A 52,673-nucleotide genomic window follows, 5' to 3' on the forward strand; every position below is an offset into this window, starting at 1 on the left:
CCCAACGACCGGGTTTTAGGAGCCGGCCCCGTCCCCGGGCCGGCTCCACTGTTTTGGGAACCGCGTTAGTCCGGCAGGCCCGCCTTGCGGAGGCCCTCGATATATCTGCTGCGATCGTCCGGTCGATAAAACGGCGGCAGCACCTCGGCGAGATTCGAAAGCCGCAGCAACGGATCGAACGCGCAGATCCGGGCCACCATTTGCTGCGCTTCCGATAGGCGCCCGGCAAGGGCATGACCCGCCGCCATTACCCGCATCGCGCTCACGTAGTTCGGCTGGTGCCGCAGCGACTTTCCCGCCCAAGCGACAGCTTCATCGTAGTGGCGGGCACAAAAATAAGCGAGCCCGGTGTTGAACTGCCATGCGAACAGGCGTGGATCCAATGGGCTTAGGCGCATGGCAAGCGCGGCGTGCTCGACGGCCTTGCCTGGCTCGCCCAAGCACGCCCTCACCCAGCTGCTGACGCCCAAAGCAGCGGCCAAGTTCGGGTTGAGAGCGAGCGCGCGATCGATGCAAGCCGCACTGTCATCAAGGTCGCCGCCTACGTAGCCGAGGACGTATCCGCCGTAGGAAAGCGCAATCGCATCGTCCCTTCCGAGTTCGACCGCTCTCCTGGCCAGTCGAGTAGCCTCGGCAATCTCTTCCGCGCGGTCGACCATCCAGCCGTTGCTTTTTCGGGTAGCGTAGCACCGCGCCGCCCGCGCATGGGCTATCGCGAACTCCGGGTCACGGTCGATCGCCTTCATGAAGAGGCGCAAGGCATCGTCAGTGGCCGATCTACTAGTGATCGTTCGGTCAAAGGCCGCGAGCCCGCGGAGATAGTAGTCGTAGGCGTCGAGGCTTTCCGTCGGCTTGCGTTTGGCACGCTCGATCTCAGCTTCCTCCACCTTCGGCGTGATTGCGCCGACGATGCTCGATGCGATCTGGTCCTGCAGATCGAACATTTCGGCGAGCGTTCCGTCAAAACGATCGGCCCAGAGATAGGCTCCGGTCGAGGTGTCTATGAGCTGCCCGGCTATGCGCAGGCGGTCACCCGCTCGGCGCACGCTGCCCTCGACCACATAGCGCACGCCCAGCTCGCGCCCCACCTGCTTTATGTCTATGGACCGTCCCTTGTAGGTAAAACTCGAATTCCGTGCGACCACAAACAGGTGGCGGAAGTGGGCCAGAGCGGTGACAATGTCTTCCACCATACCGTCGGCAAAATATTCCTGTTCTATATCACCGCTTAAATTCTGAAACGGCAGCACCGCAATCGATGGCTGGTCGTCGTGCCTCATTGGGACTGCCAGCGCTGGCACCGCGACGCCAGAGCTTGGCTCCGGGCGCTGGTGTCCAGTTCGTTCGCGGGACCGCAGAGAAATCGCCAGTGAGCTTGTCTGCGCCTCCGGCTCCGCATCCAGCTGCTTTTTCAGAACATTCCGACAGAGCTCGAACTGGCGCAAGGCCACGTTTTCTTGACCTCGATGAGCATAGATCCGGATCAGCGCCCGATGGGCGGCCTCCGCGGCAGGATCTGAGGCGAGCAATCTCTCCGCGAGCCCTTCGCAGGCAACCTCTTCCGTTGAGCCGGGTGTAGGCAGCGCCAGGCTCAGCCGATCGACCAACTGCAGCGCCTTGCGCTGATACCTGTCCAGATAGGGTCCAAACCACTCATCCAGTTCCTCAGGAATGGTTTCCCCTGCAAGTACCCCACCGCGGTAGAGGTCCGCGGCGAAGGCGAGATCAGCCGCTCGGCCCTCCTCAAACTTCCGGTCGAAGATCGAAATATCGGTTTCATCCGGACCGGCAATCAGCGCGACTGCTTCCTGATTCCCATCGATGTAGAGGGTTGCATCCCTGCTGGTCGGGAACGAGCGCCGGATATCGACCAGGGCTTGCCGCAAGCTATTACGAGCCTGGCCATTGCTTCGTCCCGGCCAAAAGGCCTCGGAAAGTTGCTCGCGACGATGGCCGCGGCGACCCGCGAGGACCAGGGCGGCAAAAAGAAGCGAAGTCTTGCGCGTAGCGAAATGGACAGGCCTGCGCTCCGGGGAAGTAACCTCGAGGCCGCCCAGCAACCTGATGCGCACAGATCGTCTCCAGACTTTGATCGCCGCGGCAGAATAGCATTTCGACGGATGGATTTAACATCGATTTAACGCCAGCTCGTCGGGCGTTTCCATTTTTTTAACGCTCAGCCGAACAGCCCAAAAAAACCTGCGTGGCACCCTCCCGCTCGCAAATCTCGAAATGGGAGACCAAAATGGCTGACACGGAAACTCGCACCGGCCGCAACGTGTCGAAAAGACACTTGTTTGGATTTGGCAGGAAAAGCCTCGCAATATTGATCGCCACCTTCAGCGGATGGCGGCGAACCATCGCAAGACGCAGGGCGCTGACCGGTTTGACGCCCGACCAGTTGAAGGACATCGGTCATCCCGAGGCCCATCGACCCGTGCTCGACATCAAGGCAGGCCTGATCACGAACTTGATGTCGATGAGGTAGTTGCCGAACCACGCCCATCCGTTCATCTCGGCGGGCTCCCTACCGGCAGCCCGTTGGTGGATCGCCGCTACGCCTTCTTCAGTCCGGCCTTGAACCGCTTGCCGTTGGCGACATAGTGCGCGGCAGAGGCGTGCAGCCTGGCGATTGCGGCGTCGTCCAGCGTCCTGATCACTCGCGCGGGCGAGCCGACGATCAGTGAGTTGTCGGGAAATTCCTTGCCTTCGGTAACCAGCGCGCCGGCGCCGACCAGTGAGTTCTTGCCGATCCTGGCGCCGTTCAGCACGATGGCGCCCATACCGATCAGGCTGTTGTCGCCGATCGTGCAGCCATGCAGCAAAGCCCGGTGGCCGATGGTGCAGCCCTGCCCGGTCGTCAGCGGAAAGCCGGGGTCGGTGTGCATCACCGTGTGTTCCTGAACATTGCTGTCGGCGCCGATGACGATTGGCTCATTGTCACCACGGATAACCACGCCAAACCAGAAGCCGGCATTGCGGCCGACGTTGATGTCGCCGATCAACGTGGCGTCCGGCGCGATCCAGTTGCTGTCGGCATCCTCGAAACGGGGCGCCTTTCCGTCGATCGCATAGGTCGGCATTTTAGTCTCCGATTCGTCTCAGTCCGGGACGAACCCTAAAACAATCCTGGGAAAACCGCGTGGCGGTTTTTCCTAGGGAAAACCGCGTAACGGTTTTCAGCTCAAGACAAATACCGGGCCAGCGATTCCACCAAAAGCTGAGCCGCTCCGGGAGAGCCGACGCCCCAGGAGGCAATGGCGATCAGCACGATGCCCAGCGCCAGCGCCCAGGCCATCACGGTGCAGCCGCAGGACATCAGCATCAGCGTCGAAATGCGGCCTTCCCGCCGCGCATCCAGCGCATCGTTGGCGAGCATGAACGGCCCGGCGCAAGCGGTGGCGGCCAGCGAGCGCAGGATATGCGATGGCGACACGTAGGGGTCTGCAAACGCAAGCCGGCGGCCCGCCACGAGTTCCATCACGGACCCAGTGAGCCCGCAGGCGGTGAGCCCGACGGCAAAAGCGAAGAGAACGGGCATCAGCAGGCTCATCTTTACCTTCCGTTTACCATGAAATCGCACAGTCGCGTCCGACAGCCGCGCTGCAAGAGCCATGCCGCGGCATGTGTGCCGTCCAAGGACAGGAGCGGCCGTTGTGGGGATTGCGATGAAGCAGGCAGCCGTCGAAGAATTCAACGTCGTCGATTCCGTGCTGATGAAGCGGGTGTTTTATGCCTTTGCGGCGCTTGCGCTGCTGTCGCTGGCGATCAGCCTTGGCGGAAAATGGTTCGGCCGCTCGATCGCCATGGCCGGCTACACCGACGACACCACGATCCAACGGGTGGTGATCGGCAACAATGTCATTGCCGTGCCTGCCAACGCCATCCGCTTCCTGCAGGCGCGCCGCGACGGCATCGCTTCGCGCCTCGACCTCTATCTGCGCTATCCCCAGATGGAGGGTTACAGCGAAGCCGCCCGCGATGATTTCAACCACACGGGAACGGCCAAAAACATCATCTTCCTGTCGTTCGAGCCGCAGATGATGTCGCGCGACATGAGCGGCCGTTTCGCGCCGATCTACAGCGCGCTGATCAGCCAGCCCGGAACCCCCGGCCCGGGCGGCACGATGATTTACGGTTTCAACGAAAAATCGGGCTATCTCAACGAGGTGCTTGCGGTTGCCGGCCGCCCCGGCAAGGACCCGTTCGTCGCCCGCTGCCTGAGCGGACCGAGTGCCGAGGAATCGTTGGCGCCCTGCGAGCGTGACATCCAGGTCGGCGATAGCCTCAGCCTGACCTACCGCTTTCCCCGCGAATTTCTGGGCAATTGGCCGGCGCTCGACGCGGCAATCATCGCCGAGGCCACACGCGTCCTCAAGGCAGCGAGATAGCTGCCCGAATTCGTTGCATATTTTCTGAATGTGAAAGGCTGCCGGCCTGCACTATGGCAGGTCCGGTCAGCCGCAAAGCCCTGGCTCAGGCCAGATCGATGTCTAGGATCGCCATCGAGAAATTATAGTCGCCGTCGTCCTCGTCCTTGAAGACGATGCCGAGGAACTCGTCGCCGACATAGACCTCGGCCGAATCTTCCTTGCGCGGCCGCGCCTTCACTTCGAGTTTGGGATTCTGGAAGACGCGCTTGAAATAGGCGTCCAGCTTTCTGATTTCGTCCGGCTTCAAAAGTCTTCTCCGATCGTCGGGCTTGCTCGTTGGAACGCGCTTCTGGCACGTCGACAATGGCGATGTAAAGGCAAGCCGGCTGGATAGAACGAGAACTTAAGCGGCAACAGCGCCGGCAGCCGGACTTCAGCCCAGCACACCGGATCGTGCAGATCAGATGTCGAAGCTGACGACCTGGTCCATCGACTGCGACGGCAAAAGCTGGTCCATCTGGCGTGAAGGCTGGTCGCAGCCGGTCTCGCCGACGACGCGGGCCGGCACACCTGCAACCGTCTTGTTGTGGGGCACCGGCGACAGCACCACCGAGCCTGCCGCGATCTTCGAGCAATGGCCGACCTCGATATTGCCGAGGATCTTGGCGCCGGCGCCGATCAGCACGCCGTAGCGAATCTTCGGGTGACGGTCGCCGCCGGCCTTGCCGGTGCCGCCCAGCGTCACACCGTGCAGGATCGACACATCGTCCTCGATCACAGCCGTCTCGCCGACGACGAGGCCGGTGGCGTGGTCGATGAAGATGCCCTTGCCGATACGGGCGGCCGGGTTGATGTCGGTCTGGAACACGGAGGACGAGCGGCTCTGCAGATAGAGCGCGAAATCCTTGCGGCCCTGGTTCCACAGCCAATGCGCCAGCCTGTGCGTCTGGATGGCATGGAAACCCTTGAAATAGAGCACCGGCATGATGAAGCGGTCGCAGGCCGGATCGCGATCGTAATAGGCCTGGATGTCGACACGCACGGTGGACGACCATTCCTTGTCGTCGGCCAGCATCGACTTGAAGGTCTGGCGGATGAGATCGGAACCAATGTCCTGATGGGCGAGCCGCTCGGCGATCCGGTGGATGACCGCTTCTTCCAGGCTCTCCTGGTTGAGGATGGTCGAATAGAGGAACGCCGCCAGAAGCGGGTCGCGGTTGACCGCTTCCATCGCCTCGTCGCGGATCGAGCGCCAGATCGGATCGACCGGCTGCACCATTGTAGGGCGGGCAATCGTAATGCTGTTCATCGACGTCTCCGGCCTGCCGGCTGTTGTCCGGCCGCACATATAGGCCAGATCATAGCACGATTGAACTCAATTTTCCTTAGTGCTTCATCAAATGGATTTGGTTCACGCAGATTCAAGCCGCCATGGAAAACGAACCCTTGATCACCGCCCGCTAGAAAACGGGCCGGCAGACCCGCGCGACGCCGATGACGCCGCGCTGTGGGCGTTCAGGTCGGCAGCGGTTTTCCAGCCTGTTCCGCCACCATGTATTCGGCATACCAGTCGGGCCAGTTCACATCATGCTGTCCGCCGGTCCGCTTCTCGTGCTCGCCATGTGCCGCCGCCGCGCGCCGCAGCGCCGCGGCAAGTTCGCCAGACGAGGTGAATATCGTGTCGCCGGCATCCACGCGCCCCGGCAATCGCTGGGTGATCTCCTGCAGGATGAAGCTGTTGCCGTCCGGATCGCTGAACGTGACATAGGAGGAATAGCTGCGCCCATCCGGATGCCTGCAGCTGACCGGCGGCTGCCCAGGGCCTGTACGGTGGAACACCTCGCTCGCCTCGACGCCGCGCGCCACGAGTTCGGCATGCGCCGCCACGATATCGGATACGACGAGATAAAGCCCCTTGGCCGAGCCCGGCGCGGCTGTCGTCAGGCCCTTGCCGAAGTGGATCGAGCATGGCGAACCCGGCGGCGTGAACTGCACGACCCGAAACGCTTCACCGACAACGAAATCGGCGTCGAGCCGCCAACCGAGACCACCATAAAAACGCTTGGAGCGCTCGGCATCCGCAACCGCAATGATGACGGCCTCCAGCTTCATGTCGATCGTCCCCGGCGTGGTATTCGTCATGTCAGCCTCCTCAGTTGAATAGAGTGGCAACATTCCCCAGAGCCCCAGCCCGCGCAAGGTTTGAAATGATTGGTTTTGACTCCGAGGGGCTGGGGCCGGTTAAACTGGACGGATGACAAACTTGAAAGACCAGCCGTTGATCGACGGACCGCTGAAGCGGGAACTTTCGGCGCTCTATCGGGCCGAAGGCCGCCACTATCACAACCTCAGACATATCGAGGCCATGCTGGCGCTGGCCGACGACTATCGCGCGTCGCTGCATGATCCCGAAGCCGTCGAGGCCGCGATCTGGTTCCACGATGCCATCTATGACAGCAAGGCCAAGGATAATGAGCCGCAAAGTGCGGCCTTTGCCGAGAAAAACCTGGCTGGACGCACCGATGCGGAACGCTTGAGCCGTATCAGCGCGATGATCCTCGCCACATCAACGCACCAGCTGCCGTCGTTCGACGACGCGGCGGCAATACGCGACGCCAGCCTGTTCCTCGACATGGATCTGTCGATCCTGGGCGCCGCGCCGGCTACGTTCGATGCCTATGAGCGTGCGGTCCGGCTCGAATATGCCTGGGTCGAGGAGGCGATGTGGCGCGCCGGCCGCAGCGCTGTTCTGAAGACTTTCCTGGCCCGCGACCACATTTTCCACACGGACGAATTCCGGCGGCGGTTCGAACCGCAGGCCAGGCAGAACATTGCGCGCTCGATCGAGGCTCTTACGACCGAATGAACATCAGTACGTCCTAGTCGGGGAAGGTCTCCATGCGCTGGGCATACTGCCTGAAGCCTGCCCGCCTGTAGACCGATTGCGCCGACGGATGGTCATAAGTGTCGGTATGCAGCCAGACCCTTCGCGGCGCATGCGACCAGACGGCGCGAAGCGCCTGGTCGAGCAGGAACGGCCCGAGCCTGCGGCCCTGGAAAGCGGGAACCAACCCGAAATGAACCAGCTCGACGTCCGGATGGCCGACGCCGTTGAACTCGCACAGGCCGGCGGGCTCGCCCTCGACGCGCAGCACATAGATGTGTGTCGAGGGTAGCGCCAGCAGGCGCTCGAGCTCTTCAGTCGCCATGCGCAGCCGCTGGTCCCACTGCACCGGCTCGCCGACGGCGCGGTAGAGGCTGATGTAACCAACGCTGTCCAGCCTTTCCAGTGCCACCGTGACCGGCTCTGTCGGCACGAAAGCCCTACCTGACGGCAGGGCGGTCATCTCCATATAGGTGACGAGAAGCTCGACCATGGCGGTTCCGGTTTGAGGCAAGAGCGCCACCGATTCAGATCGCCGTCCGCCTCAGAGCGGATTTTCGGCATAAAACTCCAGCACGCGCTGCTTGAAGGTCTTGTCGCCGACGGCCAGCATATGATCGCGGCCCTCGATGTGAAATGCCCTGGCGTTGGGCATCAGCGCGGCAAGCTCGTCGGGCGAACCGCCGATATCGTCTGTCGTCCCCACCGCAATCAACGTCGGCTGGGCGATGCGCGTCATGTCATCTTCGCTCAGCAATTCACGCGACTTTGCGATGCAGGCCGCCAGCGCCCGGCGGTCGCTGCGCGTCTGATCGGCAAAGGCGCGGAACGAGCGGCCGCGCGGATGGCTGGTGGCGGCCGGATCGTCGGCCAGCAGCGCTTCGGCGATCGGGTCCCAATCGCCGACGCCATCGACCATGCCGATGCCGAGGCCGCCGAAGACCAGCGTCGCCACCTTGTCCGGATCGGACAGCGCCAGGAACGCTGAGATGCGCGCACCCATCGAATAGCCCATGACATGCGCACGGCCGATGCCGAGATGGTCGAGCAGCGCCGCCGCATCCGAAGCCATTTTGGCCGGCGTGTAATCGGCCTCGTCATAGCTCTTCGACGACGAGCCATGGCCGCGATTATCGAAGGCGATGGCGCGGTAGCCGGCGTCGTTCAGCGTCTTGAACCAGCCGGGCGATACCCAGTTGACATAATGGCTGGAGGCAAAGCCGTGGATCATCAGCACCGGATCGCCATTACCCGACGCCGGCTGGCGATCGAGGAAAGCGAGGTCGAACCCGTCATGCGAAAAGAACTGCATCGACGCCGCTCAGCCGGCGCCGGGCGTGGGCGAATCGCCCTTGTCCGCCGGCGGCATGCCTGGGCCGGAGACCGTACCGACGGCCGGATGGCGCAGCAGATCGCCATACTCGATGCCGTTTTTAGCGGCGGTGCCGGCCTTGAGCTCGAGCACGAAGCGCACCGGCACACCTGGCGAGATGACCGCGTCGGATAGCGGCTCGCCGTGTTTGACTGCCCGGATCTTGCCGTCCTGGCCGACAAAAATCAGGTCGAGAGGCATCGGCGTGTTGCGCATCCAGAAGCCGACCTGCTTCTGCATCTCGAACACGAACAGCATGCCATGATCGTCCGCCATGTCCTGGCGATACATCAGGCCGGCCTCGCGCTCTGCTTCGGTGTTGGCGATTTCGATGGTGAAGGATTTGTCTCCATCTTTCGTCGCCACGACCAGCGGCGTCGGATCGACCGGAAGGATCATCGCCTGGCTGTCGGCGGGAGCCTGCTGGGACGCGGTCGGCTGCCCCGAGTAGAAATATGCGCCGGCGGCCACGGCAACGATGACGCAGAGCGCGCCTGCTGTCAGCCAGTTCCTGTGCGCCATTTCAAAACCCTCGACCCGAAAACCATCATCCCGAAAGGGAACCCGGTTTTCGCTGGAGATCATGGTCAAACAAAGAAAGCGAGCCGTCCCGAATCCTTCGGGAGGGCTCGCGTCCTAATGCGCGACCGGCAAGGTGCCCATATCGGGGTGAATCTCGGCGGCCATAAGGCCTTTGTCACCGCGCCCGAAGCGCACCAGCACGACCTGTCCCGGCCTGAGCTCGGTGATGCCGTAGCGGCGCAGCGTCTCCATATGGACGAAGATATCCTCGGTGCCCTCGCCCCGCGTCAGGAAGCCGAAGCCCTTGGTGCGGTTGAACCACTTCACCAGCGCCCGTTCGAGCCCGCTTTCCGGCGTCACCGACACATGGGTGCGCTGTTCCTGCATCTCTGCCGGATGGATTGCCGTGGTGGTGTCCATGCACAGCACCCGGAACGCCTGCAAGCCGCGGTCGCCATGCTTGACGAGGCACACGACGCGCGCGCCCTCCAATGCAGTCTGGAAACCGTCCTTTCGAAGACAGGTCACATGGAGGAGGATGTCACCCGAAAAACCGTCATCGGGAAGTATGAAGCCGTAGCCCTTGGCCACGTCGAACCATTTGATGGCGCCGGCGATTTCGACCAGGTCGGCGGTGTCGCCGCCACTGTCGCGCTGCAGGGCGTCGTCAAGGTTCTCATCCCGCCTCGTGAAAGAGGCCCTATCCCCCATAAGAACGCCCCCTTTTTTTCAAGAAAACTGCAAGTGATTCTTGATATCAGATTAACACCGCCGCTTCCGGGGTGTGCAAGACCTGCCGTGCCTTTTTTCACGGTTGGATACAGGAATAGCTGATTTGTTGTTTGCCGGCGTTGCTGCCGGCCGCAATGACCATCTGTCCAGACCGTCAACCGGTCGGCAATTTGCCCAGGATTTTGCCGAAATCGGCAACCAGTTGCGTCCAACGCTTTTGTCAGAGCAATCTGACTTTTCCAAAACCGGCGACCACTTTTTCAATCCGATGCTCGTTGCCCTTCGGCGGGGTGGACCCTATGTTGCCTCGCAACCCAAACATCCCCGAGGAAATCCTATGCGCTACCTCCACACCATGGTCCGTGTCGCCGACGTCGATGTCTCGCTCGATTTCTATGTCAATAAGCTCGGCCTGAAGGAAGTGCGCCGCTACGAAAACGAGCAGGGCCGCTTCACGCTGATCTTCCTCGCCGCCTCCGAGGATGAAGAGAGCGGCATCGCCGACAAGGCGCCGCTGATCGAGCTGACCTACAATTGGGACCCTGAAGACTATAAGGGCGGCCGCAATTTCGGCCACCTCGCCTATGAGGTCGACGACATCTACGCCACTTGCCAGCATCTGATGGACAATGGCGTCATCATCAACCGGCCGCCGCGCGACGGCAACATGGCTTTCGTCAAGTCGCCGGACGGAATCTCCTTCGAGCTGCTGCAGAAGGGACCGGCCAAACCCAAGGCCGAGCCATGGGCTTCAATGCCGAACACCGGCACCTGGTAGCGATCACGCCATCTTGAGCAAGGCGGCCGCGCCGACATGCCGGCCGCCTTTGCCGTTTCGGGCTACCGCACCTATGTAATTGCCGACGCGCCAGCCAGGCACAGCCAGCGCCCCATCCAGGAGAATTCATTCATGCCGACCAGCCGTGTCGATGTCACCACCGCGTATGCCAGCCGCTATCTGCAGCAGTTGTGCAAGCACTGGGCACACAAATTTCCCGTCGAGTTCGATCCGAACCATGGCACCATCGATCTGTCGCTGGGCCGCACGGTCCTCGATGCCGATGCGGCAGCGCTGCATATCACGGTGTCGACAGATGAAGGCGGATCGCTGGAGCGCCTGGAAAGCGTCGTTGCCGATCACATCAAGCGCTTTGCCTTCCGCGAGGAGCTGATCTTCGACTGGAAGCAGGCTACTTAAGCGGGTCGGCGGCCGGGGAGCCGCGCTCAATCACCTGTGTCGAATACCCGATCTCCGCCCCGATGGCGTTCACTATTTCGCTGCCAATCCAGCTTGCCCAGTCCTGGGATCGCAAGATGGCAGCGGCGGTGTCAAATTCCGCTGTCGCCAACTTGCCTCTGCCCAGGTGAAAATGGGCCAATGCCCTGAACGCTGCATTCAGGCAGCGGTTGAAGTCCTCGGAGTGGTCGGCTTCGTCAAGGATAGCCAAAGCCTCCTCGTAGCGCCCCAATCTCGCAAGAGCTGCACCCCGGGTTCCCTTCAGCGTCGGGAGTTCGGGAAAAAGCGCGACGGCCCTTGCAGTCAGCCAATCGAGGTAAGCATCGTGACGCGGGGTTCTATGCGCCACAATATTGGTTGCAATGTTATCGATTATGAGAAGTTGCCCGCTTCGGGACGTCGTTAAAGCCAACTCATGCTCAAGCGCTGCAATTCTCTCGTCCGTCAGATGCGGAGATGACGCATCTCGTTCGAACAAATGGGCCGCGATTCGATCGGACCGACCTGACAGCTGAAAAGGCGGTTCCATGGGGTCGGCATATCGGCGCACCGCGTTGAGATAACTCTCGCGATATGCAGCATTTGGATCGCCCTTTGCGAAAGCTGTCTTCAACAATGCCAGCATATCGTTCGGCAAGCGCTCGCCGTAGAGTTTTGCATGGTGCGGCACAAGATTCCCGAAAAGCATCATACCCTGCACTATGATCGCAGGCGCCAGGATAGCGCCGCCCAGTTCTGAATCACGATAGTTGACCAGTGTCGTGATCAAAACGGCGAACCAGGTGAGGTCCATCGCCGGCCCTGCGGCGTAAAAAAGCAGCATCGCGGACTTCGAATACCGCAATGAAGGAAATGTCCTGACCCAACCACCCAGCGGGATGAGCCCAAGATAAAAGTCCGTCTCAAGCAGACGGGTGCGAAACACTGTTGGTCCTTTGCCAACGCGAACTTCTCTTATTTGCAAATTGGCCAAACGCGCGGCGGCGGCGTGGGAAGCCTCATGCAGCGCCACGCCTATCCAGGCGCTGATAAACAGGGAGGCAAGTGCGAGAAAGGGCAAAGGCAAATATCCCCCATCAGCAAGCTTTGCTGGATCGAACTCGGTCCATTCAAAGCACCACTGGTTTCGACCTAACCATCGCTGCCGGACTTGCCGGCCATCTCCAGCAGCGCCAGCACCGAGCGCCAGTTGCGCGCGGTGCCCGGTACTTTCAGTGTGCGCGGCAGAATGTTGGCGAACGCCGATTTACCGAGCCCGTCCGGCGCTTTGAGGTAGAGCACGTCGCCCTTGACCTCGAAGCTTTCGGGGCCGGTGCACTTTTCGGCAAGCCTGGAAATTTCCTCGGCTGTCGGCTGGCGCTCCAGCGTATAGGCGTGAAGCTTGGTCGGATCGCCGGCCACTTCCGGATAGGGATTTTCACTCACCAACCGCTCGAACCAGGCGAGATCGCGCACCATGATGCGCGAATGAAAGCCCCATTTTTTCTCGAAGGCGGTCTCGATCTGTTTCGTCAGCGCGGTTGCGTCGCCCTTCTTCGCCCGGAACACGACGTTGCCGCTTTGCACATAGCTGGCGACGTCGATGAAACCGAGCGCCTCGAAAAACGCCCGCAACTCCGCCATTTTGACGATGCGGTTGCCGCCGACATTGATGCCGGAAAACAGCGCAACAAAGACCCTACCGCTCATATGATGAAGCCCGCCAGGGTCTCGTTGTCGGTGATGTCCTGATAGTGCACGCCCTCGGCCTCGAAATTCGCCTTCAGCAGGTCGAAATTGCGCCGGTCCTTTGTTTCGATGCCGATCAGCACAGAACCGAAATTGCGCGCCGATTTTTTCAGATATTCGAAGCGGGCAATGTCGTCGTCGGGTCCCAGCATTTCGAGGAAGTCTCGCAGCGCGCCCGGCCGCTGCGGGAAACGGATGATGAAGTATTTCTTCAGTCCCTCGAAGCGCAGCGCCCGCTCCTTCACGTCGGGCAGCCGCTCGAAATCGAAATTGCCGCCCGACACCACCGCGACGATGGTCTTGCCGCGAATTTCCTTGCGCGAAAAATCCTTCAGCGCATCGATCGCCAGCGCGCCGGCCGGCTCCAGCACCACGCCTTCGATGTTGAGCATCTCGATCATGGTGGCGCAGAGCCGGTTCTCGGGGATCAGACGCACGGCGTCAGCTGCGAACTCCTTGAGGTGGCGCAACGGCTCGCGGCCGATCTCGGCGACCGCCGCGCCGTCGACGAAATTGTCGACATTGGCGAGCCTGATGCGCTTTCCGCTGGCCAGGCTCTCATGCAGGCTCGGCGCCCCGGCCGGCTCGCAGAAGACGTAGCGGGCTTCGCGTTGCTGGTCGGCGAAATAGTGCGTCACACCGGCGGCCAGGCCACCGCCGCCGACCGGCAGCATGATGATGTCGGGCATGCGCGCGCCGGGCATCTGGTCTGCAATCTCATAGGCGACCGTTGCCTGCCCCTCGATGATATCCTTGTGGTCGAAGGGCGGCACCATATGCGCGCCGGAACTTTCGGTGAATTCGAAGGCAGCGCGGTAGCAGTCGTCGAAGAAATCGCCGACCAGCCTGATCTCGACGAAGTCGCCACCGAACAGCCGCGTCTTGTCGATCTTCTGCTGCGGTGTCGTCACCGGCATGAAGACGACGCCCTTCTTGCCGAAATGGCGGCACACGAAGGCAAAGCCCTGCGCATGGTTGCCGGCCGAAGCACAGACGAACAGCTCGGCCTCATTGCCGGCAGCCAGCGCCTTGCGGAAGAAGTTGAAGGCGCCACGGATCTTGTAGGAGCGCACCGGCGAAAGATCCTCGCGCTTCAACAACACCCGCGCCCCGGTCTTCTTCGACAGATAGTCGTTTTCCTGCAGCGGCGTTTCGGGAAAGATTTCGCGGATCGCCGCAGCGGCGACACCAACTCGGGCAGAGAAACTGTTCATGAAATCATCCCCAGATCGCTTGGCGCAGCGCGCGCGGCGGCTTCGGCAAAACCCGCCAGGACGACAGTGGCCCGTGCCAGAACGGTTCGTAGTACACGCTGCCCTTGGACAGCAAGCCGGCGACATAACTCAGCGAGCTTTTCGCCATGATCAGGCAGTCGGCCGCGATCAATGCCGAGATCGTGGAAAACACATTCGAATTCAGCTCGAACGCACAGCTGTCGGCCAACGGTCCAAAGTCGGATTCGACGCCTTGCGAGAAGATGACGACACGGTGCCGCGGGTGGTCGCGCAGCACGTGGCTGATGTTTCGCAAGATGGTGGCGTTGTCGGTCAGGCGGGATGCGTGAGCCGCATTACCGGCGACATCGCCACGCCTGACGTGAACGGCGATGGTGGGTTTGTCAAAACTGCGCGGCGGCAAAGCGAGCCGGGCGCGAAATTCATCGGCCAGCTGGCTGTAAAGGTCGGGATTGCGCTCGGCAAAGCCATGGAAATGCCGCTGCGTGACAACGGCCGGCGCGCCGCGATAGCCCTGGCTGAACGTCTCGCCGGAAATGATCGGCACGCCATCGGGAACGCGGGGAGCACCTTGCCCGAGATTGAAGGCCGCTTCCCACCGTGCCGCAAAAACCTCCGGCTCCTCACCCTCACCCACCGATGTGAACGGCGAATGGAAATAGGCAATCCCGGCTGCCCGCGAAAACAGGATCGCCGACATCACGGCATGGACCTGAGCACCACCCCCGTCCAGCTTGCCGACACAGGTGATGCCGAGCAGCGAGCCCGCTCCGATCCTCGAATGGCCGAGAAAATCAGTCTTCACGAAGCGGCGGCGTTTGAACCTGAACATGGCCCACGCCTATTGCATAATTCGCCATTTGCAGCCACCGATGCGATCGCTCGATCCTTCATCGATGCGCCATCATAGTCACCGGAGCGCCTTTCCATGCCTGTTTCGGCTGTCGCCTTGAAGACCGTAGACCTTCCCGAATTCGGCGAGCCGACAGTGATGCCGCTGCTTCAGCGCCGGACCTACGAAGCGCGTATCGAGGCGCTGCTGGCCTGCGGCGCAAGCGCCGGGCTCGATGCCTTCGCCGTCTATGGCGATCGCGAGCATACGGCCAATGTCGCCTATCTCAGTGGCTATGATCCGCGTTTCGAGGAGACGCTGCTGGTCATCGTCCCTGGCCAAACACCAAAACTTCTCGTCGGCAATGAGGGCTGGGGCTATGCCGAGGTCTGCGATGGACCCTATGAGCGAGTCCTCTACCAGACCTTCTCGCTGCCGGCGCAGCCGCGCGACCGCTCCGCCTCGCTGTCCGACACGCTTGCCGCCAGCGGCCTGAAGACCGGCCAGAGGATCGGCGCCATCGGCTGGAAGCCGTTCGGCCCCGGCGATGGCGGGTTTGGCGAAGCAACACTCGACTTGCCGTCCTTCATCGCCGATACGCTGCGCGCACTGGCCGGCGACAAGGGCGCGGTGGTCAATGCCGCCAACCTTCTGATGAACCCCACGGACGGCCTGCGCGCCATCAACGAGGCCGATCAGCTGGCCTGTTTCGAATTCGCCGCGACCTTTTCCTCGCAAGGCCTGCGCAATGTGCTTCGGCGTATCGAGCCCGGCATGACCGAATTGCAGGCGGCGCGGCTGATGGGGATGAACGGCCTGCCTCTGTGCTGCCACCCGATGCTGTCCGCCGGCAAGCGTGCGTTCTACGGCCTGCCAAGCCCGCGCCTGGACATCATCAAGCGCGGCGATCCGATCACCATGGCGTATGGCATCCAGGGCTCGCTCAACGCCCGCGCCGGCTTCCTGGTCGAGAGTGCGGCGGAACTGCCGCGCGAGATAAACGACTACGTCGAGAAACTGGTCGCGCCCTATTTCGCCGCCGTCGTCGACTGGTACGAGACCATCGGCATTGGTGTCACCGGCGGCGCCTTGTGGAAAGCCGTGCACGACCGCATCGGTGATCCATTCTTCGGCGTTACACTCAATCCCGGCCATCTCGTCCATATCGACGAATGGATGCATTCGCCGGTGTATTCGGGCTCGGATATCAAGCTGCGGTCGGGCATGGCGCTGCAGGTCGACATCATTCCGGCGACCGGAACCGCCTATTTCGCCACCAACATCGAGGACGGCATCGCGCTCGCCGATGAGGCCTTGCGCGAGGAGATCGCGGTCCGCTATCCCGAGGCCTGGCGCCGCATCGAGGCGCGCCGCGCCTTCATGGTGGACGTGCTCGGCATCAGGCTGAAGCCCGAAGTACTGCCCTTCTCCAACATTCCGGCGTTCCTGCCGCCATTTTGGCTTTCGCGCAACAGTGCCATGGCCGTGACCCGGCGCTGAACGCATTTCGGCTGGACACGACTTACTTCTGCCGCACTCTCACTGTCCGGGAGGTGTCGCGGAGGGTAGACGGGTTGTTGGCCCCGATTGGAAATTTTGACGTGCGTTTGAAGACGATTTGCTTTTTTGCACTTGCCCTGTTGATCGCCGGCTGCGGCGGCCGCAAAACCGAGGAACTGCTCGGCAGCGCCGTCATGTCCACGCCGGTGACCGAAATCTCGGGCAATCACTCGATCTTCATCGCCACGACACGCAAGAAATCCGACGATCCCAACAAGGTTTTCGACGGCGAGCGCTCGGCGACGCTGAACTATGCCCGCGTCAACGTGACCGTTCCGGGCATCCACCAGACCGGCCAGATCGAGCGCCGCTCGCGCGGCAAGTCAAACGACCCGGCGAAATACTTCATGGCCTCCGAAGTCGTCGGCTACGATGCGCAGCCGAAATTCTCGAGCGCGCTGAACGCCGACATCGCCGCTCGCGGTGGCCGCGTCATGGTCTTCGTGCATGGCTACAACACCGGCTTCGACGACGCCGTCTACCGCCTGACCCAGATCGTCCACGATTCCGGCTACCCGGGCACTCCGGTGCTGTTTTCCTGGGCATCGGGCGCCAAGACCACCGACTACGTCTATGACAAGGAAAGTGCCAGCGCCGCCCGCGACCAGCTGGAAGTGACACTCAGAATGCTGCAGCAGTCCGGCGCGCGGCGCATCGACATCGTCGCCCATTCGCTGGGAACCTGGGTCACCATGGAAACGCTGCGCCAGATGGCCATCACCGGCGACCGCGATCTCGGTGGCAAGCTCGGCGACGTCGTGCTCGCCTCACCCGACATCGATGTCGACGTGTTCAAGAGCCAGATGCGCCGCTACGGCAAGCCCGACAAGCCGTTCATCCTGCTTTTGTCCGACGATGATCGCGCCCTGCGGCTCTCCGGCCTGATCGCAGGCTCACGGCCACGCGTCGGCGACTACAAGGACGCCGCCGACCTCGCCGCCTATGGCGTCACCGTGGTGGATCTCTCCAAGGTCAAGGGATCCGACAGCTTCAACCATACCAAATTCGCCGATAACCCCGAATTGGTGAAGATGATTGGCCAGCGGCTGCGCGAGGATGACGGCTTTGCCAGCGACCAATCAGTGACCGATCGCATCACCCAGCTCGGTCAATAAGGCTGTTGCCTTGCGGCGACTGTCGCGCCGAGAGTTCGCGAATGCGGGGCGCCCGGATCACTTTCAACTGGACCGGGCCGGTCTCTGCCTCTATCGACATTGAAATCGGCGCCATGCGCCAGCGGGAGCCCGCGTGAACGTGCGTTGGAAGACTGTCCTCGTCCTTGCGTTCGCGCTCGCTGTCGCCGGCTGCGCCGGCCAGAACACGCATGATCTCTTGAACAAGACGACGGTGTCGGTGCCTGCCTCCGACATTGCGGCCACCCACGAGATCTTCGTCGCCACCACCCGCCAGCCGGCGACCAAGGACCCGCGCCAGGTGTTCGACGGCGATCGCTCGCTGACCACCAACTACGCCCGCGTCGACGTCACCGTGCCGAAGGTTCACCAGGTCGGCGCCATAGAGCGCGCCAAGGGCTCGGCCAATTCCAACCCGGCCAAGCAATTCACCGCCACCGACGTCGTCCACTATGGCGACGCCTCGCAATTCGCCAAGGCTGTCGGCGCCAACATCGCCGTAAATGGCGACCGCGCACTGGTCTTCGTGCACGGCTTCAACAACGGTTTCGACGATGGCGTCTACCGGCTGACGCAGATCGCCCACGACACCAAATATCCGGGCACGCCGGTGCTGTTTTCCTGGGCATCGAGCGGCAAGACCACCGGCTACATCTATGACAAGGAAAGCGCCAACGCCGCGCGCGACGATTTCGAGGCGACGCTCAGGATGCTCGCCAAGACAAAGGTCAAGAGCATCGACATCATCGCGCATTCGATGGGAACCTGGGTGACGATGGAGGCGCTGCGCCAACTCGCCATCACCGGCGACCGCGATCTCGGCGGCAAGCTCGGCTATGTCGTCCTCGCTTCGCCGGACATCGATGTCGACGTCTTCAAGAAACAGATGATCCGCTACGGCAAACCCGACAAGCCGTTCGCCATCCTGCTTTCGGGAGACGACCGTGCGCTGAAGCTGTCGGCCCTGATCTCCGGCGACAAGCCGCGCGTCGGCGACTATGGCAATGCGGCCGACCTTGCCAGCTATGGCGTGGTCGTGGCGGATCTGACCAAAACCAAGGGCGGTGACCGTTTGAACCATGCCAAGTTCGCAGACAATCCGATCCTGGTGCAATTGCTCGGTGACCGACTGCGCACACCAGCCGCCCTGCGATCGAACGATCCGGGTGAGTTTGACGATATCGGCCAAGGGATCGGCAAGGCGGTCGGCTCGATGGCCGAAGTCGTCATCACCACGCCGTTCAAGGTGCTGACCATCGCCACTGGCGGATGACAGCCGGACCTCTCAGATAAAAAGATCGACCTTCTGGAACGTCGTCACGTCGATCAGCCCGACATCGGAAATCCTGAGCTCAGGAATGACCACCAGCGCCAAGAGCGAGTGCTGCATGTAGGCGTTGTTCAGGGAACAACCCATCTTGCGCATCGCCTCGGTCAGCTTCTCCGCCTTGGCCGCGACGATCTCGGCGCGCTCGTCCGACATCAGTCCGGCAATCGGCATTTCGACCAGCGCCAGTTCCTTGCCCTTTGAAAACAGCACCACGCCGCCGCCGACCTCACCCAGCCGGTTGACGGCCAGCGCCATGTCTTCCTTGTTGGTGCCGACACAGATGATGTGGTGGGCATCGTGCGCTACGCTCGACGCCATGGCGCAGTCGCCCATATAGCCGAAGCCGGAGACGAAGGCGTTGGTAACGCCGCCCGTCCCCCTATGGCGCTCGACCAGCGCGATCTGGCAGACGTCGTTGCGGCGGTCCATGGCGACCAGCCCGTCTTCGACCGGCAAATCGGCCTCCAACGCCCGCGTCGGCGCCTGGTTCTCGATGACGCCGATGACGCGCACCCGCACCTCATTGGCGCCCTTGGGCGCCGCGATGTCGAAATCGCCTGCCTTGAGCTTCTTGCCAAGTTTGACCGTGTTTTTCGCCGTCTTCGGATAGTCATAGGCTGGAATGTCGATTTCGAGCTTACCGCCCTTGGCCAGCCTCACGCCGCGGCCATAGACCTCGTCGATGGTCATGGCGGCCAGATCGGAGACGATCAGCAGGTCGGCCAGCCGTCCCGGCGCGATCGAGCCGATCTCGCGCTCCAGCTTGAAGTGCTGGGCGGTGTTGAGCGTCGCCATCTGGATCGCCGTCACCGGCTTCAGCCCCTGTTGGATGGCGTGGCGCACCACCCGGTCCATATGGCCTTCATGCACCAGCGTGCCGGAATGGCTGTCGTCGGTGCACAGGATGAAGTTGCGCGGATCAAGCCCGCTCTCGGTCACCGCCTTGATCTGCGAGGCGACATCGTACCAGGCCGAGCCCAGCCGCAGCATCGCCTTCATGCCCTGGCGCACACGGGCGATGGCGTCCTCGGCGCGCGTGCCTTCATGGTCATCCTCCGGTCCGCCGGCGACATAGCCGTGGAACGGCAGGCCGAGATCGCGCGAGGCATAGTGGCCGCCGACTGTCTTGCCGGCCTTCACCGTTGCGGCGATCTCGCCCGACATCACCGGGTCGTTGGCGACGACACCGGGGAAATTCATCACTTCGCCAAGCCCGATGATGTTTTCCCAGGTCATCGCTTCAGTGACATCGGCAACCGTCAGTTCGGCGCCGGCATGCTCCAGCCCGGGTGCGGACGGCACGCAGGACGGCATCTGCACATGCACATTGATCGGCATCGCGACGGCCTCGTCATGCATCAGCCGCACACCGAGTAGCCCCAGCACATTGGCGATCTCATGCGGGTCGATGAACATCGAAGTGGTGCCGTGCGGGATGACGGCGCGGCAGAACTCCGTCACCGTCACCATGCCGCTCTCGACATGCATATGCGCATCGCAAAGGCCGGGCACGAGATAGCGGCCGCCGGCATCGACCACCTTGGTGCCCTGGCCGATGGCGTGGCTGGCATTTGGCCCGCAATAGGCAAAGCGCCCGCCGACAATGGCAATGTCGGTGCCGGCGATGATCTCGCCCGAATGCACGTTCACCCAGCGCCCGTTGCGAATGACGAGATCGGCAGCTTTTCGTCCGGTCGCGACATCGACCAGATGCGTCGCCATCTCGATCCAGGGTTTGGGTTTCGTCGCCGATGGCTGCTTGGCCATGAAAGACTCCTGTTTGCCCGACTGTGCCAAGCCGGCAAGGTTTTGACCAGCGATTGCGGACGAAATCCGCTCGATGAGACGCATTGGCGAATGCGCCGCACCTGTGCTCACCCTGGCGATGGCAAGCGTCAACGGTGCGATCATTCAACGTGATTTGTGCCGGCAGTTATGCTACAGTGTTGGGCACGGTGCTGATTTGCGCCGACAACCCGCCGCGAGGCGGGTTTTTTGTTGCGATTGCCGTCACGGACGCGTTGCCGCAATGGCGGCATGAAATTTCAATTCATGTCACCAGGTCGAAACCCCGTTCGTTGACTCCGCGCTCGGGAAGACCGTTAAATCGACCCCCGAGACCGAAACGGCCCGAGGCCGAAACCTCCTGAGGTGAAGTCATGACCCGGATCCTGCAAGCACTCGCCCTCGTCACCCTGTTCCTGATCTCGGCCGGCTTTGCATCCGCCGAGGAGCGCTGGCTGACGCTACCCGAACCGGCGGCCATGCCCAAACCGGATCAGAGCGGCTATGCGCCGGTCAACGGCATCCAGATGTACTACGCCGTTTTCGGCGCTGGTGATCCGATCCTCTTGATCCATGGCGGCCTTGGCCACGCCGACATCTGGGCAAGCCAGGTGGCGACGATGTCCAAGACCCACAAGGTGATCGTCGCCGATAGCCGCGGCCATGGTCGCTCCACCCGCACCGAGCAACCCTACGGCTACGACCTCATGGCGTCGGACTATCTGGCACTTCTCGACTATCTCAAGATTGACAAGACCGCTCTTGTCGGCTGGAGCGACGGCGGCATTATCGGCATCGACATCGCGCTGCATCATCCGGAGCGGCTGACCAGGCTCTTTGCGCAAGCCGCCAATGTCACCACCGATGGCGTCGATCCCGGCGTGATGACCAACAAGACCTTTGCCGCCTACATCGACCGCTCGGGTCGCGACTACAAGAAGATGTCGAAGACGCCGGACCAGTACGATGCCTTCGTTTCGCAGATCAGCCACATGTGGGAATCGGAGCCGGCCTGGACCAAGGAACAGCTCGGCAAGATCACCACGCCGACGGCGATCGTCGCCGGCGATCATGATGAGGCTATCAAGCGCGAACACACCGAATACATGGCCTCCGTCATTCCGGGCGCGAAGCTCATCATCCTGCCCAATGCCAGTCATTTCGCCATGCTTCAGGCGCCGGATGAATATAGCCAGGCGGCGCTGGACTTCATCGACGCCAAATAGAGCATAGCGCGCAGCAACAGGCACATTTCGATTGCTGAACAATGGGTTTCGTTTTGCGGCGAATAGAGTTACCTTGCCGCAAGGAGTCTTCTGAACCGCCATTTCGGAGAGCTCGATGCGTCGTCTGACGCTCGCAAGTGCCGGATTTTTGACCGCTCTGGCCGCCCCGGCATTCGCCGCCGACCCGATGGCGGTACCGATGACCGAACCGGGCTTCGACTGGACCGGCTACTATGCCGGCCTGCAGGCCGGCTACGGCTGGGGCCAGTCTGACATCACGGGAACAGAAGGCGAGCCGTTTTCCACCTCGCCCGACCTCGATGGCGGTTTCGTCGGCGGCCACGTCGCCGGCCTGTGGCAGTTCGACCAGGCGGTGATCGGCGCCGAGGCCGAGCTCAACTATTCCCGTATCGACGGCACGACGGTACTAGGCCCCCCGGGAAACATTTTCGGCACTGACATCAAATGGTTCGGGTCGGTCAACGCCAAGGCTGGCTACGCCATGGACCGGCTGCTGGTCTATGGCATTGGCGGCGTCGCTTTCGCCGGCATCGAGACCTCGCAAGCCCCGGACTTCGCCAGCACACGCGCGCATGTCGGCTGGACGGTCGGCGCCGGCGTCGACTACGCGCTGACCGACAAGTTCGTTGTCGGCGCCCAATATCGCTACTACGATTTCGGCTCCGAACACCATGACGGGTCCGCCGAATTCGTCGCCCGCGATCAGGACGTGAAGCAGAACACGGTCGGCATCAACCTCAGCTACAAGTTCTGAGCGCTCAGTGCTCCAGCGCAACTGCAGACCGAACCAGACACGGCCAGCGACTACGTTGTGAGATTATGCCACCTGCGGTGCGACGTATCTGCCCTTGTCCTGAAATTGAACACGCAGGCTGACACTTAGGTGAAAGGCTTGTCCTTGTTCGCGAGCCAAAGATCGATCGATGTCAGCGTGGAAAGGATTGTCGACTCCATCTTTTTCAATCGTAAGTGGGGTCGGAAAGACTTTGACACCTTTGAGATCCTGAACCGCCATGGCAATCCACCCATGAAATTCCTTAGAGGCTCGGTAGGCCTCCTCACTAGCCAATGCGCTGAGCCGTCGCACCACCGTCTTCACCGGGTTCTGCAGCCCTAGCCGGTCCACAGACAAATCTTCGCCGAGTCGTGTATCCTGGAACGCTTCGGGTGAAAGTTTCAAATTCTCCCTTGTTGGGTTCTGACTAGGCCACCCTTTGTAGGTTTTGGCCAGCAGCCTTCTTCCTACAATTTCGGTCGGATCAATTGAAACAGGAGATGGACTCCATCCCACGGGATACTCCGTCAAGTAAAGTCAAGATCCCAATTCAAACAAAAACCGATACTCAAGTAACTCGGCGCTAGAATTCGCCTCAAAAATAATTGTACTTACTTCCATTTCAGAAGACGCGACCGACAAGAAGGCTTCCTGGTCGACTATCTTAACGCTCACAATCTTAGAAAGATCATTGTACTCAAGGATCAACGCCCCGTCCTCCATCAAGAAGATCTCTGGGGGATCTGACCGACATCTGGATGCCGCACGCAAGGCGGCCAATCCGAGCCTTTTGGCATTCGGTGTAATTTCGAGCGACGATAGCGAGGCTGCCGTATCGCTGAACCATTTTGCCTCAAGCATCCCACGAGGGAAGGCAACGATTCTAGCTGGCAAATGAGATTTCAACCTAGCTGCATAATAGATGGCAGGTATGGCGAGAGGGAAATCTAACAAAGTTATTTGGAGTTGGTTGTAAGACAAAGCTGTCAAGCTGTGGTCAAATGGGGACCCCATCATGTCCCAAGCATCTAGCGGTTGCTTCAGCTCGTCTGGCAAAATTGTATTTGCATGTGCGGAGCCACTGAGGACCGCGTTGTCCCGATAGCCGTATAGCCTAATTTGCGGAGTGGCAGCATTCATGCTTTCAATTCCTCGCCCAGGAGAGGTCGGATTTTTCTGGCTATTATTGCCTCAAACCATTTAGAAATGACTTGGTGAGCGGAATCAAACGTGTGTAACCATAGCTCCAAGTCAACGTTGGTCGCCAGGGGGGCGTTTACTGATAGGTTTAGAACGACAACTTTATCGCCATTAGGCTTTGCGCCCTCCTTCCAACTTAAGAGCCCAAACGCACCTGGCAAATGTGCGATCGGAACTCTCAGGTCTCCGGTCAGGGCGAAGTCGCTCGAACCGCCCGCGACATCGATTATACCTTCCGGCCAGCTCACTGTGAAACCAAGAACATCATTTATGAAATCGCTATGACTGGTAAGCCCATACTCAGGCCCGAAAGCATTCACATACCGAAGGATGATACGCTCCGCCCTTAAATGGGAAACGTCGGGATAGGAGGTAAGTAGATGATCTATTCCACTCCGAATGACCGGCTTAAATTTAGACCAACCTCCATAAGGAGGCACTACATTGGCGGTAAACACTCCAGGTCCTATTTGGTAAACTGGCCATTTTTGCGGGGAGGTGCGGAAGAGTCTGATGACGGTGTGCGGTAGCATCTCGCGCGGCACGTCATCCGGAACGCGCGTCTCGATGTGCGAAAAACCACTGTTTGCTAGTGCGGCGGTAAATCTGTCTTCCAGAGCGGGATAAAAGGGATCGATTGCCGTGCCCGGAACAATCTGTAGGGGCGTCAATGCCCAATGAAGCTCCGCAATAACTTCTGTAAGGGGGGCGCGCTCATATAGAAGCTCCCGCGTGGCTGTCATTGAGTCTGTTACCCTGACCGAGTCTTTCGCTAGGTAATAGACCGGCAAGGGAGTTGCAAAGCAATTTTCCCGACCAACTTTGGCAGTCACAGCAAATTGCAACTTGGTGCGGACGCCGGGAATCGAACCCGGATAGCCGTAGCTGAGGGATTTTAAGTCCCTTGCGTCTACCAATTCCGCCACGTCCGCGTCGCCGCCACTGGTAATAGAGCCACACAGGATTGCAAGTCCGCCGTGGCGGCAGCCGGTGTCGATCAGCCGACCAGACCGGGACTTAATTTCAAATGCTGGATCAATATGATCGTCTTGGCATCGATGATGCGGCCGCCAGCGAGCCCGAGACACGCGTTAAGGTCGTTCACCGCCTCCTTGCTGCACGGCGCCAGGTATGATCAGCGCCCCTTGATCGCGCTCCGAGTATCTGAAGCCAACAAAAAACAGGCCTATAATGAGCAGGCAAATCACCAGCACCGTGACGAGAGTTCCTCCTGAATATTTGGCCGCCGGTTTGTCTTCCATGGCAATTCGCCTCGATAGATAATCCGTCGAGTACGTCGGAGGTTCCAAGCGTCGCATCCGAAGGCGGCCGGATTCCTCGCGCTGACATCTCAGGCCCAGGGATTGTCGCTCAAATTTGTATCGAAGCGGCCGGAGCAAGGAGCGCAACCACAGCGCAATTTACGGCGCGCTGGCCAGAGCTTTACCAAGTCTTGCCCTGGCAAGAAAAAGGCCGCGCATCCAGACGAGCATGGCCAGCAAATAGCCGGCGCGTTGCATGAGGAGAGTGGAGCCCTGCATCGCGTCGGCCATGCGGCGAGTTCGGGAAGCCGCGTCGGCTAGCTAGGGCCGGTCAGTTTTCCGGCAATGGCTTGGTATGAATCCGTACCATCTTTTTTAATTGAAGGCGCGATTTCGGCGGCCATATAAATTCGGAATTGTCATCTACGGGCGAGGACAATTTTGCGATGGATATAATCCAGGAAAGCGATACCCGCCGGAAGGCGGTTGAAGTGGTCGAAGCCTGCGGCGAATGGTTTGTCCACGTGGTCGAGGGCGATCAGGCAACTAGCATCTCATTCGAGCTTGAAGCCTTCGCGCTTGTCTATGCGGAAGGCCAGCGGATGCGCCTGGGCCTGGACAAGGTCATGCGGCTCTAAAGCGTTTGCCCCCAAAACGGACCGCTATCCAACAGCCGAGCACATTTTGATCGGCGCAACGATATCAGCGTGGCCGAGACATTCAGGCCCTATGGCCAGAACGCGTCGGCGTGTAGGCATCGCGACCGGCGCCGGCGTCTGCCGGCGCTCCGCGAAACAAGCTTGGACCTGGGTGCCGCGGCTTCTTCAGGCAGTCTGCGAATGCTCGCCACCCGGCTTCGAGATGCCGCTCAAAGCCACAGCTGCTTCTGTCGCTTCGCCATTTGTCGCGAGGTCGCCAAGGGAGATGATGCCGACGAGCCTCTTGTCGCGGTTGAGAACGGGCAGCCGTCGAACCTGCAAGTCGCCCATGTTCTCCAAAACATTCTCGATTTCTTCATCGTCAAAGCAATATTTGACCTCCGCGCTCATGACGTCACGCACCTTGGCGTCAGGCCCTTTGCCCAACGCCACGCCGCGGATGGCGATATCGCGATCGGTGATCATACCGACCAACCGGTCGTTATCGCCTACGGGCATCACTCCAGCGTCTAGTTTGCCCATCATCTGCGCTACGTCGCGAATTGACTGCTCAGGATTGGCGACCTGAACATCCCTGGTCATGCAGTTACCCACTTTCATGGCAATCTCTCCGTCACTTGCGAGCCCGCCGCCATATCGGTGCAGACCGAGGGAACGAAATCCTGGGCGGTAACGTTCCATTCAATCCGGGATTGACTGCCCGGAAATTTTTCAGCCGCGTTGCAAGTGCCTGGAAAGCGCGATGGCAAGCGATCCTGAACGGAACGGCTCTCCAACTGAAAACATCGTGACGGTGTTCGGCGGAACAGGCTTCCTCGGACAACGAATCGTCAGCCGGCTACTGGACAAGAAGATGGGCGTTCGCGCGGTTTCACGCCATCCAGGCAGAGATCAGCCCCGCGCGTCGCCCCAACTGAAAAGGATTGAGGCAAACATCCTCGATCGACCCTCAATCGCCGCTGCCGTTTCGGGCTCTCGCGTGGTGGTGAACGCCGTCAGCCTCTATGTCGAGCGCGCGGGGCAGAGTTTCGAGCGCGTGCATGTGGAGGCCGCGGCGGACCTGGCTGCCGCTTCACGGGAGGCGGGTGTCGAGAAATTCATACAGATTTCTGGAATAGGGTCTGATGCCCGGTCCTCTTCCGCTTACATCAGAGCCCGGGGCCGCGGCGAGGAAGCCGTAAAGGTTGCCTTTCCGCAAGCGACTGTCGTTCGGCCGGCGGTCATGACCGGCCCCGACGATACGTTCCTCACGGCCATCATCCGGCTGTTGCGCCTCCTTCCGGTTTATCCGCTGTTCGGCAACGGCGACGTGCGGCTTCAACCCGTCTATGCCGGAGACGTCGCGGAAGCCGTCGCTCGGCTTGCTTCGGGCCAATCTGACACGGACGCCCATGTCTTCGAATTCGCGGGTCCGCATGTTTACGCCTACAAGGACCTGGTTCGGGAGATAGCGGGCCTTCTTCAAATACGGCCCACATTGATGCCAGTGCCCTATCCGATCTGGACGTTGCTCGCGACGGCTGCAGAGTGGCTTCCGGCCGCGCCGCTTACACGCAATCAGGTCGAGTTGATGCAGGATGACAACATCGCATCCGGCAATTTTCCGGGACTCAAGGACTTGAGCATCGAACCGCGCGAACTCGACGCAGTGGTTCGCATGATCGACGGAAGCCGATGAGGAGCCATTTCTGGCGGGGAACATATGTCTTCCTGAGGGGTTGGTCGAATTCGAAAGGAGAATCCAGCCATGGCCAAGTGTGATCAATGCGGCAACGACTACGACAAGTCCTTCCAAATCTATCTGGGGGAGCAGACTTACACCTTCGACAGTTTCGAATGTGCGATCCAGAAGCTCGCTCCGACCTGTCCGCACTGCAATGTCCGCGTCGTTGGCCATGGCTTCGAGCAGGACGACGTCATCTATTGCTGCGCCCATTGCGCCGTGCAAGAAGGCGCCGCCGCGCTCACCGACCGCGCGCCTTGAGACAATAGCACCGCCCGCCTTTCTATTGGCGACCGCTTCGGCACTCCGCCAGACGTCCTTTCTAGCTCGAATCGTCGTGGCGAGCACTCGAGCAAGCTAGGCGTGATGCGCCCGTGTCTTGGCGGCCTTCTCCGCCGCCTGCTTTCTTCCGCGAGCTCCTTTGGTCTGTGCGGCCTTGCGTGCAGCCGCGGAGCGGCCGGATGCGCCCTTCGTCTCGGCGGCCTTCTCCGCTGCGGCCGAGCGTTCCTCGGTTGTCCGGTGTGATGCCGCTGCCTTGGTCTGCCGTGAGAGTGCCTCATGCGATGCCGTATTTTTCGGTTCGCGCTTAAGGACCTCGGAAACCGCCCTCGATACCTTCGGGCGATGCTTGGGTGTGCGCTGGCCTTGGCCGACCTCGTAGGCATATTCGGCGCTCTTACGGGTGCTCTCCTTGACCTTTCCTTTCTTGGGGGGCGGCAGGTCGACCCCGGCCCGACGCGCCTCGGAAAGACCGATGGCGATCGCTTGCTTGGTCGAGCGTGCGCCGTGCTCGCCGCGTCGGACCTTGTCGATCTCCTCGTGTATGAACTCGCCGGCCTGCGTGCTCGGCGACTTGCCTTCGCGCTTGTCCCTTCGCGCCTTCTCAATGGTTTTTCTGTCCGGCATAGCGTTTCTCCATTCTAGGATATGTCAGCCATCTGGACGCGGATGCGCCCTTCGAGATTTCAACGCATCTGGGCCGCAATTGATCCTTGGACCTGCCTTCGGTTAGTCACCACATCGACTGCGAATTGCGCTCGCCGGATCCTGAGCGGAACGCTCCTTGGTGATCTAGTGATTACCCTCGAGACAGGGCTTCTGGGTAGCCGTAGGGCAGTGGGGTGCGGTTGGCAGGTCGGCTGTCAGGACTTTTTATCGCCGTTTGGATTTGGTGCCGGCGCCTCGCGCACATCTCGCGGTGGCGGGTCGATATGTTGAGGCTCTGGCGATGCGTCCTTGTCTGGATCGACAGGCGCCTTCCCAGGACTGGGTTTCGGCGGCGGAACTTTGATTTTGCCTCGCATGCTCAAAGAACCGATATCGCCACTCTCTTGTTCCCACACACGCTCTGATATTTTAGCAGTTGCGAAACAAAGGCGCCCATTCCCGCGTTGAGATTTCGTCCACTACGGGGAGAAACTCGCAAATGGATCCGGCAACCGCAGCAATGATGGTTCTGCTGTCGTGCAGCCCAGGCGAGGCTGTCTGCAAACCGCTCGATACGTCACCGGCCATGATCTTCGTATCCCTTGACGAATGCCAGGCTGCGTTGGCCAACAGGCTGGCTGGCGCCCCCAACGGGGAAATCCTGGGGCGATGCAGTTCTGTCGACCCATCCGCTACAGCGTCCCTTCCTGCCGGGTATAGGACGGTCGTCGTCACGCGGGGCATGGGGGCAAATGCGGTGAGCAGTCGCTACATCGTGCTGCACAAAGACTGAGCCCGCCACCGTGAGGCAGCCGGCACGGCCGCCCGAGCTACTCCAAAGGCGGCTCTTCGCTCGGTGGAGTCAAAACGGTAATATCCATTCTGGCGATTGTCGATGCGGCGCGCCCCTGTGCACCAGGATCTGTGTCGCCACTTTCTGCCACCATGGCCTTGGCGCGATGTCCTACGCTGTCTGCGCTTTTGCCTGGCGCAAATCCTTCGCCCGGTTCTGTCTTTGCGGGTTTCGGTTGAGTTTCCGTTGCCTGCCGATGTTGATTTCCAATCGCCGAGACCATTGATACCTCCGCTTGGTGAGGCCGTGACTGTACCTGTCAAGGCTGTAGCGAGCCTGACCATTCTAAACAGCCGCGACCGTGAGGCGGTGGGCTCACCTTCTCGATGCCGTGGCGCTCGCAGCCCAAACGCCGCCTGCGTTCGTCGCGCTCTTCTGGCGTGCTTTTAGGTCGGCGCCCACGACGTCGATCTTCGGATATCTCGTCGGGTGGGGAGTTCAACCTCAGCCCCCTTGATGCGGCACCGGTTTCGCCCGACAATAGGGAACGATTTCGCCCGCCATGTGTTAGGCACTCATGAATCCCTCGGACCCCGGACCCAGAATGGCAGCCGATCTTTTCACGATGCGACTCGCCGATGCTCAGCAGCGCATCAAACAGACCGAGCTAGCGCTTGTACTGAGCGAGAAAATGGTGGCTGAGAACCTCGCTTTATCCAGCAGGATACGATCTGCGAGGCGGCGTATCGTGAAGCCGAGAGGGCGTCTGGCGACAATCGACCCAACAACCCTGAAAGAGTTCGCACTCTGATCGCGCCCCACTCCCGATAGTGTGGGAGAGGTTGTTGATACCCTTAGCGGTGATCGGCCAATACGTCACAGGAACCAAAGCGTTCGGCAGGGGTTGGTGTTCCGAAGGGACCGCAACCCAAAGGAAGCGGAACGATGGACCTGAGGAACCTGGAACTGGCCAGAGCACGACAGCGCGTCGGCCGGGCAAAGTTGGATCTCGAACGCGCTGAAAACTTGCTCGATGAAGACTGCGGCGTCGCCATGAATCTTGCCTTGTGTTGCCGAATTCGGTCCGCGCAAAGGCGCGTGGTCGAGGCCAGGCTGCGCCTTACGAAGATCGATCCCGGCAGGACAAATTGACCCGACACCGGGCAGTGCATCAGTTTAGCGGAAAGCATTCGCAGGAGACGTAGGGTCATCAGTATGACTAGCAAGCCAGAATACGTCGCTACCGCTTTTACGAACGCTTGGAACCGGCATGATATGGATGAGTTCGCATCTCTGTTCGCTTCCGATGCCAACTTCGTCAACGTCGTAGGTGTTTGGTGGAAGAACCGATCCGAGATCGAAGCGGCGCACCGAGCTACCCATCAGACCATGTTTCGGGATAGCCGACTAGAAGGCGATGTCTCGTCGGTTGTGGAATTGGCTCCGGGGCTTGCTTCCGTTCACTACAGGTGGACCCTAACGGGAGCATCTGCTCCGGACGGGTCCCCGGCCGGAGTTAGGAATGGCATATTGCTTCTGATTGCCCAAGAAGGGCAATCGGGATGGCACATCAAGGTGGCTCAGAACACGGATATTGTTCCTGGCGCAATCGCACCAGCCGGCGCGAAAAGCTAACCATGCCCCACCGGACCTAAAGGCAAGAAACGCCCTGCCGACGTGATCGGCAATGCCGTCCGCGTCATGCGCATTGCGACGGGCGAGGAAGCCGACGAGGTGATTGACGATGGCAAAGACCCTGCCGCCAAGGCACTGTTGCGCCGAAGCCGGGCAAGCGCGGTCCCTACAAAAAAGTCGGCTGCCGAAATTTCAAACTGAGACACTACCCAACCCCGAGATCGCGAGACGTGGCCCCATCTATTGAACTGCCGAGCCACTATCTCTTTCTCGCCTGGAAAGAGACTTAAAATCCCTCGATCTCTGATCGTACGGGTTCGACGCCCGTCGTCCGCACCACCCTTCGCTCTTCGAGCTTAGGCGGCAGGCCGCCGGAGCAGACGTCTCAAATGTCGAGATAACCGGCGGCCACGAGCATTGCCTTGTATCGTCGGGCAAATCGGCTGGGCAAACGGCTGAGGTACCCCGAGGCGCCAATATCCCAATGCGCGCCCAGTTCGCCATCGAAGCTCGCCGGGTCGAACTGCAGCAGCCCGCTGCGCGGATATACCGTGAATTCTCCGAAGATCGGTTCTCCCTCCTCCTCGTAGAAATCGACACGCACCATGTCGAACTCGCTGCCAAGCGCCTCAGCTGCCTCGATCATCCGGGCGAGGCTCTTGGGAGGGGGAATTTCCAGGCTCGAGTCGATCGCACCCTGGACGATGTTGAGCGGACGCCAGTCGCGATCCAGGTGGCCCGTATTCTTGGCTGTGGAACGGAAAGCGACGACGACAATGTACTCGACGCGGCCGGCCAGCACACAGAGTTTGTAGTCGACCGGGTCATAATCCTGGTCCTTGCCGACCAGCGCTTCGACGAAAACCCGCCGCCTGATGTGCGCATAGCTGCGCTCAAGCTTGCGGGTGCCATAGGTCTGGGCAAGGTGTGCCGCCATCCCGGCAATGATAGCCTCCCGGTCGGCGCTTGCCGGATAGCGAACGATGACGTTCATGGCGCAACCGTGGTTGCATTTGACGGCGTAGGGAACGTTCAAGTCATCGAAGGGGATCTGGCTCGGATCGTCGCCCTGCCACAGCACCTTTGGGACGGCGAGCCAGGGAAGCCGTTTCCGGACGATTTCCTTGGACTCGATCTTGTCGAGAAGACCGGCGAAGCGAGGATCGTCATCGAAAATCTTGCGCCAATGGATCTTCTCCGTGAAGGTCACAGGGGCTGCGAAATTCGGCAAATGCCGCATCCGCTTAAGGAAACGCTGGGTCAACCGGCGGTAGCGGACAAGCAGCGCGGCGTTCAGCAACAGGAGCGATGCTCGCGCGCTGTTTCGCTTCAGCCATGCCTTTGCGCCAGGCGCCATTCCGGTGTCCTTACAACTTCCGGACGACTAGGCGACCAGGATTCTCGGGTCAAGTCCGCGATGACGCATCCTTCGAAAGAGCTGCAGGTGCCGGATCAGAATTTATTACCCACGACGTCGCTACAGTCGCATCAATCGCCGATTCCATCGCCATTATGCATCGCGGTTGTGCGGTACGGAGCCAAGAGCAAGGTCTCACCCAGCCTTTCGAGCGAGCCAACAGCGCTTGCGCATCCGCAGCGCTATTTTCGGAACGACCAATGACAATAACGATAGATGGCAACGCCAGCTGGCGCGACATCGCGCAAGTGAGCGAAGGCGAATCCCTGGCGCTCAGTCCGGCAGCGTGGGAGAGGATCGCCTTTGCGAACCAGATCGTAGCGGCCATCGTCGAAAAAGGCATCCGCGCCTATGGCGTAAATACCGGGGTCGGCGCATTGGCAAGCAAGGTGGTGGCGCCTGCGCTGCAAAAGAAATTGTCGCGCAACATCATTCGCAGTCACGCCTGCGGCGTCGGTGACCTTGTGCCGAGACGCGGCGTGCGCGCCATCATTGCCGCTCAAGTGGCAAATTTCGCGCATGGCCATTCCGGCGTAAGCCCTCAGATCGTCCGCAATCTGCTCACCTTCATCGAGCGCGACTGCGTTCCCGACGTGCCGTCCAGGGGATCGGCCGGGTATTTGACGCACAACGCGCATGTAGCACTGATCTTGATCGGTGAAGGCAGTGCAACCGTGGCAGGCCGCTCGATGAGCGGACTGGAAGCGCTTGCTGAAATGGGTCTGGAGCCACTGGAGCTTGGCGCGAAGGAAGGCCTGAGTCTCGTCAATGGCACGGCGTGCGCGACCGGCCTGACAAGCATCGCCGTGCAACGCGCGGAGCGCTTGTTGGGATGGGCTGACGCGGCGGCCGCTTTGACGCTGGAAGCCGCGGGCGCACAAATGCCGGCCTTCGGCGAACAAATCCTGGCGATGCGGCCCTCACCCGGCATTCAGGATGTGGGCAAAGCGCTGCGAGGCTGGCTTCACGGCAGCGAGCTTATCGCGCTTGCCCACGGCAGCCGCACGCAAGACGCACTCAGTCTTCGCGCCGTGCCGCATGTTCACGGCGCCGCTCGCGAGGTGTTGGACCGGTCGGCTGAGTTGGTCGACCGCGAACTGGCTGCCGTCACAGACAATCCCGCGGTATTCGGGTCGTTGAACGATCCCCAGGTTGTTTCAGAGGCGCATGCGGTGGCGCCGGCGCTCGGGCAGGCCGCCGACGGACTGACCATCGCTTTGGCGCAGGTGGCCGGAATGAGCGAGCGTCGGATCGACCGTCTCGTCAATCCTCTTGTCAACAATTTGCCGGCCTTCCTTGCCGATGAGGACGGCAGCAATTCCGGCTTCATGATTGCCCAATACACCGCCACGTCGCTCAGCAACGTCAATCGGCGCCTGGCCGCGCCGGCCGCGACCGACGGCGGCGTCACATCCGGCCTGCAAGAGGACTTTCTGGCTCATCCGACCGTCGCAGCCAACAAGCTGCTCGCGGTTATCGACAATGCCGAATACATTTTGGCAATCGAGCTCATGGCGGCCGCGCAGGCCCATGATTTTCTGGCAGAGCGCGGTGCACGTGCGCCTGGTACCGACACCATCTATCGCATGGTCCGGGAAAATATCGCGCACTATTCCGACGATCGGCCTCTGTCCGGGGACATGGAGGAACTGCGCAACTTCATCCGCGAAGTGGACGTGCCGCCCTGCCCGCAGCAGTGAAGCACGTGCTCGACGCTCTTCTTGAATTAGGCCTTCATCGGATACAGTTTCAAATGCTGGATCAGGATGATCGTCTTGGCGTCGATGATGCGGCCGTCAGCAATTCCGGCCAGCGCCTCATCGAGCGGCATTTCCAGAACTTCGATGTCCTCGCCCTCTTCCGGCGCGCCGCCTCCGGCCGAGATGCGGTCGGCGGGTGAGTAGCGCGCCACGAAGAACCACAGCCGTTCGGTCACGCTGCCCGGGCTCATATAGGGCGCAAACAGCCGCTCGATGTTCTCTAAGTGATAGCCGAGCTCTTCCTCGGCCTCCTTGCGGATGGCGGTTTCGGGATCGTTTTCGTCGAGCAGACCGGCGCAGGCCTCGATCAGCGGTTCGCGGTGGCCGGTGACATAGGCGGGATAGCGAAACTGCCGCACCAGAAGCACCGTCTGGCGCTCGGGATCGAAAGGCAGGATCACCGCACCGTCGCCGCGATCGTAGGTCTGCCGGATCTGCGTCTCCCACTGCCCGTCGCGCCGGCGATAGTCCAGCACGGTCTTCTTCAGGACCGCCCAGTCGTCGGAAAGGACTTCCTCCGAGCGGATGCGGATACGATCTTCCATGGTCAACTCCGTGCTGTCGGCGCCATGGCGTAGCCGCGAACCGGTGTCCGCGCAACCGAAACGATGATTGGTCCAGCACCGGCTTTCACCGCCTCGTGTCTGGTGCCGTCAGTTGCCGTCGCCTACATAACTGCAGCCCCTCCCGGAGTTTTTCGATGACCGCAGCGCTTTTCCAGCCGATCACCCTCGATGGCCTGACCTTCCCGAACCGCGTCGCGGTAGCACCCATGTGCCAGTATTCCGCCGACGACGGCTCGGCCACCGACTGGCATCTCTATCACTGGATGAACCTGGCAATGTCGGGCGCCGGCATGGTCACCGTCGAAATGACCGATGTCGAGCGGCGCGGCCGCATCACCCATGGTTGCCACGGCCTCTATTCCGACGACAACGAGGCCGCCGCCCGGCGCACGCTGGATGCCGCCAGGCGCGTCGCCGCCCCGGAGACGAAATTCGGCATCCAGCTTGCCCATGCCGGGCGCAAGGCGTCCAACAGAAAACCCTGGGAAGGCGGTGGTCCGCTGCAGCCGGGCGAGGATCCCTGGCAGACGGTCTCGGCCTCGGCCATCGCCTATGACAGCGGCTGGAACGTGCCGCATGCGCTGGAGGAGGATGAAATCCTGCAGTTGGTCGAGCGCTTCACTCAAGCCGCAAGGCGAGCCGAGCGCGCCGGTTTCGACTTCCTCGAACTGCACGCCGCCCATGGCTACCTGATCTTCCAATTCCTGTCGCCGCTCTCCAACCAGCGCACCGACCGCTGGGGCGGCTCGCTGGAAAACCGCATGCGTTTTCTGCTCGAAATCGCCAAATCGGTAAGGAAGGCGGTTCCAAACCTGATGCTTGGCACACGCCTGTCCGTAAAAGAATGGGTCGATGGCGGCTTCGAGGTCGAGGATGCGATCGAAGTGGCCAAGGCGCTGAAAGCGCTGGGCATTGCCTATCTCTGCTGCTCGAGCGGCGGCAATTCGCCGTTGCAAAAGCTGCCGATCGGCCCCGGCTACCAGGTGCATCTGGCGGAAGCGGTGCGCAAGGGCGCCGGCATCCCGACGCGGGCTGTCGGCCTGATCGACGATCCTGCCCAGGCCGAAGCGATCGTCGCCGACGGCCGCGCCGATATGGTGGCGCTGGCTCGCGCTTTCCTTGCCGACCCACGCTGGGGCTGGCGCGCCGCCGCCACCTTTGGCGAGAAAATCCATCCGGCACCGCAGCTTGCACGTTCGGTAACGACGATGCAGCACTGGATGAGGGGCTGAGCAGGCTGCACCGACGGCTGCGCAACGATTGCGGTTACTGAGACGCCAATGCATGTCGCCCAAAAGTGGAACCCGTTTTTGGGCTAACGGCATGCATCAGGCAAAGACCTAAAGGCGCGTCGCCAACGCGACGTGACGTTTGGGCGCAGGCTGACCGCCACTTTTGCAACCAAATTGGCTGCTTTGCGTTGCGGCCATCATGGATAACAAACCTTTTGAAACGCCCGTCGTGGTCGAACTCGGCCATGTCGGCAAATATCGCCAAATCCGCAGCACCCAGGAAGCGGCGGAGTGTCTGATGACGGTCTGGCCGCTCAATCGCGGCCCGCGCCACCGTGATGCTCTCGACACTTGCCTCAAAGTGCTGGAAGGTTATCGTTCGACGGCCGATGCGCGCCGGGCATTGATCGAAGCGGCCAAGGAATCGGAAGTGCTGGTTCCCGAAGACCGGCTGCCCGACGCCAAATTGCATTGAACGGGCTGCATTGAACGAACGGACGAACCGGAGGATTTCATGGCGAAGCTGACTTACAAGATCGTCGAGCATGACGGGGGCTGGGCCTACAAGGTCGGTTCGACATTCTCGGAGACATTCCCCACCCACCAGGACGCGCTGCGCGCCGCCGAGATCGCCTCGGCCGAGCAGCAGGTCGCCGGAACCACTGACGGCATCCAGTATGAGGATTCCGAAGGCAAGTGGCACGACGAACTGGCCGATGGCCGCGATCGGCCACAGACCGAAGTTTCCGACTAATCTTTTGCGTGAGTTGTCTCGCTGCCGGCCGTGGATGCCCTGTTTCAGGCATCCTGCCGGTCAGTCGAGTCTACGGCCTGATTACTTGCCGCAATAGTGATCGTTGACGTTCAGCCCGGCATTGGCGTCGGGTCCCGCCGTATTCGAAGCACAAGGCCCAACCGGGCCGGTATTGCTCAGGCTGTTCAGGCCTGAGGAATCGATGCTGCCGGTGGTGTTTGGATCGACGCTCATCGTCTGCTCGTTGGCAACAGGGCGATGGTGGGTGTGGGCGGTATAGGACGACTGCGCCATCGCCGAGGTGGCGACGCCAACCGTGAAGACCGAGACTGCGAGGATCTTGGTAAGCATAGAAAGCACTCCATTCCATTTTCTCGTCGCTTATCGTGCGACAGCGGAAGAATCCCTCCGCGGGCTCGAAGTTCCGACAAGAAAACGTGAAGCCGCGTGAGCTTCGACACCTTTATGTGACTGCTGCGTGAATTCGTGGTCAGCCGATTCGACCGATTCAGTCCGAGCTGATGTTCCGGCCTGCGAATGCCCGCTCGGCGATACGCTTGATGAAGGCGATGACGCGGTCCGGCTCGATGAATTGCGGCATATGGCCAAGGCCGTCGACGGCCTCGAAATCGACCCCTTCGATCCGGTCCTTCATCGGCTCTCCGTGGGTGCGCACGGCGATGACGCGGTCATCGGCTCCGAAGAAAATGCCGGCCGGCATCGTGATCCCACCATAACGCCACTCGATGCGGCCAAGATCCTCTTCGACCGCCATGAAATCGGTGGAGGTCGCATGGAAATGGGCTGGCCTCAGCCCGAGCCATCCGCCTCCGTGGATCATATAGTCGGCTGGAACAGGCTGCGGCGCGAAGATGAACTCCATTGTCGGCCGCGCATATCTGAGGCTTGTCGGTATGGCGACGGTATAGGCCATTACCCAACGCCACAGGCGCGAACGGATATAGAGCAGGCCCGCTTTCTCGCGCACGCCAACTTCCAGATGTGTCAGCGGCGCCAGCAAGGCGATGCCGGAAATCGCGTCGGGATGTTCCATGGCCAAGGTCAGCGCGACGGCGCCGCCCAATGAGTGCCCGACCACAAGCGGCCTTTCCAGTCCGAGCGTTTCGATGAAACGCCTGATGATCTCGGCCTGCTCAGGCAAGCGGCCGGTGGTGCCTTTCGCCCGCACCGAATAGCCCGATCCCGGCCGGTCGAGTGCAATCAGCCGGTAGCCCGGGCCGAAGCGTCCGAACAAAGTGTGCCTAAAATGATGGAGCTGGGCGCCAAGCCCATGCACGAATACGATCGGCCTGCCCTCACCCTCATCCACATAGTGGATGCGGTTGCCGTCGATCGCGACGAACTGTCCGCTGGTCGGCACCAGCCTTTCGGCCTTGGCGGCGATCAAGAGGGTCGCCGCCACCAGGCTGATGACGATGACGAGAGCCAGCACGAACAGGCCGATTAAGAGCCACAGCAGAATCGATACCAGCATTTTTCACCCGGAGCGGCCTGGGCGCGCACCATCACCCACTGCCGAACGCACGGCAAGGCGGGTGGCGGCTTCTGTCGGCATTGCCGCCCGTTCCATGTCGCGCTATCTCAGGCAACCTTGTCTGCCCAGGGCGACCCTGTCTGCCCTGAGGCGCCTTTCCGCCGGAGCTTTCCATGCCTGAAATCGTCACTGCCGCCATGCTTGTCATCGGCGACGAGATTCTGTCCGGCCGTACCAAGGACAAAAATATCGGCCACCTCGCCGACATCATGACGGCCATCGGCATCGACCTGAAGGAAGTGCGCATCGTTCCCGACGAAGAGGACGAGATTGTCGCGGCGGTGAATGCCGTGCGCGCCCGCTACACCTATGTCTTCACCACCGGCGGCATCGGCCCGACGCATGACGACATCACCGCGGATTCGATCTCCAAGGCCTTTGGCGTGCCCTGCGAATACGACGCCAAGGCCTATGCCATGCTGGGCGAGAGCTATGCCGCGCGCGGCATCGAATACACCGAGGCGCGCAAGCGCATGTCGCGCATGCCGCGCGGCGCCGACCATATCGACAACCCGGTCTCCGTGGCGCCTGGCTTTCGCATCGGCAATGTCCATGTCATGGCCGGCGTGCCTTCGATCTTCCAGGCTATGCTCGACAATGTCGTGCCGACGCTGAAGGCAGGCACAAAAATGCTGTCGGCAACCGTCCACTGCCCGTTCGGCGAAGGCCTGATCGGCGGCCCTTTGGGCGACATCCAGAAGGCGCATCCCGACACAATCATCGGCTCCTACCCGAAATATGGCGATGGCAAATTCTGGACGGAGCTGGTCGTCCGCGCCCGCAGCCAGGAGGCGCTGGATTCCGCGCGCAAGGACGTCGAGGCCATGGTGGCCGGCTTTACCGCCGCCAATTGATCGGGGACTCGCGGCCCATCGCCGAGCCGGAACCAAGCGCTGCACTTCGACGTTTTCCCTCAGGCGCACCAGACGCCGGCAGATTTGAGGGATTCCCATGCGCTTCAAGACCATCGTCGCCATATTGCAGAACGAACAGGATGCCGAACGCGTCCTCGACTGCGCCATTCCGCTCGCCGACCGGTTCGAGAGCCACCTGATCGGCATCCATGCCGAAGCGCTGCCCGTTCCCTACACCTCCGCCACCGGTTTTCCCGACACCGAGTTCCTGCAGGTTTCCGCAGACATGAACCGCGAGCGCGCCGAAAAACTGGAGGCGCTTTTCCTCAAGCAGATCGAAAAATCCGGCCTTTCCTTCGAATGGCGCAGTTTTGAGAGCTTTTCCGGCGACAGCGCGCTGACCGGCATTTCCAATGTGCGCGCCGCCGACCTGATCATTGCCGCTCAGCGCGAGACCGGCGGCGATCCGAGCGCCGATGTCGACACGCTGGTCTACGATGCCGGCCGGCCGGTGCTGGTGGTGCCGCATGACGGCCCGCTCGTCACCACCTTCAAACACGTGCTGCTCGCCTGGAACGGCAGCAAGGAGGCAGCGCGGGCGGCCTTCGACGCCCTGCCCTTCATCATCGAGGCCGAGAAGACCGACATTCTGGTCATCGATCCGCCCGACACGCTGGACGAGAACCCGGAGGCTGCCGGCGCCGAGATCGCGGCGGCGCTGTCGAGGCACGGCGCCACCGTCAGCGTCTCGGTGCAGAAGTCGGGCGGCATCGCCGTCGACGACGTCATCCAGACCAGGATTGCCGAGACCGGCGCCGACCTTCTGGTGCTCGGCGCCTACAGCCATTCCTGGCTGCGCCAGCTTTTGTTCGGCGGCGTGACGCGCACGGTGTTGCGCACCGTGCCGGTGGCGGCTTTCCTCTCGCGCTAGACCGATCGCCAATGCAGCCCTTGCCAAGGCCAAGCCTTTCCGGCTAATTCCGCGCGCATTCCCCTAGAGCCGGATGATTTCAGGTCGAATAGACTGGAAATCATCCGGCTCTAAATCAAAGAAGTAGAGCATGATGCCTGGACAAACGGTTTCCGTTTGTCCGAGAAAACCGCTTCACACTTTTTGGCATCATGCTCTAACGCGCGGAGTGCAGCAACAATGTCCCTTCCCGAAAAAGCCTTTCCGGTCTCCTGGGACCAGTTCCACCGCGACGCCCGGGCGCTCGCCTGGCGGCTTGCCGGCGCCAACAAGGGTCAGTGGAAGGCCATCGTCTGCATCACCCGCGGCGGCCTGGTTCCCGCCGCCATTATCTCGCGCGAACTCGGCATCCGCGTCATCGAGACGGTCTGCGTCGCCTCCTATCACGACTACACCAGCCAAGGGCAATTGCAGGTGCTGAAGGAGATCACGCCCGCCCTGCTCACCGATGATGGCGCCGGCGTGCTGATCATCGACGACCTCACCGACACCGGCAAGACGGCCGGCATCGTGCGCGCCATGATGCCCAAGGCGCATTTCGCCACCGTCTATGCCAAGCCGAAAGGCCGGCCGCTGGTCGACACCTTTGTCACCGAAGTCAGCCAGGACACCTGGATCTACTTTCCCTGGGACATGGGTTTTACCTACCAGAAGCCGATCGCCGACGATCACGCCGGCTGATTCGCCAGCGCCCATTCTTCTGTCCAGGCGGCCGGAGCCGCGGCGTTTGCTGTGGAAACTGGCGCCGCAAGACACAATATTCTGTTGAATAGACACCTGTTGGCGGAATTCGACGGGTTGGTGTGACGTTTTTTACTTTTATGACTTACACTTGGCCGTAAGATTCGTGTGACGGCAAACGATTCTGAGGGCTGGGGTAGCTTCTCCGATGCTGACGAGACCAACGACGCACAACCATATGGCCGAAAGGGTCCGGCGACTCTTCGGGACCTCGCCGTGCCGTCTGCAGGTTGCGGCTCTGCCCTGGCGCACCACCGAAAACGGCATCGAAATCATGCTGATCACCAGCCGCGACACCGGCCGCTGGGTGCTGCCGAAAGGTTGGCCCGAAGCCAGGGAGCCGCTCTGCGAGGCTGCAGCGCGCGAGGCCGGCGAGGAAGCCGGATTGCGCGGCAAGATTTCGCATTTCGAGGCTGGCCGCTATTTCTACGCCAAGGCATTGGCGTCCGGCGAGGAAGTGCCTTGCGAAGTGCTGGTGTTTCCGATGCAGGTCGAGCGCGTCTCCGACCGCTGGAAGGAAAAGCGCGCGCGCACCCGCAAATGGGTCAACGCGGCCGAGGCCGTGCGCATGATCAACGAGCCGGATCTTTGCCAGATCATCGCCCATTTCTGCGCCGATCCGTACAAATTCGCCGCTAGAACCTAGCTATAATTCCACGCAGCACATTCCCATGCGCCAGCGCAGGTGCTCGTCATCGATTCTGACCGTGCGCTTCGCCTCCGGCGCGGTCGATCCAGCTCCAGTCCGACATCGATAGATCCCTGCCCCTCAGGCCACGCTTTGCCACGGCTTGACATGCAGGTATTTACCTGCATATTATGTCTGCAAGATGAGTGAGACCGATGGACGCCGACAAGGTTTTCAAAGCGCTGGGCGACCCGACACGCAGAAGGCTGCTCGATCTTCTGTGTGAGAAGAACGGACAGACGCTCGGGCAGCTTTGCGAGAACCTCGACATGGCAAGGCAATCCGCGACCCAGCACATCGACCTTTTGGAGGCGGCCAATCTGATCAGCACGGTCAAGCGTGGCCGCGAAAAGCTGCATTTCATCAACCCCGTGCCGCTGCACGAAGTCTACGAGCGCTGGGTGCGAAAATTCGAACGGCAGCGGCTGAGCCTGCTGCACGACCTGAAGCAAGAACTCGAAGGAGACGACCAATGACCCGGGAAACCACCAGTTTTGTCTACGTGACCTACATCAGATCGACGCCGCAAAAAGTGTTCGAGGCCATCACCAGGCCCGATATCGCCAAGCGCTACTGGGGCCACGAAAACGTCTCCGACTGGAAGCCCGGATCGAAATGGGAACACATCCGCGCCAATGACGAGCGCTCCGTCGAACTCATCGGCAAGGTCGTCGAAATCTCGCCGCCGACCCGCCTGGTCATGACCTGGGCCAACGCTTCGCAGGCCGACGATCCGACCAAGCACAGCCGGGTGACGTTCGCCATCGAGGAATACGACACCATGGTCAAGCTGACCGTCAGCCATGACGAACTCGAAGCCGGCAGCGGCATGGCCAAGGGCATCAGCCAGGGCTGGCCGGCCGTGTTGTCCAGCATGAAATCCTTCCTTGAAACCGGCACCGGCATCGACCTTTTCGCCAAGCCGAAATCGGCCTGAAGCAAGCTTCCAGCGGGAGAACGACGATGACCAGGCACTTTACAGGCGGCTGCGCCTGCGGCGCGATCCGTTATGAGGCAAGCGGCGAGCCGATCTTTCAGAACCACTGCCAATGCCTCGATTGCCAGAAGCGCAGCGGCACGGGCCATGGCTCCTATGTGACCTTCGGCCGGCGCGCTGACGTAAAGATCACCGGCGAGCCAAGCACCTGGCGGATGATCGCCGACAGCGGCAATGAAAAGGTCCAAGCCTTTTGCCCGACCTGCGGCACGCCGCTCTACCTGACCTTCGTCGCCATGCCCGAGCTGACTGCGATCCATGCCACCAGCCTTGACGACGCCGGCCAGTTCAATCCGCATGCGGTCACTTACATCGTCCGCGGCCATACCTGGGACACGATCGATCCCGCGCTCCAGCCATTCGAGCGAATGCCTGGATGAACCGAGCAGAGCCCTATCCCCTCGGATAGGGCTCTGCATTCAGCTCAGATCACCAGGCCCTTGGTCAGTTCCAGCGCCTGGCGCTCGAACAGGCGGCGGTAGATGCCGCCCTTCAGCCGGATCAGCTCGTCATGCGAGCCTTCCTCGACGATCTTGCCGCGATCGAACACCAAGAGCCTGTCCAGGGCGCGCACCGTCGACAGCCGGTGGGCGATAACCAGCGTCGTGCGACCGACCATCAGCCGCTCCATTGCCTGCTGGATCAGCACTTCAGATTCCGAATCGAGGCTCGATGTCGCCTCGTCCAGGATCAGGATGCGCGCATCCGCCAGGAAGGCGCGTGCGATCGCCACGCGCTGGCGTTCGCCGCCCGACAATTTCACGCCGCGCTCACCGACCAGCGTGCCGTATCCCTTCGGCAGGCTGGTGATGAAATCATGCGCACTGGCGAGCCTGGCGGCATGCTCGATCTCGGCCTGCGTGGCGTCCGGTCGGGCATAGGCGATGTTCTCGGCCAGCGAGCGGTGGAACAGGATCGGCTCCTGCTGCACGATGGCGATCTGCGCGCGCAGCGACGCCTGCGCCACAGCAGAGATGTCCTGGCCGTCGATCAGGATCTTGCCGCCGCTGACGTCATAGAGGCGCTGGATCAGCTTGACGAACGTCGTCTTGCCCGAGCCGGAATGACCGACCAGTCCGACCCGTTCGCCGGCCGCTATCTCCACCGAAAAGTCACGGTAGAGCGGCAGCCGATGACTGCCATAGTGGAAGGTGACGTTGTCGAAGCGGATAGCGCCCTGCGTGATCCGGATCGGCTGAGCGCCGGGCCGGTCCTCGATGCCAAGCGGTTGCGACTGGAAATCGACCAGTTCCTCCATGTCGTTGATCGAACGCTGCAAATTACGGATATGCGTGCCGATGTCCCTGAGATAACCCTGCAGCACGAAGAACGAGGTCAGCACGAAGGCAACGTCGCCGGCGCTCGCCTGCCCCCAGGCCCACAGCATCAGCGACAGCCCGATCACCGCCGTCCGCAGCACCAGCAGCATGGCGCCTTGCGTGGTGCCGTTGATGGTGCCGCGCACCCAGGTGCGGCGCGTGCGTGCCCGCCATTTGGCGACAACCTTGGCGAGCCGTGCTTCCTCGCGCGTCTCGGCGCCAAAGCCCTTGACCACGGCGTTGCAGCTCACCGCATCCGCGAGCGACCCGCCGAGCCGCGTATCCCAGCTGTTGGCGAGCCGTGCCGCGGGCGCGACATAGCCAAGCGACAGCATCGCCGTCACCATGATGAACAGCACCGAGCCGACTGCTACGACCAGCCCCATCAGTGGCCAGAACCAACCGAGCAGCAGCGTCGAGCCGACCAGCATGGCGACCGACGGCAAAAGCGCGATCAGGATCGTGTCGTTGAGCAGGTCGAGCGCCCACATGCCGCGCGTGACCTTGCGCACCGTCGAGCCGGCAAAGCTGTTGGCGTGCCAGTCGGTGGAGAAGCGCTGCACGCGGTGGAACGCATCGGCGGCGATATCGGCCATCATCTTCAGCGTCAGCTCGACAATGCCCATGAAAGCGAGGTTGCGCAGCACCACGCCGGTCAGCGCCAAGGCGACGAGCGCGAAGAACGCCGCCATCGCAGCATTCCACGCGACATCGCCGGCCGAAGCACTGCTGGCGACGGCGTCGACCAGCCGGCCGGAATAGAGCGGCGTCAACACGTCGGCCAGGGTCGACAGCAGGAAGCCGCCCATGATCAGCGAAAGCCGCCACGGCTGGCGCCGCCAGTGGCTGAGCGTGAAGCCAAGAACGCTGCGAAAGGCGCTTGCGCGCAGGTCGATTCGAAGACGAGCCATGATGTCCATCCGGGCGCAAAAAACGCCCGGTCCCGGTAAGGTCGAAAATTGAAAACCGCGCTGGGCAATTCGCCCGGGGCTGCGGAGGTTCGGCATAGGTGGCGGCGCGCCCTAGATATCGGGTGGCGACCGGCATCGGCGGAAGCCTGTACTCGACCCGGCATCGCCGCGAAGGACAAACCTTCGCCGGACACCAGGTGAGACCTAGGCTTCGCGGCCTCGCATTACCATGTGAAATACTGCCATTCGGACCTCCCGCAACACAATTGCGGAGGGGTCCTTATAGAGACGCCTCAGCGGATCGCCAAGACCGGGCGTGCCGCAAAAGCGTAACTGGTCCAACCAGTGAGGTTATTTTGCAACAACGGCGGGCAAGCCTCGCCTCTGTGCCTCATTCCGGGTTGCGATCGAGGCGCATGTAGCGGCCATCGGTGGATGCCTTGAAGCCCAGCTTCTCATAAACGCCATGCGCGTCACTGGTCGACAGGCTCCAGTGCGAGACCGTGCTGAGTTGAGGGTGATCGATGAGCGCCCGCACCAGTTGCAAGCCAATGCCCCGGCCGCGATGCTGCGGCCAGATGATGATGTCGGCGAGATAGGCAAACACCGTACGGTCGGTGATGGCCCGGCCAAAGCCGACTTGATTCCCATCGATATAGGCTGCGGTGCAGAGCGAGTTGGCGAAGGCGCGGCGATGAAATTCGTCGCTGCGTCCGGCGCCCCAGTAGCTCGCCATCAACAGGTCGGAGGTCGCCCGAAAATCGATCCGTGACATGTCGAAGCTGATTTCACTGTAGGGCATGGTGCCTCGCAAAGAATTAAGGGGGCGGCCGAACGTCCCGTCCGGCCGATGACTGCCCAGCGTGCCGTAACAGAAGCTGATGCCGCGGCCGGAGCTTGCCGTTCTTGAAGCATGCAAGCCGCAAAGGTTCATCAATGGGATCAGATATTTAGCCGCGATCCCTGAAACGGTTGGTGATGGGATAGCGACGGTCGCGGCCAAAATTCTTGCGGGTGATCTTCACACCCGGTGCCGCTTGCCGGCGTTTGTACTCGGCAATGTAGAGCAAATGTTCGATACGCGTCACCGTCGCCCGGTCATGGCCGCGCGCGACGATGTCGTCGACGCCCATCTCGTTCTCGACCAGGCATTCCAGAATGTCGTCCAGCACAGGATAGGGCGGCAGCGAATCCTGGTCGGTCTGGTTCTCGCGCAGTTCCGCCGACGGCGCCTTGTCGATGATATTCTTCGGGATCACCTCGCCCGAGGGACCGAGCGCACCCGGCGGCACATGGCTGTTGCGCCAACGCGACAGCGCATAGACCTGCATCTTGTAGAGATCCTTGATCGGGTTGAAGCCGCCATTCATGTCGCCATAGAGCGTGGCATAGCCGACCGACATCTCGCTCTTGTTGCCTGTGGTGACGACCATCGAGCCGAACTTGTTGGAGATCGCCATCAGGATGGTGCCGCGCGCGCGGCTTTGCAGATTTTCTTCGGTGATGCCTTCCTTGGTGCCTTCGAAGAGCTGCGTCAGGGTGTGCAGGAACCCTTCGACCGGCTCGAAGATCGGCACGATGTCATAGCGGCAGCCGAGCGCGCGGGCGCAGTCTTCGGCGTCTTTCAGCGAATCCTTCGAGGTGTAGCGATAAGGCATCATCACCGCGCGCAGCCGTTCCTCGCCCAGCGCATCGACGGCCAATGCGGCGCAGATCGCCGAATCGATGCCGCCGGACAGGCCCAGCACGACGTTCTTGAAGCCGTTCTTGTTGACGTAGTCGCGCAGGCCCAGCATGCAGGCGCGGTAGTCCGCCTCTTCCCGTTCCGGGATCTTCGACATCGGCCCTTCGGTGCAGACCCAGCCGTCGCCTTGGCGTTTCCAGGTGGTGACGTCGACCGCGTCCTCGAACTGGCTCATCTGGAAAGCCAATGTCTTGTCGGCACCGATGGCGAAGGACGCGCCGTCGAAGATCAGCTCGTCCTGGCCGCCAAGCTGGTTGGCGTAGATCATCGGCAGGCCGCATTCGATGACCTGCTTGATGACGACCTGATGGCGGACGTCGATCTTGGCGCGATAATAGGGCGAACCGTTCGGCACCAGCAGGATCTCGGCGCCGCTTTCGGCCAGCGTCTCGCAGACTGCGACATCGCCCCAGATGTCCTCGCAGATCGGAATGCCCAGCCGCACGCCGCGAAAGTTGACCGGACCCTGCAGTTCCGGCCCGGCCTGGAAGACGCGCTTTTCGTCGAACTCGCCATAATTGGGCAAATCGAGCTTGTAGCGCTCGGCGAGGATCTTGCCGCCATCGGCGACGATAATCGAATTGTGGGTGCCGCTCTTGCGCTTCAGCGGCGTGCCGATGATGACGCCCGGCCCGCCATCGGCGGTATCCCCGGCGAAATCCTGCGCGGCCTTTTCGCAAATCTTGAGGAAGGCCGGCTTCAGCACCAGATCCTCCGGCGGATAACCGGCAAGGAAAAGCTCGGTGTAGAGCACGATGTCGGCGCCCTGTCGGGCGGCATCCGCCCTCGCCTCGCGCGCCTTGGCAAGGTTGCCGGCGACATCGCCGACCGTCGGATTGAGCTGGGCAACGGCGATGCGCAGAATATCGGGAGCGGTCTTCTTGGTCATGCCTGCGGTTTAGCGCGGCAGAATTGCCCGGGCAATGGCGTTCGTTTGGACCAATCCAGACCGATCGGCATTAGCCGATCGTGTCTTATCGCTCGACATGCGGATCTTAGCGAGGCAGCCCGTGATCAGTCGTCGCCCATATACTCGCGCAGCGATTGTGGCGAATGGTTCTCTCCGATCGACATCGCCAGGATGCGCGAGATGTGCCGACGCGGCAGCCTCGTGTCCGCCACCCATTTATTGATCTGCGCCTGGACCTTGTCGAGGTCTCGCTTCGAGGTCGGGCTTTCGGCGATATCGAGGCCTGCATCGCGCAACGCTGCCGCCATATCGGCCGAGATGACGAAAGCGTCCCAGCCCAGCCAGCGCAGAAAATACTGGCCGGTGTTGCCGCCGAGCCGGCTGCCGTGCTTGCCGAGATACGCCATCAGCCCGACCTGGTCGTCCGCCGGCCACTCAGCCAGGAATTTGCCGAAGCTGCCATGCTCCTTCGACACGCGCTCGACGAAGGCGGCATTGTCGCGCACCGATTTGATCTTCTGCGGATTGCGCACGATGCGCTTGTCGGCCGTCAGATCGTGCCAGAAGTCGTCGGGCTGGAACAGCAGCCGCTTCGGCTCGAATTGGAGGAAGGCTTCCTCGAAACCCGGCCATTTCTGTTCGATAACGCGCCACACGAAGCCGGCGGCAAACACGCGTTCGGCCATCGTCGAGAGGATGCGATCATCGCTGATTTTGGCCACGGCGGCATTGTCGGGCAATGGACCGAGCAGCGACGTCAATTCACCTTCGCCGCCTTTGCGTTTTGCAGCGCGTGCGCGAATCTTCTGGAAATCAGCCATTGGCGCCCTGCTACGGTATGGGTGGACGCGGCAATCTACCACTTCCCGTTCGCGCCGGTAGTCTCTAGGTCTAATGCATGTCGCTCAAAAGTGGCCCCCGGTTTTGAGAGAGCGACATGCATAAAAACAAAGACCTAAAGCGCGTCGCTTGAACGCGCTTCAGGCAGACGCTGACCATGGAGGCGACCATGCATAAGACCGTGCCCGAATTGGCCGACCGCTGGCTGAGGCGAACGCCTGAGACCCTGAGCGAGCTCGAGCGGCGGGTGTTGCAGAGCACCGTCGACCGCAAGCCGATCTCTCAGGACATCAACGATAGTCTCGCCGGTCTTCAGGGGGCTGGCGACCGCATCGCCGATGCCATCGCCCGCATTGGCGGCTCGTGGACGTTCATCCTGTCCTTCATCGCCTTCCTGGTCCTGTGGATCGGCGCCAATTGGTGGCTGCTAGGAAGGGACTCGTTCGATCCCTACCCCTTCATCTTCCTCAATCTTGTGCTGTCGATGATCGCCGCCTTGCAAGCGCCGGTGATCATGATGTCGCAGAACCGCCAGGCCGCGCGCGACCGCATCGATGCCGCGCACGACTACGAGGTCAACCTCAAGGCCGAAATCGAAATCATGGCGCTGCATGAAAAGCTGGACGAACTGCGCCACAGCCAGATCATCGGCGTGCGTGAGGACATCGCGCGCCTGGCTGAACAGGTGAACAGCATCGACGAAAGACTGTCGGGCCGGCAAACGTCTCAATGACCGGGATCGTTCATCACCTCATCGAGCAGTATGGGCTGATCGCGGTTTTCCTGGGCTGTGTCGCCGAAGGCGAAAGTGCCGCCATCCTTGGCGGCTTCTTCGCCCACCAGCATGTCTTCGTCCCTTGGAAGGCTTTCCTCGCGGCCGCCATTGGCGCCTTCGTCGGCGACACGTTTTTCTTCGTCCTCGGCCGCAGCTTTGCCGACCATCCCAGAGTTCTGAAACTGAAGGCGAGGCCTGGCTTCAACCACGCCTACCGCCTGGTCTCGTCGCATCCCAACATCTTCGTGCTGTCCAACCGCTACATCTACGGCCTGCGCCTGGTCGGCGGCATCGCGGCCGGCTTCGCCAGCATTTCGGTGCTGCGCTTCGTCATCCTCAACGCGGTGTCGTCGCTAGTCTGGGCAGGCTTGTTCTGCGGCATCGGCTATGTCTTTGGCCTGGGCGCCGAGCAGATGATCGGCAAGGCACTGCTCCATCACGAACGGCTGCTGATCGCGCTGGCCATCGGCCTTGCCGTCGCCCTGCTTGCCTGGCTCATCGCTCGCACCGTCGCCGGCAAGGAGCGCGCCAAGGACGCCCGCGACAGCGAAGCCGCGTCATAGAGGTCAGTCGTCGTCCTCGACCAAAGCGCGGTCGCCACGGTCGAGGATCAGCGGGATGATCAAATCCTCCTCGTCGGCAAGATGCCGCTTCAGCATGGCGATCAGCCGGCTGTTCTCGTCTGCATAGGCATCGGCAGCGAAGCGCTGTTTGTCCTCGCTCTCCTCAAGCGTGCGGATGAAGGCGTTCGCCGCCTCGGCGTTGCGCTCCAGTCCCTCATGGATGGTATGATGATCGGCGTCGAGAATCTCGAAGCCGCGTTTCAGGCCGGGCTCGGCCTTGGCGAAAGCCGGAAAGTATTGGTAGTCCTCGACATTGTGGTGGCCGTCGAGATTGCCGAGGAAATGGTTCAGCCGCGGCGCGAACCAGCGGGCGAAATCCGGCGCCGTCAGCCTGCCCTCGCGATAGTCGGCAATGCCGTTGGTGAGCATGCCGCCGAGTTCGCGGAACATGTCGTGCCGCTGCAGCCACATATTGGCCAGGCCATGGATGTTGGCGTGACCCTGCCAGTTTTCGCGCGGATATTTTTGCACCAGCCAGCGCAGATCGTCTGGCAGGCCGGCACGTTCAAGCAAGAGGGAATTGGCGGCTTCGCTCAACGTCAGTCTCCTTTAGTGACTGACAGATAGGAACGCTGGTTCTAGATCGGTAGTCCCGTGATGCGCTCGATAATGGCGATGCCCCAGACGCCGGCGACGATCACCACCGAAATCAGCACCGCCAGCGAGCCGCAATCCTTGGCGAGCTGGATATCGACGTTGAATTCGCGGCTGAAGGCATCGCAGGCCGCTTCGATGCCGGTGTTCAGCACCTCGACCATGATCAAAAGCAGCACGGCGCCGATCAGCAGCGCATAGCTACGCCACGACACCGAGACGAACCAGCCGAGCGGCAGCGCCAGCACCAGCAGCATCAGTTCCTGCTGGAACGCCTTTTCGCTGGCGGCGAGCTTGCGAAAAGCCCGCACCGAATTGAAGAAAGCATCGATCAGCCGCTGCATGGCCCGCATCCCCTTCGAATCACCGGCAGGGGATAACGCAATGGCTGGATCAAGGGAATAAGGCAGCAGCGGCAAAAATCACTCGTCCGCAACCTTGATCGCCGGCGTCGACTTCTCGAACCGCGGCAACCCATCGTCGATCGTGTAGTAGTCGCCCTTGTCGCTGACGAAGATATGGCATTCGCCCTCAAGCCCGGTCGGCGCATCGAACGCTCCGGCCAGAACCGAGACATAGGCATCCTGGCCCGGCTTCCAGAACAGCACCGAGCCGCATGTCTTGCAAAAGCCGCGTTTGGCAAACGAAGACGCTTCGTACCAGGTGATGTTGTCCGTGCCGGTTATGGTGATGTCGCCATCGGCGACATTGGTTGCGGCGTAAAAATGCCCGCTCTGCTTGCGGCATTGCGAGCAGTGGCAATAGATCACCCCGCGCAACGGCCCTTGCGTCTGGAAACGCACCGCCCCGCACAGGCACGATCCGCTGTGGTTATTGCTCATTCCCGCCCTCCGCCGGCCATCGTTCACGGCTTCGCCGCCACCGGAGAGGATTTCAGTTTTGCCGCAACCGGGCACCAGCAAATGCGACACGGAACGGGCGCGTTCGGACTTCACCTCAGGATGGTTGCAACACGCTGCTGCAGCCTGAGGTAGAAAAGTCGCATTACCTTGCGGCACATTAAGGAAACTTTAGCGCCAGCGCATCTATGGTCGTTGCCAAGCGAAGGCCGCGATTGGGGACGTGTCTTTCGTAAGATGATCCGAAATACGGCTGGTTCTCCCCCGGTCGGCGACATCTCGCACGCGCAAGTCTGCGATGGTTCCCAGGGGTAGTGAAGAGAACATGCAGCCGGCAGCCGCCCAGACCGACCGAAACAGCGACATTGCAACAGCTGTTGTGACGACCATGCGCCAGCTCGGCGTGCTTGGCCTGCCGCGCAATTACGAGATCTTCTACGAAGCGCTGAAAGGCACCAATCGCGAACTCAGCCTTGCCGTCGTCGCGCTCGGCAACCGGCCGACGCAGGACGATCTCGACCGCATCGGCCGCGCCTTCTTTGCTCAACATCATGGTCCCGGCATTGTCGAGCAGGCGCGCGACGTGCTGGCCAGGGAGCTCGAGGACATCGCTTTGCTGCTGCGAAGCGAACGCAGCCATATCGAGAAATACGGCAAGATCCTCGACGAGACATCGAGTGGGCTGGCCAATCGCAGCCTGCTTTCACAGGATCTCTTGCAGAAGGTCGCCAGCGCCATGGCAATCGCCACCAATTCGACCCTCGACCATGGCAAGCAGGTTGCCAGCACGCTCAGCGACAAGACGGCGGAACTGGAGAGCGTCAAGTCGAAGCTTGAGGAGTATAAGCGGCTCGCCGACACCGACCCCTTGACCCATATCTGGAACCGCCGCGCCTTCGACAAGCAGATCACGGCGATTTACACCTCCAACAAGGGCATCCTGTTCAACGCGCTGATCCTTGCCGACATCGACCATTTCAAGGATGTCAACGATCGCTACGGCCACCCGGTCGGCGACAAGATCATCCAGATCGTCGCCGAAATCTTCCAGACCAGCATCCGCGAAGACATGTTCGTTGCCCGCACCGGCGGCGAGGAATTCGCGCTGATCATCGAGGGCGCCAGCGAGGATACAACCTACGAGATCGCCGAACGCATCCGCGTGCTGATCGAGCAGACGCCGTTCACCAGCAGCCAGACCGGCACCAATTACGGCACCGTGACCGTTTCCATGGGCATCTGCATGGCTTCCGAGGCGGAAAGCCCGGAGGATCTCTACACCAAGGCAGACCGCGCGCTCTACCGTTCCAAGGTCGGCGGCCGCAACCGCGTCACCAGGCATTCGACGATGGCCGGCCGTACCGGCAAGAACTGGCTGCTCTACAAGAAAGACTGACGCTTCGGCGCCTAGAGCCGGATGATTTCAGGTCGAGTCGACCTGAAATCTGAATCCGTCTCTAAATCAAAGAGATAGAGCATGATGTCGTCCGAAAACCGCTTCACACTTTTCGGCATCATGCTCTAGCCAATTCGCTGGCCTAGCCAAATTTATCGGATACCACCTCTTTCCATATGAATTTTCGTGGACTATATTTTCCATGGAAAGAGAGACGCCATGC

At 61.2% G+C, this 52,673-nt stretch carries 66 protein-coding genes and 1 tRNA gene (1 of these 67 running past the window's edge); 32 read left to right on the forward strand and 35 right to left on the reverse strand.

The genetic code is table 11. The annotated features are described in order from the left end of the window. Positions 1–65: 65 nt before the first annotated feature. On the reverse strand, positions 66–2,072 hold the full coding sequence (locus tag H0241_RS30665) for a BTAD domain-containing putative transcriptional regulator (RefSeq protein ID WP_181061508.1): 2,007 nt from the start codon (positions 2,070–2,072) through the stop codon (positions 66–68). 173 nt (positions 2,073–2,245) lie between these two features. Here H0241_RS30665 and H0241_RS30670 point away from each other — a divergent pair, with 173 nt between their 5' ends. Beyond that, complete coding sequence (locus tag H0241_RS30670; RefSeq protein ID WP_181061509.1) at positions 2,246–2,488, forward strand: DUF1127 domain-containing protein; 243 nt, start codon at positions 2,246–2,248, stop codon at positions 2,486–2,488. Between the two features lie 67 nt (positions 2,489–2,555). Here the strand turns inward: H0241_RS30670 and H0241_RS30675 are convergent, their stop codons facing one another. Together H0241_RS30675 and H0241_RS30680 are read right to left on the reverse strand one after the other, a co-directional pair. Next, positions 2,556–3,083, reverse strand: coding sequence for a gamma carbonic anhydrase family protein (locus tag H0241_RS30675; RefSeq protein WP_181061510.1), 528 nt, complete (start codon positions 3,081–3,083; stop codon positions 2,556–2,558). A 101-nt stretch (positions 3,084–3,184) separates the two neighbouring features. Then, positions 3,185–3,553, reverse strand: coding sequence for a DUF6949 family protein (locus H0241_RS30680; RefSeq protein WP_181061511.1), 369 nt, complete (start codon positions 3,551–3,553; stop codon positions 3,185–3,187). Positions 3,554–3,668: 115 nt separating this feature from the next. Here H0241_RS30680 and H0241_RS30685 point away from each other — a divergent pair, with 115 nt between their 5' ends. Further along, complete coding sequence (locus H0241_RS30685) at positions 3,669–4,391, forward strand: hypothetical protein (protein WP_181061512.1); 723 nt, start codon at positions 3,669–3,671, stop codon at positions 4,389–4,391. 85 nt (positions 4,392–4,476) lie between these two features. Here H0241_RS30685 and H0241_RS30690 read toward each other — a convergent pair whose 3' ends face one another. The 3 genes from H0241_RS30690 to H0241_RS30700 all read right to left on the reverse strand — a co-directional run bounded on the left by H0241_RS30690 (position 4,477) and on the right by H0241_RS30700 (position 6,515). Further along, positions 4,477–4,680, reverse strand: coding sequence for a DUF3126 family protein (locus tag H0241_RS30690; RefSeq protein ID WP_006200852.1), 204 nt, complete (start codon positions 4,678–4,680; stop codon positions 4,477–4,479). A 153-nt stretch (positions 4,681–4,833) separates the two neighbouring features. After that, positions 4,834–5,682 (reverse strand): serine O-acetyltransferase, encoded by an 849-nt coding sequence (cysE, locus tag H0241_RS30695; RefSeq protein WP_142864913.1) that lies wholly within the window; start codon positions 5,680–5,682, stop codon positions 4,834–4,836. Positions 5,683–5,888: 206 nt separating this feature from the next. Then, positions 5,889–6,515, reverse strand: a complete 627-nt coding sequence (locus H0241_RS30700) for a VOC family protein (RefSeq protein WP_181061513.1) — start codon at positions 6,513–6,515, stop codon at positions 5,889–5,891. 112 nt (positions 6,516–6,627) lie between these two features. Here H0241_RS30700 and H0241_RS30705 point away from each other — a divergent pair, with 112 nt between their 5' ends. Further along, positions 6,628–7,239: an HD domain-containing protein gene (locus H0241_RS30705; protein WP_181061514.1), complete on the forward strand. Its 612-nt coding sequence runs from the start codon at positions 6,628–6,630 to the stop codon at positions 7,237–7,239. Between the two features lie 13 nt (positions 7,240–7,252). On the opposite strand, the gene H0241_RS30710 is transcribed toward H0241_RS30705, so the two are convergent. The 4 genes from H0241_RS30710 to H0241_RS30725 all read right to left on the reverse strand — a co-directional run bounded on the left by H0241_RS30710 (position 7,253) and on the right by H0241_RS30725 (position 9,862). Further along, complete coding sequence (locus H0241_RS30710) at positions 7,253–7,750, reverse strand: GNAT family N-acetyltransferase (protein WP_181061515.1); 498 nt, start codon at positions 7,748–7,750, stop codon at positions 7,253–7,255. A gap of 51 nt (positions 7,751–7,801) precedes the next feature. Further along, complete coding sequence (locus H0241_RS30715; RefSeq protein ID WP_181061516.1) at positions 7,802–8,569, reverse strand: alpha/beta fold hydrolase; 768 nt, start codon at positions 8,567–8,569, stop codon at positions 7,802–7,804. 9 nt (positions 8,570–8,578) lie between these two features. Further along, positions 8,579–9,151, reverse strand: coding sequence for a DUF192 domain-containing protein (locus H0241_RS30720; RefSeq protein ID WP_181061517.1), 573 nt, complete (start codon positions 9,149–9,151; stop codon positions 8,579–8,581). A 114-nt stretch (positions 9,152–9,265) separates the two neighbouring features. Next, positions 9,266–9,862: a cold-shock protein gene (locus tag H0241_RS30725; protein ID WP_181061518.1), complete on the reverse strand. Its 597-nt coding sequence runs from the start codon at positions 9,860–9,862 to the stop codon at positions 9,266–9,268. A gap of 358 nt (positions 9,863–10,220) precedes the next feature. On the opposite strand from H0241_RS30725, the gene H0241_RS30730 reads away from it, so the two are divergent. After that, positions 10,221–10,661 carry a VOC family protein gene (locus H0241_RS30730; RefSeq protein WP_181061519.1) on the forward strand — a complete coding sequence of 147 codons (441 nt, stop codon included), beginning with the start codon at positions 10,221–10,223 and terminating at the stop codon, positions 10,659–10,661. A 132-nt stretch (positions 10,662–10,793) separates the two neighbouring features. Beyond that, entirely contained in the window at positions 10,794–11,081 is a 288-nt protein-coding gene (locus tag H0241_RS30735) for a DUF2218 domain-containing protein (protein WP_181061585.1), read from the forward strand. Here the strand turns inward: H0241_RS30735 and H0241_RS30740 are convergent. The 4 genes from H0241_RS30740 to H0241_RS30755 all read right to left on the reverse strand — a co-directional run bounded on the left by H0241_RS30740 (position 11,074) and on the right by H0241_RS30755 (position 14,915). Next, positions 11,074–12,180, reverse strand: coding sequence for a site-2 protease family protein (locus tag H0241_RS30740; RefSeq protein WP_181061520.1), 1,107 nt, complete (start codon positions 12,178–12,180; stop codon positions 11,074–11,076). The two genes, H0241_RS30735 and H0241_RS30740, sit on opposite strands and share 8 nt — an antisense overlap. A gap of 71 nt (positions 12,181–12,251) precedes the next feature. After that, positions 12,252–12,809, reverse strand: a complete 558-nt coding sequence (locus tag H0241_RS30745; RefSeq protein WP_181061521.1) for a DUF1697 domain-containing protein — start codon at positions 12,807–12,809, stop codon at positions 12,252–12,254. Continuing rightward, entirely contained in the window at positions 12,806–14,062 is a 1,257-nt protein-coding gene (gene ilvA / locus H0241_RS30750; RefSeq protein WP_181061522.1) for a threonine ammonia-lyase IlvA, read from the reverse strand. Before ilvA ends, H0241_RS30745 begins: the two co-directional genes overlap by 4 nt. A 4-nt stretch (positions 14,063–14,066) precedes the next feature. After that, the gene (locus H0241_RS30755) at positions 14,067–14,915 is read right to left on the reverse strand and encodes an O-fucosyltransferase family protein (protein ID WP_181061523.1); all 849 of its coding nucleotides are present in this window, start codon (positions 14,913–14,915) and stop codon (positions 14,067–14,069) included. 96 nt (positions 14,916–15,011) lie between these two features. Here H0241_RS30755 and H0241_RS30760 point away from each other — a divergent pair, with 96 nt between their 5' ends. From H0241_RS30760 to H0241_RS30770, 3 genes are all read left to right on the forward strand, one after another. Beyond that, positions 15,012–16,415 (forward strand): aminopeptidase P family N-terminal domain-containing protein, encoded by a 1,404-nt coding sequence (locus H0241_RS30760; RefSeq protein ID WP_181061524.1) that lies wholly within the window; start codon positions 15,012–15,014, stop codon positions 16,413–16,415. Between the two features lie 101 nt (positions 16,416–16,516). Next, positions 16,517–17,590: an alpha/beta hydrolase gene (locus H0241_RS30765; protein WP_181061525.1), complete on the forward strand. Its 1,074-nt coding sequence runs from the start codon at positions 16,517–16,519 to the stop codon at positions 17,588–17,590. A gap of 133 nt (positions 17,591–17,723) precedes the next feature. After that, on the forward strand, positions 17,724–18,881 hold the full coding sequence (locus H0241_RS30770) for an alpha/beta hydrolase (protein WP_181061526.1): 1,158 nt from the start codon (positions 17,724–17,726) through the stop codon (positions 18,879–18,881). 12 nt (positions 18,882–18,893) lie between these two features. Here the strand turns inward: H0241_RS30770 and ade are convergent, their stop codons facing one another. Beyond that, on the reverse strand, positions 18,894–20,705 hold the full coding sequence (gene ade / locus H0241_RS30775) for an adenine deaminase (protein WP_181061527.1): 1,812 nt from the start codon (positions 20,703–20,705) through the stop codon (positions 18,894–18,896). A 392-nt stretch (positions 20,706–21,097) separates the two neighbouring features. Between ade and H0241_RS30780 the strand changes: the two genes are divergently transcribed. Further along, complete coding sequence (locus tag H0241_RS30780; RefSeq protein ID WP_181061528.1) at positions 21,098–21,949, forward strand: alpha/beta fold hydrolase; 852 nt, start codon at positions 21,098–21,100, stop codon at positions 21,947–21,949. A gap of 115 nt (positions 21,950–22,064) precedes the next feature. After that, positions 22,065–22,724: an outer membrane protein gene (locus tag H0241_RS30785; protein ID WP_181061529.1), complete on the forward strand. Its 660-nt coding sequence runs from the start codon at positions 22,065–22,067 to the stop codon at positions 22,722–22,724. A 63-nt stretch (positions 22,725–22,787) separates the two neighbouring features. Here the strand turns inward: H0241_RS30785 and H0241_RS30790 are convergent, their stop codons facing one another. The 6 genes from H0241_RS30790 to H0241_RS36170 all read right to left on the reverse strand — a co-directional run bounded on the left by H0241_RS30790 (position 22,788) and on the right by H0241_RS36170 (position 25,498). Then, complete coding sequence (locus tag H0241_RS30790) at positions 22,788–23,276, reverse strand: hypothetical protein (protein WP_181061530.1); 489 nt, start codon at positions 23,274–23,276, stop codon at positions 22,788–22,790. A gap of 6 nt (positions 23,277–23,282) precedes the next feature. After that, complete coding sequence (locus H0241_RS30795) at positions 23,283–23,885, reverse strand: hypothetical protein (protein ID WP_181061531.1); 603 nt, start codon at positions 23,883–23,885, stop codon at positions 23,283–23,285. Continuing rightward, positions 23,882–24,778, reverse strand: coding sequence for a TIGR04255 family protein (locus tag H0241_RS30800; protein ID WP_181061532.1), 897 nt, complete (start codon positions 24,776–24,778; stop codon positions 23,882–23,884). The genes H0241_RS30795 and H0241_RS30800 overlap by 4 nt, the downstream gene beginning before the upstream one ends. Before the next feature lie 14 nt (positions 24,779–24,792). Beyond that, a tRNA-Leu gene (locus H0241_RS30805) sits at positions 24,793–24,877 on the reverse strand. Between the two features lie 159 nt (positions 24,878–25,036). Continuing rightward, positions 25,037–25,207: a hypothetical protein gene (locus tag H0241_RS30810; protein WP_181061533.1), complete on the reverse strand. Its 171-nt coding sequence runs from the start codon at positions 25,205–25,207 to the stop codon at positions 25,037–25,039. A 159-nt stretch (positions 25,208–25,366) separates the two neighbouring features. After that, positions 25,367–25,498 (reverse strand): hypothetical protein, encoded by a 132-nt coding sequence (locus tag H0241_RS36170; protein ID WP_268926454.1) that lies wholly within the window; start codon positions 25,496–25,498, stop codon positions 25,367–25,369. Between the two features lie 155 nt (positions 25,499–25,653). Here H0241_RS36170 and H0241_RS30815 point away from each other — a divergent pair, with 155 nt between their 5' ends. Then, a complete protein-coding gene (locus H0241_RS30815) occupies positions 25,654–25,845 on the forward strand; it encodes a hypothetical protein (protein ID WP_181061534.1) in 192 nt (63 codons plus the stop codon). Between the two features lie 186 nt (positions 25,846–26,031). Here the strand turns inward: H0241_RS30815 and H0241_RS30820 are convergent, their stop codons facing one another. Continuing rightward, entirely contained in the window at positions 26,032–26,466 is a 435-nt protein-coding gene (locus tag H0241_RS30820) for a CBS domain-containing protein (RefSeq protein WP_181061535.1), read from the reverse strand. 142 nt (positions 26,467–26,608) lie between these two features. Between H0241_RS30820 and H0241_RS30825 the strand changes: the two genes are divergently transcribed. Both H0241_RS30825 and H0241_RS30830 read left to right on the forward strand, forming a co-directional pair. Further along, positions 26,609–27,544 (forward strand): complex I NDUFA9 subunit family protein, encoded by a 936-nt coding sequence (locus H0241_RS30825; RefSeq protein WP_181061536.1) that lies wholly within the window; start codon positions 26,609–26,611, stop codon positions 27,542–27,544. Between the two features lie 69 nt (positions 27,545–27,613). Then, positions 27,614–27,850 carry a hypothetical protein gene (locus H0241_RS30830; protein ID WP_181061537.1) on the forward strand — a complete coding sequence of 79 codons (237 nt, stop codon included), beginning with the start codon at positions 27,614–27,616 and terminating at the stop codon, positions 27,848–27,850. Between the two features lie 96 nt (positions 27,851–27,946). Here the strand turns inward: H0241_RS30830 and H0241_RS30835 are convergent, their stop codons facing one another. Further along, entirely contained in the window at positions 27,947–28,495 is a 549-nt protein-coding gene (locus tag H0241_RS30835; protein ID WP_181061538.1) for a DUF6496 domain-containing protein, read from the reverse strand. A gap of 851 nt (positions 28,496–29,346) precedes the next feature. Continuing rightward, positions 29,347–29,592, reverse strand: a complete 246-nt coding sequence (locus H0241_RS30840; protein WP_181061539.1) for a hypothetical protein — start codon at positions 29,590–29,592, stop codon at positions 29,347–29,349. A 321-nt stretch (positions 29,593–29,913) separates the two neighbouring features. Here H0241_RS30840 and H0241_RS30845 point away from each other — a divergent pair, with 321 nt between their 5' ends. The 4 genes from H0241_RS30845 (at position 29,914) to H0241_RS30860 (ending at position 31,145) form a co-directional block, all read left to right on the forward strand. Beyond that, the gene (locus tag H0241_RS30845) at positions 29,914–30,120 is read left to right on the forward strand and encodes a hypothetical protein (RefSeq protein ID WP_181061540.1); all 207 of its coding nucleotides are present in this window, start codon (positions 29,914–29,916) and stop codon (positions 30,118–30,120) included. 134 nt (positions 30,121–30,254) lie between these two features. After that, positions 30,255–30,461: a hypothetical protein gene (locus tag H0241_RS30850; RefSeq protein ID WP_181061541.1), complete on the forward strand. Its 207-nt coding sequence runs from the start codon at positions 30,255–30,257 to the stop codon at positions 30,459–30,461. A 63-nt stretch (positions 30,462–30,524) separates the two neighbouring features. Next, complete coding sequence (locus H0241_RS30855) at positions 30,525–30,944, forward strand: SgcJ/EcaC family oxidoreductase (protein ID WP_210285138.1); 420 nt, start codon at positions 30,525–30,527, stop codon at positions 30,942–30,944. Positions 30,945–30,986: 42 nt separating this feature from the next. Beyond that, positions 30,987–31,145: a hypothetical protein gene (locus H0241_RS30860; RefSeq protein WP_181061542.1), complete on the forward strand. Its 159-nt coding sequence runs from the start codon at positions 30,987–30,989 to the stop codon at positions 31,143–31,145. Positions 31,146–31,329: 184 nt separating this feature from the next. On the opposite strand, the gene H0241_RS30865 is transcribed toward H0241_RS30860, so the two are convergent. After that, positions 31,330–32,301 carry an ATP-grasp fold amidoligase family protein gene (locus tag H0241_RS30865; protein ID WP_181061543.1) on the reverse strand — a complete coding sequence of 324 codons (972 nt, stop codon included), beginning with the start codon at positions 32,299–32,301 and terminating at the stop codon, positions 31,330–31,332. Positions 32,302–32,561: 260 nt separating this feature from the next. On the opposite strand from H0241_RS30865, the gene H0241_RS30870 reads away from it, so the two are divergent. Next, entirely contained in the window at positions 32,562–34,061 is a 1,500-nt protein-coding gene (locus tag H0241_RS30870; protein WP_181061587.1) for an HAL/PAL/TAL family ammonia-lyase, read from the forward strand. A 26-nt stretch (positions 34,062–34,087) separates the two neighbouring features. On the opposite strand, the gene H0241_RS30875 is transcribed toward H0241_RS30870, so the two are convergent. After that, a complete protein-coding gene (locus H0241_RS30875; protein WP_181061544.1) occupies positions 34,088–34,666 on the reverse strand; it encodes an NUDIX domain-containing protein in 579 nt (192 codons plus the stop codon). 155 nt (positions 34,667–34,821) lie between these two features. Between H0241_RS30875 and H0241_RS30880 the strand changes: the two genes are divergently transcribed. The 3 genes from H0241_RS30880 (at position 34,822) to H0241_RS30890 (ending at position 36,673) form a co-directional block, all read left to right on the forward strand. Continuing rightward, positions 34,822–35,919, forward strand: a complete 1,098-nt coding sequence (locus H0241_RS30880; protein WP_181061545.1) for an NADH:flavin oxidoreductase/NADH oxidase — start codon at positions 34,822–34,824, stop codon at positions 35,917–35,919. 196 nt (positions 35,920–36,115) lie between these two features. Continuing rightward, complete coding sequence (locus H0241_RS30885; protein WP_032891817.1) at positions 36,116–36,394, forward strand: DUF982 domain-containing protein; 279 nt, start codon at positions 36,116–36,118, stop codon at positions 36,392–36,394. 39 nt (positions 36,395–36,433) lie between these two features. After that, positions 36,434–36,673, forward strand: coding sequence for a DUF2188 domain-containing protein (locus H0241_RS30890; RefSeq protein ID WP_181061546.1), 240 nt, complete (start codon positions 36,434–36,436; stop codon positions 36,671–36,673). Positions 36,674–36,754: 81 nt separating this feature from the next. On the opposite strand, the gene H0241_RS30895 is transcribed toward H0241_RS30890, so the two are convergent. Continuing rightward, positions 36,755–37,024 carry a hypothetical protein gene (locus H0241_RS30895; protein ID WP_181061547.1) on the reverse strand — a complete coding sequence of 90 codons (270 nt, stop codon included), beginning with the start codon at positions 37,022–37,024 and terminating at the stop codon, positions 36,755–36,757. Positions 37,025–37,181: 157 nt separating this feature from the next. Then, positions 37,182–38,168 (reverse strand): alpha/beta fold hydrolase, encoded by a 987-nt coding sequence (locus H0241_RS30900; RefSeq protein WP_181061548.1) that lies wholly within the window; start codon positions 38,166–38,168, stop codon positions 37,182–37,184. A gap of 173 nt (positions 38,169–38,341) precedes the next feature. On the opposite strand from H0241_RS30900, the gene H0241_RS30905 reads away from it, so the two are divergent. The 7 genes from H0241_RS30905 (at position 38,342) to H0241_RS30935 (ending at position 42,858) form a co-directional block, all read left to right on the forward strand. Beyond that, on the forward strand, positions 38,342–39,082 hold the full coding sequence (locus tag H0241_RS30905; RefSeq protein ID WP_181061549.1) for a competence/damage-inducible protein A: 741 nt from the start codon (positions 38,342–38,344) through the stop codon (positions 39,080–39,082). A gap of 97 nt (positions 39,083–39,179) precedes the next feature. Then, positions 39,180–40,013 (forward strand): universal stress protein, encoded by an 834-nt coding sequence (locus H0241_RS30910; RefSeq protein ID WP_181061550.1) that lies wholly within the window; start codon positions 39,180–39,182, stop codon positions 40,011–40,013. Positions 40,014–40,232: 219 nt separating this feature from the next. Further along, positions 40,233–40,733, forward strand: a complete 501-nt coding sequence (gpt, locus tag H0241_RS30915) for a xanthine phosphoribosyltransferase (RefSeq protein WP_181061551.1) — start codon at positions 40,233–40,235, stop codon at positions 40,731–40,733. Between the two features lie 208 nt (positions 40,734–40,941). Beyond that, positions 40,942–41,439 carry an NUDIX hydrolase gene (locus tag H0241_RS30920; protein WP_181061552.1) on the forward strand — a complete coding sequence of 166 codons (498 nt, stop codon included), beginning with the start codon at positions 40,942–40,944 and terminating at the stop codon, positions 41,437–41,439. Positions 41,440–41,636: 197 nt separating this feature from the next. Beyond that, complete coding sequence (locus H0241_RS30925) at positions 41,637–41,957, forward strand: ArsR/SmtB family transcription factor (protein ID WP_181061553.1); 321 nt, start codon at positions 41,637–41,639, stop codon at positions 41,955–41,957. Beyond that, positions 41,954–42,418 (forward strand): SRPBCC family protein, encoded by a 465-nt coding sequence (locus H0241_RS30930; protein ID WP_181061554.1) that lies wholly within the window; start codon positions 41,954–41,956, stop codon positions 42,416–42,418. The genes H0241_RS30925 and H0241_RS30930 overlap by 4 nt, the downstream gene beginning before the upstream one ends. 26 nt (positions 42,419–42,444) lie before the next feature. Further along, positions 42,445–42,858 carry a GFA family protein gene (locus H0241_RS30935; protein ID WP_181061555.1) on the forward strand — a complete coding sequence of 138 codons (414 nt, stop codon included), beginning with the start codon at positions 42,445–42,447 and terminating at the stop codon, positions 42,856–42,858. Between the two features lie 44 nt (positions 42,859–42,902). Here H0241_RS30935 and H0241_RS30940 read toward each other — a convergent pair whose 3' ends face one another. The 4 genes from H0241_RS30940 to H0241_RS30955 form a co-directional block, all read right to left on the reverse strand. Then, positions 42,903–44,708, reverse strand: coding sequence for an ABC transporter ATP-binding protein (locus H0241_RS30940; RefSeq protein ID WP_181061556.1), 1,806 nt, complete (start codon positions 44,706–44,708; stop codon positions 42,903–42,905). Positions 44,709–45,099: 391 nt separating this feature from the next. After that, positions 45,100–45,510: a GNAT family N-acetyltransferase gene (locus H0241_RS30945; RefSeq protein ID WP_181061588.1), complete on the reverse strand. Its 411-nt coding sequence runs from the start codon at positions 45,508–45,510 to the stop codon at positions 45,100–45,102. A gap of 148 nt (positions 45,511–45,658) precedes the next feature. Then, on the reverse strand, positions 45,659–47,341 hold the full coding sequence (locus H0241_RS30950) for an NAD+ synthase (RefSeq protein ID WP_181061557.1): 1,683 nt from the start codon (positions 47,339–47,341) through the stop codon (positions 45,659–45,661). Between the two features lie 125 nt (positions 47,342–47,466). Continuing rightward, positions 47,467–48,183, reverse strand: coding sequence for a DNA-3-methyladenine glycosylase I (locus tag H0241_RS30955; RefSeq protein ID WP_181061558.1), 717 nt, complete (start codon positions 48,181–48,183; stop codon positions 47,467–47,469). A 188-nt stretch (positions 48,184–48,371) separates the two neighbouring features. Between H0241_RS30955 and H0241_RS30960 the strand changes: the two genes are divergently transcribed. Further along, on the forward strand, positions 48,372–48,935 hold the full coding sequence (locus H0241_RS30960) for a DUF1003 domain-containing protein (protein ID WP_181061559.1): 564 nt from the start codon (positions 48,372–48,374) through the stop codon (positions 48,933–48,935). Beyond that, complete coding sequence (locus H0241_RS30965) at positions 48,932–49,540, forward strand: DedA family protein (protein WP_181061560.1); 609 nt, start codon at positions 48,932–48,934, stop codon at positions 49,538–49,540. The genes H0241_RS30960 and H0241_RS30965 overlap by 4 nt, the downstream gene beginning before the upstream one ends. 3 nt (positions 49,541–49,543) lie before the next feature. Here the strand turns inward: H0241_RS30965 and H0241_RS30970 are convergent, their stop codons facing one another. The 3 genes from H0241_RS30970 to H0241_RS30980 all read right to left on the reverse strand — a co-directional run bounded on the left by H0241_RS30970 (position 49,544) and on the right by H0241_RS30980 (position 51,036). Then, positions 49,544–50,137, reverse strand: a complete 594-nt coding sequence (locus H0241_RS30970; RefSeq protein WP_181061561.1) for a hemerythrin domain-containing protein — start codon at positions 50,135–50,137, stop codon at positions 49,544–49,546. Positions 50,138–50,178: 41 nt separating this feature from the next. Beyond that, positions 50,179–50,538, reverse strand: a complete 360-nt coding sequence (locus H0241_RS30975; protein WP_181061562.1) for a diacylglycerol kinase — start codon at positions 50,536–50,538, stop codon at positions 50,179–50,181. A 78-nt stretch (positions 50,539–50,616) separates the two neighbouring features. Further along, a complete protein-coding gene (locus H0241_RS30980; protein ID WP_181061563.1) occupies positions 50,617–51,036 on the reverse strand; it encodes a GFA family protein in 420 nt (139 codons plus the stop codon). Between the two features lie 343 nt (positions 51,037–51,379). Here H0241_RS30980 and H0241_RS30985 point away from each other — a divergent pair, with 343 nt between their 5' ends. After that, positions 51,380–52,450, forward strand: coding sequence for a GGDEF domain-containing protein (locus H0241_RS30985; protein WP_181061564.1), 1,071 nt, complete (start codon positions 51,380–51,382; stop codon positions 52,448–52,450). A 219-nt stretch (positions 52,451–52,669) separates the two neighbouring features. Next, positions 52,670–52,673, forward strand: partial view of an MbcA/ParS/Xre antitoxin family protein gene (locus H0241_RS30990; RefSeq protein WP_181061565.1) — the start only. The gene runs 380 nt beyond the window's last position; only the first 4 of its 384 coding nucleotides appear in the window; it begins with the start codon at positions 52,670–52,672; its stop codon lies beyond the right edge, outside the window.

This window comes from Mesorhizobium neociceri, assembly GCF_013520985.1.
Classification (GTDB): domain Bacteria; phylum Pseudomonadota; class Alphaproteobacteria; order Rhizobiales; family Rhizobiaceae; genus Mesorhizobium; species Mesorhizobium neociceri.

What these genes read in the sequence shown, in the direction of transcription:
- H0241_RS30815 (WP_181061534.1), top strand. Translation starts at nt 25,654, where the DNA reads ATGGATATAATCCAGGAAAGCGATACCCGCCGGAAGGCGGTTGAAGTG.
- H0241_RS30955 (WP_181061558.1), bottom strand. Translation starts at nt 48,183, where the DNA reads ATGGCTGATTTCCAGAAGATTCGCGCACGCGCTGCAAAACGCAAAGGC.
- H0241_RS30950 (WP_181061557.1), bottom strand. Translation starts at nt 47,341, where the DNA reads ATGACCAAGAAGACCGCTCCCGATATTCTGCGCATCGCCGTTGCCCAG.
- H0241_RS30850 (WP_181061541.1), top strand. Translation starts at nt 30,255, where the DNA reads ATGGACCTGAGGAACCTGGAACTGGCCAGAGCACGACAGCGCGTCGGC.
- H0241_RS30980 (WP_181061563.1), bottom strand. Translation starts at nt 51,036, where the DNA reads ATGAGCAATAACCACAGCGGATCGTGCCTGTGCGGGGCGGTGCGTTTC.
- H0241_RS30930 (WP_181061554.1), top strand. Translation starts at nt 41,954, where the DNA reads ATGACCCGGGAAACCACCAGTTTTGTCTACGTGACCTACATCAGATCG.
- H0241_RS30965 (WP_181061560.1), top strand. Translation starts at nt 48,932, where the DNA reads ATGACCGGGATCGTTCATCACCTCATCGAGCAGTATGGGCTGATCGCG.
- H0241_RS30710 (WP_181061515.1), bottom strand. Translation starts at nt 7,750, where the DNA reads ATGGTCGAGCTTCTCGTCACCTATATGGAGATGACCGCCCTGCCGTCA.
- H0241_RS30925 (WP_181061553.1), top strand. Translation starts at nt 41,637, where the DNA reads ATGGACGCCGACAAGGTTTTCAAAGCGCTGGGCGACCCGACACGCAGA.
- H0241_RS30880 (WP_181061545.1), top strand. Translation starts at nt 34,822, where the DNA reads ATGACCGCAGCGCTTTTCCAGCCGATCACCCTCGATGGCCTGACCTTC.
- H0241_RS30895 (WP_181061547.1), bottom strand. Translation starts at nt 37,024, where the DNA reads ATGCTTACCAAGATCCTCGCAGTCTCGGTCTTCACGGTTGGCGTCGCC.
- H0241_RS30725 (WP_181061518.1), bottom strand. Translation starts at nt 9,862, where the DNA reads ATGGGGGATAGGGCCTCTTTCACGAGGCGGGATGAGAACCTTGACGAC.
- H0241_RS30705 (WP_181061514.1), top strand. Translation starts at nt 6,628, where the DNA reads ATGACAAACTTGAAAGACCAGCCGTTGATCGACGGACCGCTGAAGCGG.
- cysE (WP_142864913.1), bottom strand. Translation starts at nt 5,682, where the DNA reads ATGAACAGCATTACGATTGCCCGCCCTACAATGGTGCAGCCGGTCGAT.
- H0241_RS30905 (WP_181061549.1), top strand. Translation starts at nt 38,342, where the DNA reads ATGCCTGAAATCGTCACTGCCGCCATGCTTGTCATCGGCGACGAGATT.
- H0241_RS30715 (WP_181061516.1), bottom strand. Translation starts at nt 8,569, where the DNA reads ATGCAGTTCTTTTCGCATGACGGGTTCGACCTCGCTTTCCTCGATCGC.
- H0241_RS30785 (WP_181061529.1), top strand. Translation starts at nt 22,065, where the DNA reads ATGCGTCGTCTGACGCTCGCAAGTGCCGGATTTTTGACCGCTCTGGCC.
- H0241_RS30680 (WP_181061511.1), bottom strand. Translation starts at nt 3,553, where the DNA reads ATGAGCCTGCTGATGCCCGTTCTCTTCGCTTTTGCCGTCGGGCTCACC.
- H0241_RS30875 (WP_181061544.1), bottom strand. Translation starts at nt 34,666, where the DNA reads ATGGAAGATCGTATCCGCATCCGCTCGGAGGAAGTCCTTTCCGACGAC.
- H0241_RS30945 (WP_181061588.1), bottom strand. Translation starts at nt 45,510, where the DNA reads ATGCCCTACAGTGAAATCAGCTTCGACATGTCACGGATCGATTTTCGG.
- H0241_RS30780 (WP_181061528.1), top strand. Translation starts at nt 21,098, where the DNA reads ATGACCCGGATCCTGCAAGCACTCGCCCTCGTCACCCTGTTCCTGATC.
- H0241_RS30685 (WP_181061512.1), top strand. Translation starts at nt 3,669, where the DNA reads ATGAAGCAGGCAGCCGTCGAAGAATTCAACGTCGTCGATTCCGTGCTG.
- H0241_RS30730 (WP_181061519.1), top strand. Translation starts at nt 10,221, where the DNA reads ATGCGCTACCTCCACACCATGGTCCGTGTCGCCGACGTCGATGTCTCG.
- H0241_RS30810 (WP_181061533.1), bottom strand. Translation starts at nt 25,207, where the DNA reads ATGGAAGACAAACCGGCGGCCAAATATTCAGGAGGAACTCTCGTCACG.
- H0241_RS30830 (WP_181061537.1), top strand. Translation starts at nt 27,614, where the DNA reads ATGGCCAAGTGTGATCAATGCGGCAACGACTACGACAAGTCCTTCCAA.
- H0241_RS30985 (WP_181061564.1), top strand. Translation starts at nt 51,380, where the DNA reads ATGCAGCCGGCAGCCGCCCAGACCGACCGAAACAGCGACATTGCAACA.
- H0241_RS30835 (WP_181061538.1), bottom strand. Translation starts at nt 28,495, where the DNA reads ATGCCGGACAGAAAAACCATTGAGAAGGCGCGAAGGGACAAGCGCGAA.
- H0241_RS30975 (WP_181061562.1), bottom strand. Translation starts at nt 50,538, where the DNA reads ATGCAGCGGCTGATCGATGCTTTCTTCAATTCGGTGCGGGCTTTTCGC.
- H0241_RS30890 (WP_181061546.1), top strand. Translation starts at nt 36,434, where the DNA reads ATGGCGAAGCTGACTTACAAGATCGTCGAGCATGACGGGGGCTGGGCC.
- H0241_RS30865 (WP_181061543.1), bottom strand. Translation starts at nt 32,301, where the DNA reads ATGGCGCCTGGCGCAAAGGCATGGCTGAAGCGAAACAGCGCGCGAGCA.
- H0241_RS30795 (WP_181061531.1), bottom strand. Translation starts at nt 23,885, where the DNA reads ATGAATGCTGCCACTCCGCAAATTAGGCTATACGGCTATCGGGACAAC.
- H0241_RS30825 (WP_181061536.1), top strand. Translation starts at nt 26,609, where the DNA reads ATGGCAAGCGATCCTGAACGGAACGGCTCTCCAACTGAAAACATCGTG.
- H0241_RS30900 (WP_181061548.1), bottom strand. Translation starts at nt 38,168, where the DNA reads ATGCTGGTATCGATTCTGCTGTGGCTCTTAATCGGCCTGTTCGTGCTG.
- ade (WP_181061527.1), bottom strand. Translation starts at nt 20,705, where the DNA reads ATGGCCAAGCAGCCATCGGCGACGAAACCCAAACCCTGGATCGAGATG.
- H0241_RS30935 (WP_181061555.1), top strand. Translation starts at nt 42,445, where the DNA reads ATGACCAGGCACTTTACAGGCGGCTGCGCCTGCGGCGCGATCCGTTAT.
- H0241_RS30720 (WP_181061517.1), bottom strand. Translation starts at nt 9,151, where the DNA reads ATGGCGCACAGGAACTGGCTGACAGCAGGCGCGCTCTGCGTCATCGTT.
- H0241_RS30755 (WP_181061523.1), bottom strand. Translation starts at nt 14,915, where the DNA reads ATGTTCAGGTTCAAACGCCGCCGCTTCGTGAAGACTGATTTTCTCGGC.
- H0241_RS30735 (WP_181061585.1), top strand. Translation starts at nt 10,794, where the DNA reads ATGCCGACCAGCCGTGTCGATGTCACCACCGCGTATGCCAGCCGCTAT.
- H0241_RS30920 (WP_181061552.1), top strand. Translation starts at nt 40,942, where the DNA reads ATGCTGACGAGACCAACGACGCACAACCATATGGCCGAAAGGGTCCGG.
- H0241_RS30940 (WP_181061556.1), bottom strand. Translation starts at nt 44,708, where the DNA reads ATGGCTCGTCTTCGAATCGACCTGCGCGCAAGCGCCTTTCGCAGCGTT.
- H0241_RS30745 (WP_181061521.1), bottom strand. Translation starts at nt 12,809, where the DNA reads ATGAGCGGTAGGGTCTTTGTTGCGCTGTTTTCCGGCATCAATGTCGGC.
- H0241_RS30855 (WP_210285138.1), top strand. Translation starts at nt 30,525, where the DNA reads ATGACTAGCAAGCCAGAATACGTCGCTACCGCTTTTACGAACGCTTGG.
- H0241_RS30700 (WP_181061513.1), bottom strand. Translation starts at nt 6,515, where the DNA reads ATGACGAATACCACGCCGGGGACGATCGACATGAAGCTGGAGGCCGTC.
- H0241_RS30670 (WP_181061509.1), top strand. Translation starts at nt 2,246, where the DNA reads ATGGCTGACACGGAAACTCGCACCGGCCGCAACGTGTCGAAAAGACAC.
- H0241_RS30960 (WP_181061559.1), top strand. Translation starts at nt 48,372, where the DNA reads ATGCATAAGACCGTGCCCGAATTGGCCGACCGCTGGCTGAGGCGAACG.
- H0241_RS30870 (WP_181061587.1), top strand. Translation starts at nt 32,562, where the DNA reads ATGACAATAACGATAGATGGCAACGCCAGCTGGCGCGACATCGCGCAA.
- H0241_RS30910 (WP_181061550.1), top strand. Translation starts at nt 39,180, where the DNA reads ATGCGCTTCAAGACCATCGTCGCCATATTGCAGAACGAACAGGATGCC.
- gpt (WP_181061551.1), top strand. Translation starts at nt 40,233, where the DNA reads ATGTCCCTTCCCGAAAAAGCCTTTCCGGTCTCCTGGGACCAGTTCCAC.
- H0241_RS30760 (WP_181061524.1), top strand. Translation starts at nt 15,012, where the DNA reads ATGCCTGTTTCGGCTGTCGCCTTGAAGACCGTAGACCTTCCCGAATTC.
- H0241_RS30675 (WP_181061510.1), bottom strand. Translation starts at nt 3,083, where the DNA reads ATGCCGACCTATGCGATCGACGGAAAGGCGCCCCGTTTCGAGGATGCC.
- H0241_RS30840 (WP_181061539.1), bottom strand. Translation starts at nt 29,592, where the DNA reads ATGGTCTCGGCGATTGGAAATCAACATCGGCAGGCAACGGAAACTCAA.
- H0241_RS36170 (WP_268926454.1), bottom strand. Translation starts at nt 25,498, where the DNA reads ATGGCCGACGCGATGCAGGGCTCCACTCTCCTCATGCAACGCGCCGGC.
- ilvA (WP_181061522.1), bottom strand. Translation starts at nt 14,062, where the DNA reads ATGAACAGTTTCTCTGCCCGAGTTGGTGTCGCCGCTGCGGCGATCCGC.
- H0241_RS30820 (WP_181061535.1), bottom strand. Translation starts at nt 26,466, where the DNA reads ATGAAAGTGGGTAACTGCATGACCAGGGATGTTCAGGTCGCCAATCCT.
- H0241_RS30845 (WP_181061540.1), top strand. Translation starts at nt 29,914, where the DNA reads ATGGCAGCCGATCTTTTCACGATGCGACTCGCCGATGCTCAGCAGCGC.